This window comes from Hyphomicrobium sp. (genome assembly GCF_003987855.1).
Lineage (GTDB): Bacteria > Pseudomonadota > Alphaproteobacteria > Rhizobiales > Hyphomicrobiaceae > Hyphomicrobium_B.
The window spans coordinates 82,720-139,873 of record NZ_RXIZ01000012.1 but is presented as its reverse complement, the minus strand read 5'-3'; the positions used below and the strand labels follow the sequence as shown (position 1 = coordinate 139,873).

Below are 57,154 nucleotides of genomic sequence, written 5' to 3'. Positions count from 1 at the left end.
CCGGCAAAGACGTTCACGAGAATGGCGCGAACGTTCTTGTCGCGAAGCACGGCGCGGAAAGATTTCGTCACGCGCTCGGGAGATGCACCACCGCCAATGTCGAGGAAGTTCGCTGGCTCACCGCCGGCGAGCTTGATCATGTCGAGCGTCGCCATCGCGAGGCCGGCGCCGTTGACGATGCAGCCGATGTCGCCGTCTAGGCCGACGTAGGAAAGGCCGCGGTCAGAGGCATAGGTTTCGCGCGGATCTTCCTGGCTTTTGTCGCGAAGCTCGGCGATGTGCGGGCGGCGGAACAACGCGTTCTCGTCGAACGACATCTTTGCGTCGAGCGCCAGCACCTGCTTTTCCTTGGTGATGACGAGCGGGTTGATCTCTACCATCATCGCATCGAGGTCGCGGAACGCGCGGTAGCAGCCCATGATGGCGGGTACGAGCTTGTTGACGATCTCAGGATCGACTCCGAGACCGAATGCAAGCTCGCGGGCCTGGAACTGCTGCATGCCGACGGCCGGGTCGACCGTGACGCGAATGATCGTGTCGGGCTGCGTGGCGGAGATCTCTTCGATATCCATGCCGCCTGCGGCGGACGCAACGACGACGATGCGCTCGGACGCGCGGTCCATGACGAAACCAAGATAGATCTCGCGATCGATGTTGGTCGCTTCCTCGATGTAGAGGCGCGAGACCAGCTTACCGGCCGGTCCCGTCTGGTGGGTGACGAGCTTGCGGCCAAGCATGGACTCGGCTGCTTCCTCGATCTCACGCTCGTTGCGGCAGAGCTTTACGCCGCCGGCCTTGCCGCGCGCGCCCGAGTGGATCTGCGCCTTTACGACGACAGCGCCACCAAGCTCGCTCGCGCGGTAGGTTGCCTGCTCGGGGCTATAGGCCAGGCCACCGCGCGGGATCGGCACGCCAAACTTCGTAAGAAGTTCTTTCGCCTGGTATTCGTGAATGTCCATTGTAGGACCTCCCTAGGATAATTTGACGTTCCTGGCGTTTCTTATTTCGCGCGGGCTGCTTCGGCCGACTTGATCGCAGCTGCCGTGACGAGCAAGTTGCGAGCCATCTTCTCGGAAGCCGCGTCGATCATCTTGCCGTCGAGAGAAGCGGCGCCCTTGCCCTGGGCTTCGGCTTCCTTCAGAGCGACCAGAATGCGCTCGGCGCGCTCGACTTCCTTGGCGGTCGGCGAATAGATCTCATTGGCGAGTTCGATCTGCGAGGGGTGGATGGCCCACTTGCCTTCCATGCCCAGCGCTGCGCCACGGCGAGCGGCGGCCTTGTAGCCTTCCGGATCGTCGATGCCGCCGAACGGGCCATCGATCGGACGCAGGCCGTAAGCGCGGCAAGCAACCGTCATGCGCGAGAGCGGGAAATGCCACTGATCGCCGGGGTAATCCGGGTTGAGGCCGCCGATGACGACGGTGCGTGCCTTGTTGAAAGCGGAATAGTCAGCGACGCCGAAGTGCATCGATTCCAGGCGGCTCGGAGCAGCGGCGATTGCTTCGACGTTGGCCATGCCGAGCGGCGTCTCGATCAGCGCTTCGGTGCCGATCTGGTTCTTTAGACCTTTGGCAACTTCGATCTGGCTGACGATGCACTCGACCGTGTAGACGTCGGCGGGAACGCCGACCTTCGGGATGAGAATGGTGTCGAGCTTGGCGCCGGCCTGCTCGACGATGTCGACGACGTCGCGATACATATAGTGCGTATCAAGGCCGTTGATGCGAACCGAGACGCTCTTACCTGCGCCCTTCCAGTCAAGATCGTTCAGAGCCTGGATGATGTTCTTGCGGGCCTGTTCTTTTTCCGGCGGCGCGACGGCATCTTCGCAATCCAGAAAGACGTAGTCGGCGGCGCTCTTGATGGCGCGATCGATCATGCTCGGGTTGGAGCCCGGAACCGCGAGATAGGAGCGCTGCAATCTCTGTTTGCGGAGCGGGAACTGCGAGAAGCTCATTGGGAATTGCCTTCCTAGATCTGAAGCGAGTGTTTTTATTTTCGGAACAACGGATGCGAAGAAGCGAGTGAGCGCCCGGCATCATCGAGCCGGGCGCTTCTCAAGTCTTAGGCGGCCTTTGCCTGAGCCGGCGTGACGCTCGTGGCGGACTTCGTCGCGGTCTTGGAGAAGTACTCGGCGGCGGCGCCTGTACCCGAACCAAGCTTGACGTTGATGCCGGAGTCTTTCATCGCCATTTCGACGGCGAAGAGAACGCCACCGATCATGAACTCATCGACGGCGCCGAGATGGCCGATACGGAACACCTTGCCGGCGACCTTGTTGAGGCCCGTTCCGAGCGACGTGTTGTAGCGATAGTAAGCCGTCTTCAGGACAGCATTCGCATCAGCGCCTTCAGGAACGAGGATCGCCGAGACGGTGTCGGAATGCCACTTCGGTTCCTTGGCGCAGAGCTTCAGGCCCCAGGCGTCGACAGCTGCGCGAACGCCCGACGCCATGCGGTGATGACGAGCGACAACGTTGTCGATGCCTTCAGCGAGGATGAGATCGAGCGAAGCGCGCAGACCACGGATCAGCTGCGTTGCAGGCGTGTAGGGGAAGTAGCCAAGATCGTTCGTCTTGATCATGTCTTCCCAGGAGAAGAAGCAACGGTTCATGCGGCCGTTGACCGTCTTGTTGACGTCGAGCGCCTTCTGGCTGACGGCGAGGATGCCGAGGCCGGTCGGAAGCATGAAGCCCTTCTGCGAACCCGAGACGCAGCAGTCCACGCCCCATTCGCCCATGCGCATTTCGAGCGAGCCGACCGACGAGACGCCGTCGACGAAGAGAAGAGCCGGATGCTTGGCGGCATCGAGGGCCTTGCGAACACCGGCGATGTCCGATGTCACGCCCGTCGCGGTTTCGTTATGCGTCGCGAAGACGGCTTTGATTTCGTGGTTCTTATCCTTCGCGAGGATGTCGGCATACTTTTCGAGCGGTACGCCCGTGCCCCACTCTTCATCGCAGAGCTCGACCTTCAATCCGAGACGCTCGGCCATATCGACCCAAAGCAGCGAGAACTGACCGAAGCGGCTCATCAGAACCTTGTCGCCCGGGGCGAGCGTGTTCTCGATCGCCGATTCCCATGCACCAGTGCCCGATGACGGGAAGATGAAAACGCGGCCGTCTTTCATTTTGAAAACCTTCTTCAGGTCTTCGAAGATCGGCAGCGTGAACTTCGGAAACTCCGGCGAGCGCATGTCTTCCATCGGAAGGTTCATAGCCATACGCACGGCATCGGGAATCGTCGTCGGGCCGGGAATGAAAAGATGGGGCGTGATCATATTCAAGGCGTTCCTCCACGCTGCGTTGAGCCAAGCCGACAGTTCCCGCGCAACAGGGAAGAGAATTCGGCATGCTTTTGCTGATCCTTCCGCCCGATGCAGATGCGGGCGTCAGTCTTAACTAGCAGGCGGACAGTGATGGTGGGAACGGAAAACTATCAACACCCTGTTGGGCAGGCTCAGCTACCCACCTCGTTACGCTTTTGTGCAGCGTTGTATCTCTGATTTTGCGCGGGCTTTACTGCTGCTCGGAACGGTTAACGGAGACATGCAGCGCAACAGCCATCGCCCGGTTCGAAACACCGAGTTTATCGTATAAATTTTTCAGATGATATTTCACCGTGTTGCGCGAGATGCCGATACGCGCCGCGATCTGCAAATTCGTCCAGCCGTTCGCAAGCGCAGCAAGAAGCTCGCGCTCGCGCGCCGTCAAACCTTCGAGCGGATCGTGATTCAGCAAGTCGATGTCGACGTAAGGCAGCGACAAGCGGCCACGCGCGACCGAAACGACCGCTTCGAGCAGAACCTGCGGATCTTCAGTCTTGGAAACGAAACCCCACGCGCCGCCTTTGATGGCTTGGCGAAGCACGTCGTGCGAGCGCTCGCCCGTGTAGATGATGATCCGCGTCTGCCACTTTTCCTGACGCACGCGCTGCAGTACGGCGCCACCGTTCATGTCGGGCAAGGTCCAGCCAACCACGGCAATCTCGACCGGGCGCGTCTTCAAGGCGGAGACCAGGGCTTCGCCCGTCGCATGGACGCCGCAGACGTTGAAGCGACCGTCGCGTTCGATCAACGCGTCGAGACCTGCACGGACCACCGGATTTTGATCGGCAATGGTGACCTCAATCTTGGCGGCCATCCGCGCAATACTCTCCTTAGATTGGCGGCGGCTCCAGAGGCGTCTGAAACGCGCCTCGAATTGGCGACCCCGGCAGGATTTGAACCTGCGACCTACGGTTTAGGAAACCGTTGCTCTATCCAGCTGAGCTACGGGGCCCCGCCCAAGCGTTGTGATCCCGCGTCGGCGCAACAGCGGGTTCAAGAGCTATGCGGTGAGCGCCGATGGAGGTCAAGCGCAGCACCATGCGTAAGCGCGACTCACGACGGTTTCGCGACATTCAAATTCCTCAGGGGAGCCGCGCCCGGCGCATTTCTTTGCTCCAGGCGCAAGCCTCCGGCTTTGATGTATCCACAATTTGCCGACCGCCGGGCCACACCCGCGAAATAATCCTGCAAATCTTTCAAATGCCTACTGTTCAAAACGGTAACCATACTGGAGAGTGAGGCCAGGTAAGGGACCACTCGCGGGCCGGAAACGGCGAAGCTGCGACCGGCGAGTGTGAGTGATTTCCGCTTCGGTCTTCGACCGGGGGACAGTTGAGGGGACTGCACTGATGAGAAAGACTTTGGCCGCGATGGCCCTGGCACCGTTCATGTTGCCGGCGGGCGCAGCAATGGCCCAGAGCCTTCCCGATGAAGTAAGGCCCCTCGGCAATCTCAGCAGCCCCTATAACCTCATCATTCCAAATTATGACGAGCGGCCGTCGCCGGCCTCGTGGGAGGGTTTCTACTGGAAACCGATCCTCAGCTATACCAGCATGTCGTTCGGCGATAGCCACTTGAAGGATGCAGATGGGTTCACTTTGGGCGCGTTGGTGGGTTACGACTTCCGCTACCAGGGCTTTATCTTCGGTCCCACTGCCGATCTAAGCTACGATTTCCTCTACAATGACAGTTCCCGCATAGATGGTGTCTCTGGCTACAAAGCTCACGCCGACTTCGATGGGTCGGTCGGTGCCCGCGCCGGATTCCTACTTATGGATCGCACTTTGATTTACGCCACGGGCGGTTACGCATTCTCCAATCTGGAAGTGAAGAACCGCTCGCTGGGCGTCAGCGATACCAACACGTTGTCAGGCTGGACCGCTGGCGGTGGCATCGAATACCTCTGGAGCAACGACAGCGGCCTGCGCTTTGAATACAAGCGTGTCGAGTTCTCCGGCGAACACTTCGACTCCCTTCCGTCCAATGACGATGAAGTCAGCGCGTCGATGGACAAATTCAGCTTCGGCTTTGTGCACCGCTTCTGATCGCTGCAGACGGCGGCGCAGAAGACTTGCCGTCGCGGCACTGATGTTTTCATTCCTTCATTAGATTGCTAAAGCGCAGGCATAGCCCGCCTTGGCGGAATGCTGCGCTTGTGATCTCTATTCGGCATGGCAAGCCGTCCTTGGATAGGTCTGATCGGCGTGGCGATGCTCTGCTCGCCTGCTCCTGCATCGTCCGATCCAGGAACAACGCCGAATTGCACACTCGAACCTGGGCCGATCCGGACCGTCACCCGCATCATCGACGGCGAGACTCTCGTTCTCGATGACGGTAAGGCGGTAAGGCTCATCGGAGCGCTTTCGCCAAGGGCGCGGGACGCTGACGCGGCCGCGGGAGCCTGGCCGCCTGAGATCGACGCGACCAAAGCCTTATCTGACCTCGTCCTGGCAAAGCGCGTGAAACTTGCGTTCTCGGGACGGCGCTCTGACCGGTATGGCCGTCAATTGGCTCACGTCTTCGTTCTCGAAAATGGCCGGGAGGATTGGATTCAAGGTGCGCTCCTCAGAGGCGGTTTCGCACGCGCCTACGGCTTGCCGGACAGCTTTGCGTGCGCGCGCGAACTCATGGCGAACGAAGCCGAAGCGCGCCGCACGCGCGCGGGGCTTTGGAGCAACGGCATCTACCGCACACTTCCGGCCGAGCACCCGGCCGAGATCATGAAACAGCGTGGCAAGTACGTGCGCGTGCGAGGGTCGCTGGTATCGGTGGGCCGGACGAAAAGCGCGACGTATCTGAATTTCAGCAACGACTGGCGATCCGATTTTACGGCGCGGATCGACAAGAAGGTTCTCACCGCCAATCCGGAATTCGACAAATCGCTCGATGCGCTGGCGAATACGACGGTTGTCGTGCGCGGCTGGATCGAACGGCGCAACGGGCCGATGATCGACATCGCGGACCCTTCGCAGCTCGAGCCCACGGATGCGCAGCCAGCCGAGCCGGCAGCCCCAAAAGAAGCGCGCCCGGCTCCACCGGAAGGTGTGGAACCGAGCGCTGTAAACTTGAAATCGCTCTGACTTGAAGTCGAGGCTTAGGCGGCTTCTTCCTCGACAGAGGCTTCGCTTTCAGCGAGGCGGCGGCCCTTGGCGCTCTTGGAGAGAATGTCCGTGATGCGCTGTACGGCACCACGCTCGTCGAGCTTCTCAACGGCAGCAAGTTCGCGCGCCATGCGATCGAGCGCGTCTTCGTAGAGCTGACGCTCTGAATAAGACTGCTCGGGCTGAGCTTCCGAACGATAGAGGTCGCGGACAACTTCGGCGATCGCAATCAGATCGCCCGAGTTGATCTTGGCCACGTATTCCTGCGCGCGGCGGCTCCACATGGTGCGCTTGATGCGAGCGCGGCCCTTGAGGGTTTCCATCGCCTTCTTGACCAGGCCTTCGTCGGCGAGCTTACGCATACCGACGCTGGCGAGCTTACCGGTGGGCACGCGCAGCGTCAGCTTCTCCTTGTCGAAGGTGATGACAAAGAGTTCGAGCGACATGCCGGCGATTTCCTGCTCTTCGATGCCGACGATGCGGCCGACGCCGTGAGCAGGATAGACGACGAATTCGTTGGCCTTGAAGCCGTGGCGCTGGCTCACCGGCTTCTTCTGGACCGCCAGGATCTGACGAGCGGCCGCAGCTTTTTCGGCGACATCCTTAGGGGCCGCCGGCTGCTGAGCGCTGGCTACAGGTGCCGAAATCTTCTGGCTCGCGGCCTTGTGGGCGTTTGCGGGCACGGCGACGGTGCGCTGCGGCGCGGCCGAAGCGGCAGCCTTCGACAAATGTGCGGCGGCAACGTGCGGAGCAACGGGAGTGGGTGCCACCGGCTTCTTGGCGGGAGTAGCGTCAGCTTTCGCGACAGGCTTCTGAACGACCGGCGCAACAGGCTTTTTTACAGCCTTTGCAGGCGCGGGCTGCTGGGCGGCGTGCTTGGTCTTGGCCGGAGCCTCGACCTTCGCCTTGGCAGCAGGTTTCGCGACCTTGTTAGCGCTTGCGGCGACTTTCAAAGGCATTGATTTGCGGACGGCACTTTTCGCTGCGGACTTGGGGCTGACCGGAGCTTTCTTCTTCTGAGCCATATCGATCTCTCACTCTCGCATACTGGGCTTTTCCGGCGATGACCGGTCCGGCCGACAGTCCGCCCGATGGGGGCGGAGCATTGGCGCCGCCGGGCGAAACAAGCCCGAACGACAGGCGCGCATTGATCCGGGCCTCATCTTGACGAGAGACCGTCCCCTGCGCGCTGATTTGAGGCCTAGCTTTGCAAATCCTGCCCGACTCTGAAGTGGCCCAACGACGCCCCATAACGTCTTATCGAGAGCTGCCCATCAGAGGGAGGCAACCCCTTTTTGTTCGCGGCCGTTCCGGATTTGTGCAGACTTAACGCCATCACAGCTGACTCTAACACAGTCTTGACGGCAATTGAAGGGTCGCCTTGTGAGACAATCTGGACGAGCTTAAGGCGGGCTTTAAATAACCCCGCGAAACCAACAGCTTATGTAAGAGCTCCCCTAAGACCTTTCGAAAATGTCAGAAAACTGAAAAATCAGTCGCCCAAACCAGGGTTTGGCGAAAAATATTTCTCAAACTTGTCCGCTTCGTCCTTCGCTGCATCTGCGTCAGGCAGTGCCGCTTTTTTAGCCGTGATGTTGGGCCAGGCGTCTGCATACTGCCGGTTGAGCTCCATCCATTTTTCCATGTTGGGCTCAGTATCCGGCTTGATGGCGTCGACCGGGCACTCTGGCTCGCAGACCCCGCAATCGATACATTCGTCCGGGTGAATGACGAGCATGTTCTCGCCTTCATAAAAGCAATCGACAGGGCAGACCTCGACACAATCGGTGTATTTGCACTTGATGCACTTCTCGTTGACGACGTAGGTCATTCGACTTCCCGGTTCTTATTGTGGCGGCGTCAGCTGCGGCGCGCCGCTGGTCAATTGCTCTTCGCAAGCGGCGCTCTTCTTAGCATAGGCATCACGGCTGCCTAGGTGGACGGGGCGTCACACTTTCATTCCCGTCCCCTGATTTTATCGAGTAGCCGCCGTTCACGTTTTGTAGGCCGGCCGCTTCCGTTGGGACGCAAGCCCGAAGCCATCGCCATTCCGTCGCTTGGCTGGGGTTCTGAGCCGGGCTCTCCCGACAGCTGTGGCGCGGGCTTCGGCGTCAGATCCCGATAGAGTGCTTGGGCCTCAGGGGCGGGACCCCGGCGAACTCCGATCCCGACAATCTCAATGCTGATAACGCGCGGCCCGAGCGATAGGGTCAGAACGTCCCCCGGCTTCACGGTCGTACTGGTCTTATCGATCTTAACGCGATTGACCCGAACTTTTCCTCGCGCAATCAACGCCTGGGCCAACGTCCGGGACTTCGCGATCCGGGCGAACCAAAGCCACTGGTCGATGCGCTGCAGGGAGGACTGGGCCTCCGCGCTTCCAGAGGCTAGCTCAGGTCGACCCGGAGCCTTCACTCCGCTTCTCCATCTGAGCTTTGAGGGCAGCCAGCGCCGCAAATGGCGAGGACGAGTCGCTTGCCGACGACTTTGGCGGTGCCGCACTGATCAACTGCGGAGATCGGCGATCCTCCCGCCGCCGATTATCGTCGCGGCGGCCCTTGCGGTCATCATCCCGGCGCGGACGATGGCCTTCGTCTTTTCTCGGCCCCTGGTCGTGATTGCGATTTTCGGCACCTCTCGCCTCGGAGCGCGGGCGATCATCGCGACGATCCTGGTGGCGATTGCGGTTATGCTGGCGATCCGGGCGCACATTCGACTTAGGCGTCTGGCCCGCACTTGAACCTTCCGCAGGCGGTGTGGCCGCAGCAATGCTCGCCTGTGCACCCGAGTTCGGTTGATGGCGATGGCCCTGATGACGATGGCGGCCGCCGTCGCGACGCTGGCCTTCACGCCGCTCAGGACGCTGGTGACGGCGCGGACGCCAGACCTCCTCAAACTTCTGTTCGTCGGGGACTGCCGGCGCCGTGGCATCGCTTGCTGCTGATGCGGAGATGTCGGCGGAGGCCTCATTGGCCGGCTCGGCGGCGTCAGCTGCCGCAGGGAGATCGCCGCTGCTGTCCACGGCTTCCGTTTCACTCGGAGCTGCCGCCGCGGGAAGCTCTGGGGACGTCTCGGCGGCTGGAGCTGCCTCCGAGGTAACCGCTGCAGCTTCAGCGGCTGACGGCGCTGGCGTTGCCGCAGGCACAGGCCGCCGCTCGAGACGGAAGCCCAAAGCCTTCAGGACTTCGCCCAGTTCTTCGGCCGAGCAGCCAAGGATCGACATCATATCATCGGTGGCGCGGAACCCGCCGTCGCCGGTGGAGCCCTTCGGCGGCGCGTCGGTCTTGCCTGGACCCGCGCGCCACGCGAGCAACGGGCGAATAAGATCGGCGAGCCGTTCAAGGATATCGAGGCGGATGGCGCGCGGACCGCACAAATGGAAGCCGTGGGCGCGATAGAGCGCTTCTGGCGTTGCCGGATCCACAACGACCGATGTCAGTCCCGGACGGGGCAACTGCGGGGTCGCTCCATTCGCGGGTGGATGCTTCAAGAGCCACAGCGTTGCCGCGAGATCGGCCGCTGCGGGCTTCAGCATGATCGGAAAGAAGATGTTGAAGGCTCCGAAGCGCAAACCGTATTTGCGGAGTTCCGCGCGAGCCGCTTGATCGAGCGCATTGATGTCGTCGGCAATGGTCTCGCGCTTCAGTGCGCCGAGGCTTTCCTTCAACTGAAAAGCAATACCTCGCGCCAAACCTTGAAGCTCGCTGCTCTTCGACATTTCGACAAGCGGCTTCAGCTTGTCGGCGATGGTGTCGCTGATCCAGGTCTTGATGCGAGCTTGGACTTTTTCGCGATCGGATTCGCTCATCGACTCGTCGGCGATGAGCGTCACACCCGGCGCGAGCGGATCTTCCGACGCTTCGAGCTTCGCAACTTCGTCCTCGCGCCAGATGATGGAGCCGGTTCGCGACAGCTTGAAGGCGTCGTTCTGCGCAGCAGCGACGCGGCGCGCCCGCATGCCGAGCTCACGCGTGACCACCTGCATCGCCGCCTGGCGCGTGGCCTTTTCATGGATCCCATCGGCGGCGGAATCGAGCGTGAAACGAAAGCCTTTGAGCCGCCCAACGAAGTGGGTTTCGACCGTGATGGCGCCGTCATCGGCGATATCGGCCGTCAATTCGTCCTTGTCCCGCATGCCTTTCATCAGAGCGCTGGTCCGGCGATCGACGAACCTTTGCGTCAGGCGTTCGTGCAATGCGTCGGAGAGACTATCTTCAATAGCTCGCGTCCGCTCCTGCCAATGAACCGGATCTTTGAGCCAGTCAGGACGATTGGCAACGAAAGTCCAGGTGCGAATGTGCGCAATGCGGGTCGCGAGCGTGTCGATATCGCCGTCCGTACGGTCGGCGAGAGAAACCTGCTTTGAGAACCAGTCCTCGGGGATGCGATTGTCGCCGCTCGTCAGATGTTTGTAGACGTTCGAGACAAGATCGGCGTGGCTTTGATTGGAAATCTTGCGGTAATCGGGGAGCTGACAAACTTCCCACAGGAGTTCGACGCGGGCTCGCGACGAAGCCAGATCCGTGATCTCGCGATCCGCGCTCAAGGCCTCGAGCGCGGCAACGTCATCGGCGGTTCGGGCGCGGGTCAGGCGCTGCTCGCGCGGCAGCTGGCGAAGCGATGCGTGAAGCGCATCGAGGGTGGAAAAATCAAGATCTCGGTTGCGCCATTGCAGTGTGCGGATGCTATCGAAGCTGTGCGTTTCGAGGCGCTCCACCATATCGGCGTCGAGCGGCTCTGCTCCACCTGTCACGCCGAAGGTGCCATCGTTCATGTGACGGCCGGCGCGGCCGGCGATCTGGCCGATTTCGCCCGGCGTCAGGTTGCGATGATTGTGGCCATCGAACTTCCTCAGCGCCGAGAATGCGACGTGGTCAACGTCGAGATTGAGGCCCATGCCGATTGCATCAGTCGCAATCAGGAATTCGACATCGCCCGACTGGTAGAGAGCGACCTGGGCGTTGCGCGTGCGCGGTGACAGCGCGCCAAGCACGACCGCGGCGCCGCCGCGCTGCCGTCGTATCAATTCCGCGAGCGCATAAACTTCTTGCGCCGAGAACGCGACGATGGCCGAACGCGCAGGCAGACGCGTGATTTTCTTCTCGCCGCTGTAAGTCAATTTCGACAATCGCGGGCGCGATATGAAATTAGCGCCGGGAATGAGATCGCTGATCGCCTCACGCATCGTCTGCGCGCCAAGCAACAGCGTCTCGGACCGGCCCCGTGCATGCAGCAAGCGATCAGTGAAGACGTGGCCGCGCTCAGGATCGGCGCACAGCTGGATCTCATCGATGGCGAGGAAATCCACATCGATGTCGCGCGGCATGGCCTCGACGGTCGACACCCAATAGCGCGCCCGCTCCGGCTTGATCTTTTCTTCGCCAGTGATGAGAGCGACTTTGTCGGCACCGACCCGTTGCTTGATCCGGTCGTAGACTTCGCGCGCGAGCAGGCGCAGCGGAAGGCCGATCATGCCGCTTTCGTGACCGAGCATCCGCTCGATCGCAAGATGCGTTTTGCCGGTATTGGTTGGTCCGAGCACCGCCGTCACGTTTCGGATGCGGGCTTCCAGATCACTTGCCATTCGTGCATTGACTCCGATCGTGCCCTGGCATTGCAGAGGAGGGCCCCGAGATCAAGGATTATTCGGTCCGCGGACAAAGAGTGCCATACCGTGCAGAACGCCTCGCGCGCGGCGCGCATCAGCGCTTGAGCGCGATCTGCTGGTTGTTGGCGCCCGTGATATTAATGGTGTCGACCGTCATCACCGCAGAGCCAACGCCGGACGGCACCGTGACGCGATAAGGCACGTAAATTCCGGCCGTCGGCACCGCACGCAGCGCTATCTCAAGATTATTGTAATCGATCCAAGGTTCGGTGAAATCCTTTGGTTTGTGGCCGGCAATGGGCACATATTTCACCCGGCAAACCAGCAGCTCTTTTGGCTGGCCCGATGGATGACGCTCGGAAATCCGCTCCCGCCCCTTCAACGTCAAATGCAGATCATAACGGGCCTTGCCGTCGAAGACGGGAAGCGTCCGATTGCAGGCGTTTTCAGGGCTCGCGTCAGAGACCGCTATCATTGCGGCCATCGGATCGAAGACGTTCTTTAGGTTTTCGGGTTTGAGCTTGATCGTTTCGGGCGAAGGAGATTTCGGCGGCACGAGAACGACGGAGGAGACGGTTGGACCGGCGAAGCCGATTTTCACGGACGTGGTCTTCTTTTTTGTTTTGTAACTCATATCGAAGGCCGCCGGATGGACTCCGGAATTTTCCAAGGTCCCGCTGCCAGAGAAGTTCCCGACCCACTTGAAGGCGCCGAAAAACGCGGAAATGTCGGTTTTGCCGATCGCGGAATACGCGCTGCCCGTGAAATGCGCGTCGAAGCGATAGGTGCCGACGTCGAAACCATTGAAAGATAGGCGATAAAGCGCGGAAACCTGGGTTGGCCAATTGGCGTCGACCGCGGCGGCCTTTTGGACAGGCAAAGTAGCAGAAACAACCGCCAAAAAGGCGAGGACGCTTCGCCCCCGCGCGCCGGCTCCGAAACTGGCCATCTCGTATCCCTGTAACCCCTTGGCCCTTCAGATCTTTGATGTGCGGACTGTTTGCGACTATTGTGGGACTTACGAACTTCTTCCGATCGGCCTGTCCGTCCGTCTTGACGCGGCACTTGGATGTCAATTATACAGCTGCCGAAACCCCCGCAGGCCCTGCTTGCGGGGTGCAATTTTTTGCTGAAACAGCAAGTTTTCGATCGACCGCCCCCACGCGGAGGAGCGGCATAGGAGAGAGTTATGACCAGGCGCTGCGAGCTGACGGGGACGTTGCCCCTCTCGGGCCAACTCAGGAGCCACGCCGAAAACAAGACGAAGCGGAAGTTTCGTCCGAACCTTTGCAATGTAACGTTGCTGAGCGATGTGCTCGGCCGCAAGGTCCGTTTGCGCGTTTCGGCTCGCGCTTTGAAGTCGGTCGAGCACCGCGGCGGTCTCGATGCGTTTCTGCTGAAGGCCAACAACGACGAGCTGTCGGCAACCTGCCTCAAGCTGAAGCGTGAGATCCAGAAGGCGCAGGCTTCCAAAGCCGCCTAAATCTCCGCTGATCAATTGCGAACGTTAGAGCCCGGCGCCTCATTCGGCGGCCGGGCTTTCGCTTGTTTGACGTCCTTCAGTGCGAACTGCAGCAACAACGTCCGCTGGATCAGGTGATTGAAGTTGTCGTCCGAGATCATCGTGATCAGGACTTCGCCGCTTTTGAGCCGGGTAGCGGCCAATCCTTCCATATTGTCGATATTGTCGGCCATGTCGGCTTCGATGAGCGTTTCGCCATCCAGCGTACGGCCGGGAGCGATGCCGTCAGGGGAAACGCGGATGAGCCGCATCTTCACGCCTTCGAGCCAGCGGAACCGACGCTCCAGCACAAACAGCGTGCCGTCCTCCAGGCTCGCGATATCGGTGATGTCGAAGTCGCCGACGTTCTGAAGGTGGATGGTGACGGGACCATCTTTGGTCCAAAGCCAGCCGGTGTGATTTCGCGAGGGATCGTAAAGGCGCTCCGAAAACGCGATCACCTGCCCTTTGTAAGGACCGCCCTTCATGATGGTGAGCGCTTCCAAACCCTTGTTGGCGCCCATGCGGTTCATGCCCGGCGCGAGCTTGAGGCTGGCGCGATCCGCTCCAATGCCGTCGGCTCCGAGATCATAGCGCTCGATGCGGGGTGGCCGGCCTTCGAAGCCAATCAACACCGAGCCGCGAGACAGCGTGCCGTTCTCAAGCGCGATCGATTCAGAATCCCGGCCGCGACGGTCGGTGAGGGGCGCACCTTTTTTATCGAGGAGCGGGCCGAGACGCGCATTTGTTACGCCGGAGGGATGACGTCCTGCGTAGGTCAACTCTGCCGTCATCCAGACGCCGATATCGGAAAGCGCCAGAATCGACTTTGCGTCATCGCCGACGAGCAGGCCCGACCAACCGCCAAAGAAAGGCGAAGGCGAGGTCAGGACCAGACCGCCCAAAAACGTCAGTTTGCCGAGGGAGCGATCAGGTCCGCCACGCACGAACGTCGAGAACGGTTCGCCGGTGACGACGATGGGGGCGGCCGTCAGATCAGAAATGTCGGGCTTGGGATCGGCATGCGAGAGTGCCGGCCCAAGCGCCAGCAGCGCGATTGCGAGTACCAATCGGCGACAGAGCTCTGAGAGCACAGCATAGCCTCAATGGGTGCGGGAGCGACGACGAAGTGAGGTGTCGGCCTTGTCGGCCTCGTGATGCTCGTCAAAAAGCTCGACCAGTTTCTCGGTCATGGCCCCGGCAAGTTCGGAGGCGTCCGTTATCGTGACAGCACGCTGATAGTAACGCGTCACGTCGTGGCCGATCCCAATGGCGATCAACTCGACGGGCGAGCGGTTCTCGATTTCGTGGATGACCTGCCGCAAGTGCTGCTCCAGGTAGCTGCCCGAATTCACGGAGAGCGTCGAGTCGTCGACCGGCGCTCCGTCGGAGATCATCATGAGAATGCGGCGCTGCTCGGGCCGGCTGACGAGGCGCGCGTGGGCCCACGCCAACGCTTCGCCATCGATGTTTTCCTTGAGCAAGCCCTCTCGCATCATCAACGCGAGCGAATTTTTCGCGCGCCGCCATGGGGCATCGGCCGTCTTGTAGATGATGTGACGGAGGTCGTTGAGACGTCCCGGCGCCGGAGGCTTGCCTGCCGCGAGCCATTCCTCGCGCGACTGCCCGCCTTTCCAGGCCTTGGTGGTGAAACCTAAGATCTCGACCTTGACGCCGCAACGCTCGAGCGTGCGGGCCAGAATATCGGCGCAACAGGCAGCCACCATGATCGGCCGGCCGCGCATAGAGCCGGAATTATCGAGCAGCAGGGTGACGACCGTATCGCGAAAGTCGGTGTCGCGCTCGCGCTTGAACGACAGAGCGCCGGTCGGATCGGTGATGATGCGTGTTAGACGGGCGGCGTCGAGCTGGCCCTCTTCGAGATCGAAATCCCAGCCGCGGTTCTGCTGCGCGAGCAAGCGACGCTGAAGCCTGTTGGCGAGCTTGGCAACGGCGGCGGAGAGCGTCTTCAATTCCTTGTCGAGAAAAGCGCGCAGGCGCTCCAACTCTTCAGGCGTCGAAAGCTCGTCGGCACCGACTTCCTCGTCATAGGCGCGCGTGAAGACCTTGTATCCGAAGGCTTCTGGGTCATCGAGGACGGTTGCGTTCGGACGCCATGGCGCAGGCGTCTCCTCCTCGTTGAGGTCGCTGTCATCCAGCTCCTGCGGCTCGGTCTGGCCGGATTCCATCGTCTCCTCGGTTTCGGAGAGATCGCCCTCGGAAAGCTGCTCGTCGGTTTCCTGATCCTGGCCGTCAGTCGACTCTTCGCTCTTCTCCTCAGACTCTTCTGAGCCGCCGTCCGCCGCGCCCTCGTCCTCCTGCTCGTCGTCGTCTTCCGGCTGCGGCTGATCGCTCTGATCCGCCATTTCTAGGATCTTCAGAAGATCACGGATCTGCCGGCCGAACTGCTCCTGGTTTTCGGACAGGCCTTCGAGCCTGTTCAACAGCTTGCCGCCGCGGGCTTCGATCATCGGACGCCAAGCTTCGACGAGGCCCTTTGTCGAGGCCGGGGGGGCTTGGCCCGTCAGGCGCTCGCGGATCAAAAGCGCAAGCGCATCCTCAAGGGGCGCTTCCGCGCGCGTGGCGACAGACCTGAACCGGCCGTGGCTATATTGGTCTTCGAGGCGCGCCGTCAGATTGGCCGCCATGCCCGGCATGCGGATCGAGCCGATGCCTTCGACCCGCGCGCGCTCGGCGGCCTCGAACACCGCACGTGCCGGTCCGGAGGATGGCGCGATCCGGCGATGAACCTTGGCGTCATGGCACCCGATACGCAGGGCAAGGCTATCCGCCCAGCCGCGGGCTAGCGCGATATCTTTTGCCGATGGCGCGCGCGGAAGATCCGGGAGATGCACCGCCTTGCCCAGCACGTCGCCCTTGCCGGGACCGAAATCGACTTCGACCTCGCTATCGCCGGCAATGGCGCGAACGGCCGGGCCGAGCACGCGTTTCAGCGGCTCGGACGCGGCTTCGCGGCGTTTGGGTGGTGATGTCATGAACGGCCCATCTCGCGGCCCCAACAGATCAGGTCAGAGCGACGTTCGCCGTACTTTCGGGAAGTTCCTCGCCGAAACAGCGCTGATAGAATTCCGCGACGAGAGGCTTTTCGAGGTCATCGCACTTGTTGAGGAACGTGACGCGGAACGCGAAACCGATGTCGCCGAAAATTTCTGCGTTCTCCGCCCACGTGATGACGGTACGCGGGCTCATCACCGTCGACAGGTCGCCGTTGATGAAGGCCGATCGCGTCAGATCGGCGACGCGGACCATGTGCGAGATCTGCTTGCGCTTGGCTTCGCTTTTGGCAAAGGACTTCACCTTCGACAGAACGATTTTCGCCTCGTCGTCGTGGGGCAGATAGTTCAACGTCGCGACGATCGACCAGCGATCCATCTGGCCTTGGTTGATCTGCTGCGTGCCATGATAGAGGCCGGAGGTGTCGCCCAAGCCTATCGTGTTCGTTGTCGCGAACAGCCGGAACGCGGGATGCGGGCGGATGACTTTCGACTGATCGAGCAACGTCAGCTTGCCTGAGACTTCGAGCACGCGTTGAATGACGAACATTACGTCCGGTCGGCCGGCGTCGTACTCGTCGAACACCAGAGCGATGTTGTTCTGCAAAGCCCAGGGAAGAATACCTTCCTTGAACTCGGTCACCTGCTTGCCGTCCTTCAGGACAATGGCGTCCTTGCCGACGAGGTCGATGCGCGAAACGTGGCTGTCGAGATTGATGCGGACGCAGGGCCAATTCAGGCGCGCGGCCACCTGCTCCACGTGGGTGGATTTGCCGGTGCCGTGATAGCCTTGGATCATCACGCGGCGGTTGTGCTTGAAGCCGGCAAGAATCGCGAGCGTCACGTCGCGATTGAAGAGATAATCGGGATCGACTTCGGGGACATGTGCATCCGGCTGCGAATAGGCGGGAACCTCAAGATCGCTATCGATGCCGAAGACTTGTCGAACGGACAATTTCATGTCCGGAAGATGACCCGCAGCCGCGCCGTTCGGGCTTGTAGACGTGCGCATTTCCATTGGAATTCCCGATCAGATTGCCCAGCTGCCGCAAAGGCCTCTATCCGGAGCAACTCTCATGGGGGTGCACCCGTTTCAAGGGCTCGGAGGATTAGGCCAGGCCAGATTGCTTTAAATAGTTATAGGCTTGCAGGATTTCACGCAACTTTTCCTCAGACCTGCTATCCCCGCCGTTGGCATCGGGATGGTGAATTTTCACCAGCTCCTTGAACCGCGATTTGATGTCCTCGCGGCTTGCGTCTTCGCCAAGATCCAGAACCTTGAGCGACTTGCGCTCAAGCGGCTTCAGCTGACGGCGAAATGTCGGCGCGGTCGCGGTGCGCGAAGAGCGGACCTTGCGCGTCATACGCTCGGTGCCCGCCTTGACGCGCGCGGCAGCTTCCGCGTCCATAGAGCCATCACGCGTGCCGTGCGCCCAAGCGTTGGCGCCGGTTTTCCAGGTGGGGCGATGACCGGTCAGAGCGTCCTTGCGGAAGTTGCTGACTTCCGCGTCGCTCATGCCGTCGAAGTAGTTATATTCCTGATTATATTGCCGAACGTGATCGATACAAAAATTGAAGTACTCGCCGTCGCGGCCACGACCCTTGGGCGCTTTGTGGGGACCGGGCTTTTCGCAGCCCTTCCACTGGCACAACGGCGCGCGCGTTTCCTTCTTGGCGCTGCTCTGGCGCTTCGAAGAGACGCGGATGCTATCGAAAAATTTTGAATCGAGCTTCATTGGCTGAATTATGAGGGTTCAACGTCGTCGAAACAAGGCGGCAAGAAAACTCTTGATTTCCGTCGTGACTGTGCAGTCAATCCATTAACAGGCTCTTTCATGGCGGGCGGCGTTCAGCTTGTTCGTATGAAGGAGCACCTTGAGAGAAAAAGATGTCCGTTACAGGCCGACTTCGCGAAAAGCTTATGATCGGATTGCAGCCCACACGTCTAGACGTGGTCAACGAATCCGAGCTTCATGCCGGCCATCGGAACTCACCGGGTACGGGCGAAAGCCACTTCCGCGTTCTCATAGTTTCGGACGCCTTTACAGGCAAGTCTCGCGTTGAGCGCCACCGTCTCGTGAATGATCTGCTCAAGGACGAGCTTGCGGGTGGCATCCACGCGCTGGCGCTATCCACCCTCGCCCCCGGCGAAGCCATGCCGAAGGCTGCGGGTTCGCACTGATCAACCGGAGGAGCGCGCCGTGCTGCTTTGAACGGGGCTGGTCGCGATCGGCTTGATCCGAAGCGCCATGATGCGGTTGCGGCTCTTGCGGAGAATTTCGAACCGGTAGCCATGGAACGTGAACACCTGGCCCGGTTCAGGGATCGTCTGGGCCTCGTGAATAACGAGGCCGGCGATCGTCGTAGCTTCGTCGTCGGGTAGATCCCAATCGAGATGGCGATTGATGTCGCGAATTGCAACGGTGCCGTCGACATTCACAGTACCGTCCGATTGCAAGCGGATGTGACTGTCCGGATTGTCGTGCTCATCAGTTATCTGGCCGACGATTTCTTCCAGGATGTCCTCGAGCGTGATGAGGCCCTGGACCTCGCCGTACTCGTCGACCACCAAGGCCATCTGAATTTTCTTCTTCAGGAATTGGTTGAGCTGATCGCGCAGCGTGGTCGTGTCCGGGACGAACCAGGGTTCTGTCGCGGATTTCGCAATATCGAGCTTTTCCGGCTGCCAATCGTTGCGCGAGAGCGCCTGGAGCAGGTCCTTGGAATGCAGAACGCCGACGATGTTCTCCGGCTCGTCCTTCCATAGCGGCATGCGCGTATATTGCGAGCGCATGATCTGATCGATGATTTTCGCCGGTGGCTCATCGATATCGAGCGTTTCCATCTTGGTGCGATGGACCATGATGTCGGCGACCTGGAGATCGCCCAGGTCGAGAATGCCGCCCAACATCTCGGCATCGCCCTTCGCCACCGTCCCTTCCCGGGCCTGGAGGTCGATCGTGCCGCGGATCTCTTCGTGAGCCGCTAGGATGTTGGCTTCGTCGTCCGCCTTACCGGGCGTCAAGATCAGGATGTTGCGAACGATGAATTCCACTGCGCGGGTGAACGGCGTGAGAACATAGATCAAGCCCTGCATGATCGGCGCGACGATGAGCGCGACGCGGTCGGAATAGGCAAGCGCATAGGTTTTCGGGAGCACCGCCGCAAAGATCACGATCAAGATCGTGATGATGCCGGTGGCGTAGGCGACGCCAACCTCGCCGTAGAGGTCGACCGCGATGTGAGAGGCCAAAGCCGCCGCCAGAACGTCGACGAGGGTATTACCGAGCAGCACCGTGCCGATCATCTTCTCGGGCCGCGACAGCACCTTATTGACGAGCGCTGCGGCAACATTTCCGTCTTCCTCAAGAGCGTGCATTCGTGCCCGAGATGCGGCCGTGAGCGACGTCTCGCTGACGTTGAAGAACGCCGACAGAACGATCAGCAGGAGAATGGCTAAAAAGCTTATGACGATGGTCATGGCCGGCGGGTTCGGTCCCTGTTCAGAATGCGTTAGAGCAATCTAACACACCCCGAGAGGGCGGGGATAACTTGCTCAGCCGATTTCCCGCTTCAGAAAGTCCAGGACCGTTCCGGGTTCGATATCGCGTGTCACAAAGGCCTGGCCGATATCCCGGACGAGAATGAACGTCAGCCTGCCCGCCTTTACCTTCTTGTCCTGACCCATGAGGCGAAGCAGTTCGGCGGCGTCGGCTTTATCGCCAGGGATGTCGGCTATCCGGGTCGGGAGCCCGACGGCCCGCAAATGACTTGCGACCCTGTCGGCGGATCCTGCGGGGCAAAGGCCCAGTTGTTCTGAGAACCTGAAGGCCATGCACATGCCAATGGCGACGCCTTCGCCGTGAAGAAGACGATCGGAGTACCCCGTCCAGGCTTCGAGCGCGTGGCCGAAGGTATGGCCGAGGTTCAGGAGGGCGCGATCGCCGGTTTCCGTTTCATCGCGGGCGACGATTGCCGCTTTCGCCGCCACGCTCGTTTCGATCGCCGTCGTCAGAGCGGGACCGTTGTTGCCGAAGACGCTCTGCCAGTTGGTTTCAAGCCAGGAGAAGAACTGCGCATCTCCGAGCAGTCCGTACTTTGCCACTTCGGCATATCCGGCGCGCATCTCGCGCGGGGGAAGCGTCGTCAAAACGGAGGTATCGGCGACGACGAGGCTCGGCTGATGAAAGACGCCGATGAGGTTCTTGCCCTGCCGCGTGTTGATGCCCGTCTTGCCGCCGACGGAACTATCGACTTGCGCGAGCAACGATGTCGGGATCTGAACGAAGCGCACACCGCGACGCAGAATGCCTGCGGCGAAACCCGCCAAATCACCAATGACGCCGCCGCCAAATGGCAGGACGAGATCGCCGCGTTCCAAGCCAAGTTCGAGCAAGCGCTCGGAGAGCTCAGCCAGGTCGCGGAAGTTCTTCGTCGCTTCACCAGGCTTCATGACGATAGACCCGGCGAAGATGCCCTCGGCTTTCAGGCTGTCTTCAAGTGTCGAAAGATGATGGCGAGCGACATTTTCATCCGTCACGACGCCGCATTTGACGGTGCCGAAGCGCGCCTTGATAAGGGCGCCGACGTCGCGAAGGATACCGCGGGTGATCAGCACATCATACGAGCGGTCCCCCAGTTCGACGTGAACCGAGCGCGACGGGTTGGGCTCGAGAGAGGTCGGCGGCGCGCCGTCTGCTCCGGTAGCCAACCGATTGATGATCTCGGTGACGATGATGTCGTGGGGTTCGTCTCGGCTGTCGACTGTCATATCGGCTTCTGCGTAAATCGGGTATCGCGCTTCAATCAGTTTCTGCATCGTCACTTCGGGATTGCCTTCGCGAAGCAACGGCCGGGTGTCGCGCTTGGAAACGCGCCGCATCAGTACCGGCAATTCGGCCCTTAGCCAGATCGAAAATGCGCCGTCCTTAATGCGCTGGCGCGTCTCGGCCTGGATGAATGCGCCGCCGCCGGTCGCGAGCACCTGGGCGCCGTTGCCAAGAAGACGGGCGATCACCTTGCGCTCGCCATCGCGAAAGTGCGCTTCGCCGTGGTCGGCGAAAATATCGTTGATGGTCTTGGCAGCCGCGCGCTCGATCTCCTCATCGGCATCGATGAAGGGAAGGTTCAGCTTGAACGCCAGTCGCTTGCCGACCGAAGACTTGCCGCAGCCCATGAGGCCGACGAGAACGATCGGCCGTCTGCCGATCCGTTTTTTCGCAAGCGCGATTGCTTCGGCTTCCGTCATGCGCCGCTCGGTGCCGGTTGCGCCAGCGAATCGGTTAGTTTCGTCAGAGGGCTTCGTGGCGGAATGGTCATTTGCGCGCCGTCATGCCATGAACCCAAAACGTTCGCAATTTGGAACCATATCGCCTGACCGTTGCCATCGGGGATGCGGAACAGGAAGGGGAGCCGTCCAGGCTGCGGATAAAATGCAAAACCGAGTCATAATCGCGCCATCAACGGTGCTCACCTAAAGGCCGGGACGGAACACAGAAATGCCGAGCCTTTTCCGGCTATTGTTCGTACTTTGCGCGCTTGCCGCGGCGGTTTTCGGCGGCCTCTACGTGCTCGCCACGCGTTTTGAGCCGGAACAGCAGACGATCAGCAAGCCCGTTTCAGGGGTCAAAATCCGACGGTAGGGTCATGGTGCATAGACACCGGAACTGGGGAACGATGACGCGGCACGTCCTCATTGCGGGTCTCGCGTTGATCGCCGCGAACGTCTCGCTGCCTGCGCAGGCCCAGGATCCAGGAAACGGTGGGTCCACCGCGCCGCCCGCCAAGAAACGCGCGCGTCCCGATGATGCCTACTCTCCGCCGCCGGAGCAGCGCTCATATTTGCAGCCGCTCGGGACGCCTTCGGGTGGCAAGGACGACGATATGTGGACGCGCCCATCGGGCAGCGGGGGCAACTCTGATCCAAATCGTAAGTCTGCGCCACCGGCCGGTGACTCCGTCATGCGGGACGCAATCCCGCCAACGGTCGACAAAGGTGACCTTGCACCCGTCATGTCGGGCGACGGCTCCGGCTTGCCCTATGAGCTGTGGGGCGGCCTCGACGTCGCCGGGCTCGAAAAGCTCATCGCGACAATCGAAATCCCGCCGCGATCCCCGGTCCTCCACGATCTCTGGAAAAAGCTCATCACGTCGTCTCCGTCCGGCGACGGAGGAAACAGCACCTTCACCGCGCTTCGGCTTGAAGCGCTCTATCGGTCAGGACTCGCGCGCGAAGCCGCAGCGCAAATCGCCAAGCAGCCGCCGGGCGACAGCTCACTTCTGGCATCGCTCGAAGCACGCAACGAACTGGCGGCTGGGCATTCGGATAAAGCGTGCGAGCTCGTTTCGCGGTCTTCGACGCTGAAGGGCAGCATCCCAGCGCGCCTCAAAGGCCAAGTCATCTTGATGGCCGGATATTGCTCGGAGGTTCAGGGCGACAAGTCAGCCGCCGGTCTCGCCGCTGACCTCGCGCGCGAGGAAGGCGTGGAAACGTCGCCAGGCCTCGAAGCGCTCGACGCCTTCTCGTCTGGATCGAAGCCGAAATACACGCCGGTGAAGCAGGTGTCGCTGCTCGACTACCGCATCGCGGAGCGCGTGGGCGGCCTGCCCCATAAGCTCATCCTTGAAAAAGGCGAGCCAGCTCTTCTCGCGGCGCTCGCCACGGATCATTCGACGCCTGTCGATCTCGGCTTTCCCGCTACGGAAGCGGCGGCGCGGCTCAATGCGCTGACACCCGCGATGCTCGCAGGCATCTATCGGGTCAATGCTGAGAAGGTGCCGCCCGACGACCTGCTGAACGATCGGGGGCCCAAAGGCGTTGCGCGCCGCGCGGCCCTCCTGAAGGCTGCGGAAGACGAACGCACGCCGATGCGCAAAGCACGCCTCATCCGCACGTTTCTCGATGACGTCAAGCACGAGGGCCTCGGCATGATCGGCGCGAAAATGATCGCTAAGGCCACAGCCGAGCTCCAGCCTGCGCCCGAGATCAGCTGGTTCGCGGAGACCGGCGTCGAAATCGGCCTCGCCTCCGGCCAGTTCGACATGGCGCGCAACTGGATCCAGGTGGCGGAACAGGGTGGCGGTCCAGGACTTGGGCACTGGCGGGCGCTGATCGACATTGCCGATCCCAACGAACCTGATCGCGGTCGCAGTTTCTCAAGTCTAGAGAGTTATGCGTCGAGCGGTCGCTTCCCTGCGGCTGCGCTCTATCGGCTGACGACGGTGATGGAGGCGCTCGACTACCTCGTTCCGATCCCGCTGTGGGAAGCCGCGAACAAGATCGCCCAGCCGACGTCCGGTTATCTTCCTGAAACCGGGGTGCTGACCGAGTTGCAGGTTGCCTCGAAGAAACGCGAGTTCGGGCACACCGTTCTGCTCGTCATGAAGGCGCTTGGGCCGAATGGCGCGGCGGATGCCAATCTGATCGCGCTCGGCGACAGCATCCGGGCGCTTAAGCGCGCTGGTCTTGAGGCGGACGCCCGGCGCCTGGGACTGGAGGCAGTCCTACCGACATGGCCGCGCACCGAAACGAACTGAGGTCGTCATGAGGTCGACCCCGAGACAGGATGGTCATGTCGCGGACTTCCTGGCAATGCTTTCGGCCGAGCGCGGCGCCGCCGCAAACACGATCGAAGCCTATAGGGCCGACCTTGAAGGCTTCATCGGTTTTCTAGCCGATCGCGGGATCGCCCCAGCAGACGCTGTGGCTGAGGATGTGCAGGCCTACCTTGGCCATCTGGCAAGTGAGGGCCAGGCGCCATCCTCGCGGGCTCGCCGGCTCTCGGCCATCAAGCAGTTCTATCGGTTCCTCGTGGCTGAAGACGCTATTGCTCTCGACCCGACGTCCACGCTTCAGGGACCGAAGAAGAGGCGCGCGCTGCCCAAGGTTCTCAGTGTTGCAGAGGTCGATCGCCTTCTCGAAACATCCCAAGGCCAGTGCACCGGGCAGGAGGGTCGCGCAAAGTTTCGAGCGCTGCGTTTCCATTGCCTGCTAGAGCTTCTCTACGCCACAGGCATGCGCGTTTCCGAGCTGGTCGGGCTACCGCGCAGCGTACTGCGGGGAGATGCGCGCGTCCTGATCATCAAAGGGAAAGGCGGAAGAGAGCGTATGGTGCCGCTCAATGCTTCCGCGCGCCAGGCTCTCGACGATTTTCTTGCGGTGTCCGGACGGTTCGATAACTCCCAGTGGCTCTTTCCATCGAACTCGACGCTCGGTCACGTCACCCGACAAGGTTTCGCTCAAGATCTGAAAGATCTCGCACTGGCGGCGGACATCGCGCCGGAGCGGGTGTCACCGCATGTTCTCCGCCATGCCTTCGCGAGCCATCTGCTCGATCGTGGCGCTGATCTCAGGGCCGTTCAACAGCTGCTCGGTCATGCCGACATCTCGACGACCGAAATCTACACGCACGTGCTCCAGGAGCGGCTAAAGGCGCTCGTGAATGCCCATCACCCGCTTGCCAAAAGCAAAACATAGCGCGCAGAGCCTCTCAATTGACTGGACTGTGGCCGCGACACGTTCTTCGCGAGAAGATCATATGTGGCGGGCTTACCAACTTGTCCTATAAATGCCCCCGACGCTTTCGCAGCGCGCGGGATAAACCGCCGATGACAGGCGAGAAAGGACCCGAGCCTTCCCGCAGAATGCATTGAAGCAGCTGATTTTAGAACTTGACTAAGAAGCGGCCGGAACATGCGATCTCCCGTCGGAGTAGTGACAGGCGATGAAGGATCCTGATGGCGTCAGGTAATGCGCAAGAGTCAACGGACGAGCGGCTTATGAGTGCGGTGGCACCTGAGCAGCGCGGTTCGGTGATGGGCTTTGCCTCGCAGCCGCGTGGGCTTTCGACGCTGTATTTCACCGAGTTGTGGGAGCGCTTCTCCTATTACGGAATGCGGGCGCTACTGACCCTGTTCATGGTTGCGCCGGCCGCAGAGGGCGGGCTCGGTTTCGCGACGCCGACAGCGGGAAGCATCTACGGCACCTACACGATGGCCGTTTACCTTCTGGCTTTGCCCGGCGGGTTCATTGCCGACCGGCTGATCGGCGCCAAGCGCAGCGTTCTGATCGGCGGAACGACGATCGCGGCGGGACACTACGCGCTCGCATGGCCGTCGAGTACGACATTCTATCTCGGCCTTGTCCTCATCGCGATCGGGACCGGCCTGTTCAAGCCCAACATCTCGGCGCTGGTCGGCGCTCTCTACAGCCGAGACGACACACGTCGCGACGCGGGCTTTTCGCTGTTCTACATGGGCATCAACATCGGGGCGTTTTTCGCGCCTCTCATCACCGGATTTCTTGCGCAGAGCGGAACCTTCAAGGGTTGGCTTGCCGCGGCCGGCTACAATCCCGCCCATAGCTGGCATTGGGGCTTCGGCGCCGCCGGTGTCGGCATGACGATCTCGATGCTGCTGTTTGCGCGACGGGCGCGCGACTTGAAAGACCCTGACGTTACCTCCTCGGGTTCGCCGACGTCGTTCTTCGGCCGGCAGGGGGTCGTCATGATCGTCGTGACGATCGGATTGCTAGCGCTGGCATTCCTATCGGACATTACCGGCTTCCGATGGATGCGCTGGCTCTTCATTGCACTGCCTTTGATCGGTATCGCCTATGGCGCATCGCGGCAGGATCCGGACGCCAATCGCATGGCCGCAGTCGGCGTCTACTTTCTTGCCGCCATGGTCTTCTGGGCGATCTTCGAGCAAGCGGGTTCGACTTTGACGCTGTTCGCCGACACGCTCACCCGCACGGACTTTCTCGGCCTGTCATTCCCTTCATCCTGGTTTCAATCCGCGAACCCGATCTTCGTCATCCTGCTGACGCCGCTTGCCGCCGGGCTTTGGATGAAGCTTGGAGATCGCCAGCCGTCGTCACCGGTGAAGTTCGGGCTCGGTCTCGTGTTCCTGGCAGGCTCATTCCTGCTCATGGTGCCGGCTGCCAATTACGCTGCGGACGGGCGCGTGTCGCCGCTGTGGCTCCTGGGGTTGTATTTTCTCTTCACGGTCGGGGAATTGATGCTGAGCCCCGTTGGGCTTTCGACAATGACCCGTATCGCGCCGTCGCGGATGTCGGGGCAGGTTTTGGGGCTCTGGTTCCTGGCGGCTGCCTTCGGCAACAAAATCGCCGGCGATATTGGGGGAGCCTTCGCGGCGAACGATCCGGATGCGCTCGCCCTGTCCTTCCTGGCTCAGGCTGCGCTCGTGGCCGTGGCGGCGGCCCTCATGTTTGCCGTTACACCTATCGTCAAACGCCTGTCGGACGGGGAAAGTTAAGCATCGCGGCGATCGCGGCACGTCAGACTTGATGCTGGAAGGTCTGTCGCCTTGACACTCGCAGCTAGCCGTGGCGAATGTCGCGCGTGAAGATCCATCGCCGCACGCTTTAGTTGCACAGTCAGGAAGCCAATTACCGTGAACGCCACGACCGCACTGCGTACCTATCTCGACTTCGAGAAACCCATTCTCGAACTCGAAAACAAGGTTGCCGAGCTGAAGGCGCTGCAAACGGAAGGCAAGGGCCCGCAGATCGCCGACGAGATCACGCGCCTGGAGCAAAAAGCGAAGGCAGCGCTCGCCGACACATATGCCAAGCTGACACCCTGGCAGAAGACGCTCGTTGCGCGGCATCCCGAGCGGCCGCACGCTCTGGACTTCATCAACGAACTCATCGAAGAATTTACGCCGCTCGCAGGTGATCGCTATTTCGCCGAGGACGAAGCGATCGTCGGCGGCTTGGGAAAATTCCGCAATCGATCGGTGCTGGTTCTGGGACATGAGAAGGGTGCCGACACCGAACAGCGGATCAAGCACAACTTCGGAATGGCGCGGCCTGAAGGGTATCGCAAAGCCGTTCGTCTGATGGAGCTTGCAGACCGGTTCAGCCTGCCGATCGTCACGTTCGTCGACACGCCTGGCGCCTATCCGGGAATCGGTGCCGAAGAGCGCGGGCAGGCCGAAGCAATCGCGCGCTCGACGGAGTGCTGTCTGCGTCTCGGCGTGCCTATCATCGCTGTCATCGTCGGCGAAGGCGGTTCCGGCGGCGCGATCGCCATTGCCACCGCCAATCGCATCCTCATGCTCGAGCACGCGATCTACTCGGTGATCTCTCCGGAAGGCGCGGCCTCGATCATCTGGCGCGACAGCAACAAGAAAGAAGAAGCCGCGACCAACATGAAGATCACGGCGCAGGACCTCGATCATCTTGGCGTCATCGATGGGATTATCAAGGAACCGACAGGCGGCGCGCACCGCGACCGCGAATCGGCAATCATCGCGACGGGAAACGCGATTGCTCGGATGCTGTCCGAGTTCGATGGCAAGTCACCTGAAGACATCAGAGCCCAGCGCCACGAACGCTTCCTGTCGATCGGCCGCTAAGTCTGAGTGGTGCCGCCGTGCCACGGTGATGCCGTGCCCACGGTGTGCCGCATTTAGAGACGATACTTGAGTTGACTGGGCATCGTTGAGTTCTCAGTAATCGTTTGAGTTCATTGTGCGATTAGTCCGAATAGCCCGCGGAATGGATGATCTAACGGGACGGGGAACGACGTTTTGGTGGGGACCAACACTGGCTCGACGATCAGGGCTGCCGTTCGGCTGACGATTTTGCTCGCCTGCGTTTTCTTGAGTGCGTGTTCGAACACCCCAACCATTCCTGCGCCGTCCGAAGTGCCGCTGTCGAAAGAGACGATTTCGCTACTTGCGAAAAAAGGCATGCAGGCCGGCGCGCCTGTCTTCGTTCGAATCTTCAAGGAAGAATCCGAGCTCGAGATCTGGAAGCAGCGGGACGACGGCCGCTTCTATCACTTCAAGACGTACCCGATCTGCAATTGGTCCGGCGAGATCGGCCCGAAGCAGAGCTATGGCGACCGGCAGGCGCCGGAGGGTTTCTACACGATCACGCCTGCGCTGATGAATCCGAATTCGAAATATTATCTCTCGTTCAATCTCGGCTATCCCAACGCCTATGAGCGCGCTTGGGGACGCACGGGTGATTCCGTGATGGTGCATGGCAACTGCCGGTCTGCCGGCTGCTATGCGATGACGGATGCTCTCATGGAAGAGATCTACGGTCTGACACGGGAGTCGCTCAAAGCCGGGCAGCCGAGCTTCCAACTTCATGCCTATCCGTTCCGCATGACGGACGCGCGCATGGCACGCGAGAAGAACAACAAGTGGTACGGCTTCTGGAGGACCATGAAGCAGGGCTACGACTATTTCGAAAAGTACCGCGTGCCGCCGAGCGTCGCCGTTTGCGAACGGCGGTACGTCGTCGATGCCGTTCCTCGCAGCAGGCCGGACCCGTCGGGCCCGTGTCCGGCGTTCGATCGTCCGTTTGTCACCGCGTTCAAACCGCTGCCGGAGCCTGATGGTGTCGCGGTGGCAAGCGGAAACAAGCTCAAGGGGATAGCCAATCCGGACAACGAGCCGACGCTTGCCGACATCAATAAGGCCAAGGCAAAGCAGAGTACGCAGTCGGCGTGGCATCTGCCGTCGTTCGGTTCCCAATCCACTCCGGCGACCTCGCCCGTGGCAAACGCGAACTAGGCTCGCGAGCGGCAGCGGAGCACGCGCATGAAAGCTGTGTTGGTCTTTGCAGCCTTGATCGCGGCGGCAGCCGTTGCGTTTCTCACCATGCCCCACTGGCTGCCGATGCTTCCGAACGGCGACAGGGCTCTTATCGCCTTCGAGCGCAGCCAACGGCTGACCCGATGGACCCTGGGTCTGCCGCTGCCGGGCGAACCCGACCTGGAGCGGCTGCCGCAGCGCTTGGCCGATGCCGGCTTGAAAGAAGGATCGCCGGTGCTGATCCGGATCTTCAAAAGCGAGTTCGAGCTGGAATTGTGGATGCAGCGCGATGGCGTGTTTCAGCGCTTTGCTACGTATCCGATCTGCCGATGGTCAGGCCGGATCGGGCCCAAGTACCGTGAAGGTGACGTCCAGGCCCCGGAGGGCTTTTACACGGTCGACTCGGCTGCGCTTAATCCGAACAGCCGATGGTACCGCTCGTTCAACCTTGGCTATCCCAATGCTTTCGACCGCGCGAACGGCCGGAGCGGGTCGCTGATCATGGTGCATGGCGGGTGCGCGTCGGTCGGATGCTTCGCGATGACGAACGCCCAGATGCAGGAGATCTGGCAACTCGTGACGGCTGCGCTGCAAGGGCAGCAGAAGCGCTTTCAGGTGCAAGTCTTTCCGTTCAGGATGACGAGCGAACACATGGTTCAGCACTTCGACAGCCCGAACCTCGGCTTCTGGAGAAGTCTCAAGGAGGGCAACGACCTCTTCGAGGCGAGCAGGGTTCCTCCGAAGGTCACAGTTTGTAAGACCCAGTATCGTTTCGAGCCTGGGACCGCGGGCTCGCAGGGCAGTGATTCGATCGAGGACAAGTGCACAGGCGCCGAAGCCAAAAGCTAGCTGTTTAAAGCTGCACTTCCTCGACCGGTGTTGGGAAAAAGTCACTGAAGAGTTCGACGTTTCCGGCGATAATGGATTCTGAAAGCAGGACTCCTGGTTGTTCTCCATGCCCTCGTTCCATCTGTCGCGCCTCGGGCTCGCCGCAGCGATGATGCTCAGCCTCATCGCGGTGAAGCATGCCCATGCGCTGACGATCGAACTCAAGGATGTTGCGCCTGACCGGGTCGAGCGCCAACGCGCGGCCGCGACCGGCGCACTGCCGCTGCCGGGCACGCCGAACATCGGGGTGCTGCAGGAGCGGCTACGCGATAAAGGCGTCACGCTCGCATCGCCGATCCTGATCCGGATCTTCAAGGCCGAATCGGAGCTGGAGGTTTGGAAGCAGTCGAAGGACGGGTCCTTCATTCTCTTCGCGACCTATCCGGTCTGCCACTGGTCCGGCACGCTTGGCCCCAAGCTGCGAGATGGCGACCGGCAAGCGCCTGAAGGCTTTTACACCGTGTCGCGCGCCCAGGCCCGGCACGTCGGACGCTGGCCGATATCGATCGACGTCGGCTTTCCGAATATTTTGGATCAATCCCAGGCGCGAACCGGGTCAGACATTCTCATCCACGGCGGCTGCTCGTCCGTGGGCTGCTTCGCGATGACGAACCCAGTCTCGGAAGAGATCCATCAGCTCACGCTTGCCGCGATCGATGCGGGCGAGGGACTCGTGCCGGTTCATATTCTTCCATTTCGGATGACATCCGAAAACATGGTGGCGCAGAGCGCTTCGCCGTGGAAGCCGTTCTGGAACAACCTGAAGGAAGGTTACGATCTTTTCGAGCGGACGAAACGTCCACCGATGGTTGGCGTTTGCAGCGGGCGCTACATTTTCAACGAAGCACCAGCGGGGGCATTGCCTGGACCGCTCGATGCGTGCGCGCCGACGATCGCCTCGATCCGCGAGCAGGAGCAGTGGCTCAACAACGTGCCGCCACCGAGCGCAGTCTTGCCTTCGCTCGCTCCGCAAACGGCTGAGGCAAAAACCGCCGTTCCGCCGATCCAGACAAGCTTGGAAAGCGAAACACCGAAGCCGCTGTTTTCTTGGCCTTTGGTCCGTTAGGCGCCGAAACGCTTGCGCACCTTATCGCGAGCACTTACTTCGCCCATGTACCCCAAGCATAATCGCGGCAGCGAGCATTTCGCGAGCTGAACGCCGCACGACATCGAGACCGAAAGCGAGGACAAACGAATGGCCGACAAGACCATGGTGAAGCGCGCAGAAATCTTCCTTGAGAACCTTCTTTTCAGCGCGCGCTGGCTACTGGCGCCGTTCTACTTCGGACTCGCGGTGTCGCTGTTCATTCTGCTCATCAAGTTTTTGATGGAGCTTTTCCATCTCGCAGAGGGCGCATTCACATCGACGGAGTCCGACGTCATTCTCGGGCTGCTGACGCTCGTGGACCTCACGTTGACGGGATCGCTGCTGATCATCGTGGTCTTTTCCGGCTACGAGAATTTCGTGTCTCGAATGGACCATTCCAATCATGACGATCGTCCGGAGTGGATGGGCACGATCGACTTCTCAGCCTTGAAGCTCAAGATGCTTTCGTCGATCGTCGCGATCTCGGCGGTTCAGCTGTTGCGTCAGTTCATGTCGCTAGGAACGGTGACGCCCGAGCGCGAGAAAGAGCTGATGTGGCTCGTCGTCATTCACCTGGTCTTCGTTGTATCAAGCGTGTTGCTCGCGCTCTCCGATTGGATCGCGGGCGGGAGCCATGGCGAGGCCAGCGAAGCTCCCGAGAAAGCTGGCAACGGCTCGAAGCGCCACTGAGAACAACACGCCAAACGAAGTGGACTGATCGAGGGATCAGTCCATCTTTCCGTGGCAGTGCTTATACTTCTTGCCTGATCCGCACGGGCAGAGCGCATTGCGAGAGACGCGTCCCCAGGTGGCGGGATCGTTCGGATCAACCGCGCCTTCCGAGCGACGGCTTTGCAGCGGGGCGCGTTTTTCTGGTTCAGGAGGCGCATTACGCCGCGCACGGGCGCCCTCGATGGCGGCATCCGCCATCGCCAATTCGGGGTCGCGCTCGAACTCGTCGAAGCCCGTAGAGGCGTCGACGTGATGGGCTTCCATCGGCGGCAATTCGACGGGCTGCAGGAGCGGTTGGTCCTCGGGCGGCGCCAGTTCGACGTGCATGAGTTGCCCCGTCACGTTCTCGCGCAAACGCCCGAGCATGTTCTCGAACAGGATGAACGCTTCAGACTTATACTCGTTCAGCGGGTCACGCTGGCCGTAGGCGCGGAAGCCGATCACCTGACGCAGATGCTCGAGCGTAACAAGGTGCTCGCGCCAGAGATGATCTAGGGTCTGGAGCAACACCATCTTCTCGATCTGACGATAGAGTTCGCTGCCCATCTCTGCGGTCTTGGCTTCGACCTTGGCGTCGACGGCAGACTTGATGCGCTCACGGATCTCTTCGTCGGCGATGCCTTCCTCGGCCGCCCAGGCGTCGATGGGCAGCTCGATGCCGAATACGGCTTGCATCTGCTCGGAAAGGCCTTTGATGTCCCACTGCTCAGCGTAAGCGGCAGGCGGAATGAAGCGCGTGACGAACTCGTCGATCAGCTCGTTGCGAAGCTCGACAACGGTTTCGGAAACGTCCTCCTGACCCATGATGTCGAGACGCTGCTCGAAGATGACCTTGCGCTGGTCATTCATCACGTCGTCGTACTTCAGGATCTGCTTACGGATATCGAAGTTGCGCTGCTCGACCTTTTTCTGGGCCGTCTCGAGCGACTTGTTCATCCAAGGGTGCGTGATCGCTTCGCCTTCCTTCAGGCCAAGCGTCTGCAGCACCTTGTCCATGCGCTGCGAACCGAAGATGCGCATGAGGTCGTCGTCGAGGGCGAGATAAAACTTCGAACGACCGGGGTCGCCCTGGCGGCCGGAACGGCCACGTAGCTGATTGTCGATGCGGCGGCTCTCGTGCCGCTCGGTGGCAAGAACATACAGGCCGCCAGCCTCGAGCGACTTCTTCTTCTTTTCAGCGACATCCACGACCAGTTCGGCGCGTTTGGCCGAGATCGCCGACTCGTCTGGAGCAGCGCCCTTATCCGTCTCTTCAGTAATCCAATCGCGCAACCGGAACTCGGCGTTGCCGCCGAGCTGAATATCGGTACCTCGGCCGGCCATGTTGGTTGCGATCGTCACCGCGCCGGGCTGACCCGCCTGGGCGACGATGCTGGCTTCCTGCTCGTGATAGCGGGCGTTCAAAACTTGATGCGGGATCGGATGGCCGCCGTTCGACTTGGCCGAGTTGGCATATTTCGTAAGCAGCGCCGCCATGTCGGTCAAATGCTTGCGCAGCTCTTCTTCCTTGCCGGGCTTGATCGCCGAGGCCTGCTCTTCGAGCTGGCGAGCCAGATCCTTGAAGTACTTCTGGTCCTTCAAAAGCTCGGAGAGCTGCTCGGACTTTTCAATCGAGGTCGTGCCGACAAGGATAGGCTGGCCACGATCCTTCGCTTCGGCGATGGACTGCACGATGGCAGCCAGCTTTTCGCGCTGCGTGCGATAGATCTCATCGTCTTCGTCGATACGGCTGACGGGAAGATTGGTCGGGATTTCGATGACTTCCAGACCATAGATGTCGAGGAACTCGGAAGCCTCCGTCATGGCCGTGCCGGTCATGCCGGCGAGCTTCTTATAAAGTCGGAAGTAGTTCTGGAACGTGATCGATGCCAACGTCTGGTTCTCGGGCTGAACCTCGACGTGCTCCTTGGCTTCGAGTGCCTGATGGAGGCCTTCGGAATAACGACGTCCCGGCATCATGCGGCCGGTGAACTCGTCGATGATGACCACCTGGCCGCCTTTGACGATGTAATCCTTGTCGCGCTGGAAAAGCTTGTGCGCCTTGAGCGCCTGCGTGAGGTGGTGGACGATCGTGACGTTGTCGATGTCATAGAGCGTGCCCTTGAGAAGCCCGGCGGCTTCGAGCGCGCGCTCCATCTTCTCGTTGCCGACTTCGGTGAAGGACACCTGCCGCTGCTTCTCGTCGAGTTCGAAGTCTTCCGGCGTGACGATCTTCATCAGCTCGTCGATCTGCTGATAGAGATCGGCGCGATCTTCGAGAGGGCCCGAAATAATGAGCGGGGTGCGCGCTTCGTCGATGAGGATCGAGTCCACTTCGTCGACGATGGCATAGGCGTGGCCGCGCTGAACCATCTCGGGGTAGTGCATCTTCATGTTATCGCGAAGATAGTCGAACCCGAGTTCGTTGTTGGTGCCATAGGTCACGTCGGCGGCGTAGGCGGCCTTGCGATCTTCGTCCGACATATCATGGATGATGCAGCCGACCGTCAGGCCCAGGAAGCGATACACCTGACCCATCCAGTCGGCGTCGCGCTTGGCGAGATAATCGTTGACGGTGACGACGTGGACGCCCTTGCCGGTCAGGGCGTTCAAGTAGACTGGCAGAGTGGCGACAAGGGTCTTACCTTCGCCCGTTTTCATTTCAGCGATATCGCCCTGGTGAAGGACCATGCCGCCAATCAGCTGAACATCGAAATGGCGCTGTCCGAGCGTACGCTTGGCAGCCTCGCGAACGGTGGCGAATGCGGGCACCAGGAGATCGTCGACAGATGCACCCTCTGCGAGCTGCTTGCGGAACATGACTGTGCGTTCGCGCAGCTCTTCGTCGGACAGCTTCTGGATCTCGTCCTCCAGAGCGTTGATCGCCGCAACTCGCGACCGGAAACCTTTGACCCTCCGTTCGTTAGAAGAGCCGAAGATTTTCGAGGCGAGATTACCGAACGACAGCATCTTTGAGTTCCGTCCCTACAAAATTCGTCTTAACCGCGCGCCCGCGCGGTCGGCTCAGTTCTACCCGCCGGGAAGCAATCAGCAAAAAATGCGCGGCAAGGGCCTTCCCCGCCACGCCTGCGTCAACGTTCCCTCGGCGCTGTCAATTGCGCGGTCGATACGGGCTCTAAAGCCCGATCTGATCAGCGGGAGACATAAGAACTCGCCCCCCTCACTGTCAATGATTTGAAGTCGGCAAGTCAGGCGGCAAAATTCCGGGCGGTGTCCAAGATTTAACTTGGTTTTGCCGCCTTGGGCCGGTATCGAGGCGCGCCTACCGGCCGCATAACAGGGGTTATGCCGCCGTGCCGAAAAAGCCGTGAAGACGGTCCAAATCCCCGTCCTCTATCCCAAAACCGGAGTCCGACGCTGATGAAGCGCACCGCCCTTGCCATCCTCTCCATCGCGCTCGCCGGCGCCGTTCTTCCGGTGAGCTCCGCGTTTGCCGACGACAAGGTCGTGGCGACGATCGATGGGAAGCCGATCACCGAGGGTGATCTTGCCGTCGCCGAGAGTGAAATCGGCTCTGACATGGGAAGCATGCCAGCAGAGCAAAAACGCGCCTCGCTGCTGGAATTCCTGATCGACAATCAGCTTTTCGCGGAAGCGGCCGAAAAGGAAAAACTCAACGATGGCGCGGACTTCCAGACGCGCCTCAACTATTTGAAGCGCCGGGCGCTGCGCGAACTCTATTTCGAAAAAGTGATCAAGGCGTCGGTCACGGACGCCGATGCCCGCAAGATTTACGACGAGCAAGTGAAGCTTCTGAAGCCTGAAGAGGAAGTATCGGCCCGGCATATTCTTGTCGAAACCGAAGCAGAAGCGAAGGCTTTGAAGGAAAAACTCGACAAAGGCGCAGATTTTGCGCAGCTGGCCAAGGAAAATTCAAAGGATCCCGGCTCGAAGGATGACGGCGGCAGCCTCGGTTACTTTGGACATGGCCAGATGGTGCCGCAGTTCGAAGAAGTCGTCTTCAAGCTGCAAAAGGGGCAGGTCTCCGATCCGGTGAAGACGCAGTTCGGCTGGCACCTCGTGAAGCTTGAGGACCGCCGCGTAAAACAGCCGCCGGCCTTCGAGATCGTCAAAGATCGCATCATTCAGTCGATGCTCCTGAAAAAGGCGCAGCAGACGGCCGTATCGCTGCGGTCCGGCGCCAAGGTGGAAGTTGTCGATCCCGGCATCAAGAAGGCGATCGATGATCGCACGGCCATGATCCAGAAGCAGTCCGCACCCGCTGCCGCTCCGGCACCGGCGGAGGCTCCCAAGGACGCGCCGAAGCCGTAAGAGCGACGTCTGCGGAACAATTGCAGCCGGGCCGCCTCTTGATTATGGCGGCCCGATCTGTTTCAGGGAACCTCTCACCGATTTGGAGGTCCCGCCATGGGCAAAGTCTCGAGCGTCTCGCCGTTCGCGCCCAAAAAGCTCGCCGCTCTTCCCGCCATCGAAGGCGTGGCGTTCGCCACAGCTGAGGCGGGCATCCGCTACAAAAACCGAACCGACCTTCTGCTTGCGGTGCTGGCGGAGGGCACTTCGGTTGCTGGCGTGCTTACTCAATCGAAAACAGCTTCCGCGCCCGTGCTTGCCTGCCGAAAGCACCTGAAGAAAGGGGCCGCGCGAGCCCTCGTGGTCAATTCGGGCAACGCCAATGCGTTCACAGGCAAGAAGGGCAGCGAGGCGGTCTCCATCACTGTCGAGCACGCCGCCGAGGCCGCGGGTTGCAAACCGCACGAAGTGTTCGTTGCATCGACCGGCGTCATCGGCGAGCCGCTGGATGCATCCAAGTTCGCACATCTTCTGAGCGAGCTTGCTCAAAAAGCCGAGCCTGACGCCTTCGAGAAGGCCGCGCGCGCGATCATGACGACGGACACCTATCCGAAGCTCGCGACCCGCACTGCGCTCATCGGAGACGTGGAAGTGACGCTCAACGGTTTCTGCAAAGGCGCCGGCATGATCGCACCCGACATGGCGACGATGTTGTGCTTCATCTTCACGGACGCGGCAATCTCGTCAGACGCCCTTCAGGATTTGCTGTCCGAGCACGCCTCGACGACATTCAACTGCATGACCGTGGATGGCGATACGTCGACGAGCGATACCTGTTTGATTTTCGCGACCGGCGCGGCCGAGGCGCGCGGCCAGAAACTTATGACCAAAGCCAAATCGAAAAAGCTGCAGGGCTTTTCCGAGGCTCTGCACGATCTTATGCAAGATCTCGCAACTCAGGTCGCGAAAGATGGCGAAGGCGTTTCCAAATTCGTTACCTTCGAAGTCGAGGGTGCGAAATCTTGGGAAGCCGCACGAAAAATCGCGTTGGCTTGTGCCAACTCGCCGATCCTCAAGACCGCAATCGCCGGCGAAGACCCGAACTGGGGACGCGTGGTGATGGCGGTGGGCAAATCGGGTGAAGCGGCCGACAGAGACAAGCTTACGATCTGGTTCGGACCGCACTGCGTTGCACGCGACGGCGAACGCGCCGAGGAGTATGACGAAAAAACAGTCGCGGCTTATATGAAGAACAGCGAGATTGTCATTCGGGTCGACGTCGGGGTCGGCAAGGCGGCAGCAACGGTGTGGACGTGCGACTTGACGCACGAATACGTCTCGATCAACGCGGACTACCGTAGCTAAGCGAAAGCCCATCATGGACCATGGCTTCTGGGAAGAACGCTGGCAGCGTGGTGAGATCGGTTTCCATCAGCCGCACATCCATGCCCAACTTCAGAAGTTCTGGCCGGGCCTAGGCCTCGGGAAAGGCAGCACGGTTTTTGTGCCGCTCGCCGGCAAGAGCCGGGACATGGCCTGGCTTGCCGAACGGGGACACATGGTGATTGGCGCGGAGCTGTCCGAGACCGCTGTACGAGCGTTCTTTGATGAATCCAGTCTTACGCCGACCGTACGCTCGAGCGGTGCATTCCAGATTTTCGAATCGGGTCCCTACAAAATCTATCAGGGAGATTTTTTCGAGTTGCCTGCCGAATCCTTGCGCAGCGTGGCGGCTTGTTATGACCGCGCGGCGTTAATCGCGTTGCCTCCTGCGATGCGGACGCAGTACGCGCGAACGCTGGCGGCGCTTTTGTCCGGTGAGGTGCAAATTCTCACGATTTCGATCGAATATCCCGAGGGCGAGATCAAAGGCCCGCCCTTCTCCGTTCCGGCCGGCGAAGTCAAAGCGCTTTTTTCCGACGAATTCGAAATCTCGATCCTCGAAGAACGCGACGCGCTTGCCGCGAGCGATAACCTCAAGCAGCGCGGCGTCACGAAGCTTTCTGAGACGGCCTATCTCCTGCGGCGACGCGCATGAGCAAGCCATTGCTGCTGGTCGCGGCTGTCGCCCTCATCGACGATGATAACCGGGTCCTGCTTGCCCGGCGCCCCGAAGGCAAGTCGATGGCGGGCCTTTGGGAGTTTCCAGGCGGCAAGGTCGAGGCGGGAGAAACTCCGGAAGACGCGCTCTGTCGCGAGATCAAGGAAGAGCTCGACGTCGAGCTTTGCAGGACTTGCCTCGCGCCATTCAACTTCGCGAGCCACGCCTATGAGAAATTCCACCTCCTCATGCCGCTCTATCTGTGCCGAACGTGGGACGGTGAAATTTCTCCGCGCGAAGGCCAGACGATACAATGGGTACGCGGCAACGATCTTAAACGCTATTTGATGCCGCCCGCAGACGAACCTCTCATTCCTTGGCTCCGGGACTTTTTGGCCGAGATTTCAGGACATCGGCCAAGCTGACTTCGGCCGATCCGGGTTGCAGCGGCTTTTGCTGGCTTTCGTGCGGCGCCCAACCGGTCAGTGTTACAACTTCGAACGTCGCCGGGATGCGTCCATTGGCGAGACCGAAACGCTCCTGGTAAATTTCAGCTGCCCGCAGCAAAAGTCCTCGCGTCGCGGGCGTGCGGCGCCGTTCAAGCAAGGGGTTGCTGGCGGCCATGGCCTTCAGTTCCTGCATCAGGGCAAGCGGCGAGGCATACGTGGCCTCAACCACGTCATTGTCGGTTACGGGCAAAGCAAAGCCAGCGCGCTGAAGCAGACCGCCGAGTTCACGCACGTCGGCAAAAGGGGCCACACGGGGTGACGCACCGCCAAGCATTTCGTCTTCGGCGAGAATCCAGGCTCCGCGAAGTTCTTTCAGCGTTTCGCCACCGAGCAGCGCGCCAAGAAACAATCCATCCGGTTTTAGAGCCCGGCTAATTTGAACCAGGGTTCCCGGCAGGTCGTTGGCGAACTGCAGCGATAAGCCGGAAACGACGAGATCGAGGCTTGCCGCGGCGAACGGCAAGTACTCATCGTCGGCAACGACTCTCCACGTGCTGTCGGGACCCAACGATGCGAATGCCGGCTCCGCGTCGATCACCTGCCCGATCGAGGGAAGCGCCTTGATGCGCTCGGCGACAATGCCCCGGTAATCGCCGAGGCTCAACGCCAGCGGAAATTCGCGCCGGACGAAGCCGAGGCGTTCGACAAAGTCATCGGCGACACGCGCCAAAAGGAAATCCGGAAGTGGATGGCCCTCACCACGCCTCGCGGAGCGCTCGCGACGAGCCTTCAGCAATTGCCGGTCAAAAATCTGTGGCGCCCCGGCCATCGCCTCTCCTTCCACCAAGCCTGCTCGCCCGCGTTACCGTGTTGAGCTAGGGTGGTGCAATGGCAAACAACGGCGCGGCGGCGGAAGAGTATCCGGACTCGGAAACGCAACCTTTTGGGTTCGCGCGCACCCGGATCATGACGTCGCTCAAATCCTTGCGCAGCCTGAGGCGCACCGCGCTCGATCTGCTCCTGCCACCGGTATGCCTCGGTTGCCAAGCACGCATCATTGATCATGACGCGCTTTGTCCCAGCTGCTGGCGGCAGATCACGTTCATCCGCCCGCCTCTTTGCGACCGGCTCGGCATTCCGCTTGCCGTCGACACGGGCGGCGTGATGCTGTCCGCTGCGGCTGTTGCCGATCCGCCCGACTACGACCGGGCCAGGGCCGTTGCGCGGTTCGACGGACTGATGCGTGTGCTGATCCATGGCTTCAAATTCCACGACAGCCACAACGTCAGACGATTGTTCGGACGGTGGCTGGCCGTCGCAGGCGAAGAGCTGCTTGCGGAGGCGGACCTGCTCGTACCCGTCCCTTTGGCCCGCTGGCGGCTCCTGGCGCGGCGTTTCAACCAGGCGCAGATCCTGGCCGCCGAGGTGGGCCGGCGCGCGGGCAAGCCTGTCAATCCGTTCGCGCTCGTCCGGCGGCGATCAACGGCGCATCAGGTCGGGCTGACGCGTGCGCAGCGTTTAAAGAACGTGACGGGCGCTTTTCGCGTACCCGCGAACGAATTGTCGAACGTCTCGGGAAAAGCCATAGTCCTGGTGGACGATGTGATAACGAGCGGTGCAACCGCGTCAGCCGCTGCGATCGCCCTCAAGCGGGCTGGCGCGCGCCGTGTGGATGTCCTGGCCCTTGCCATTGTTTCAGAACCATATTCCTGAGACTGCAAAGGGCGTGACAAAGGCGCGGCACAGCGGCGCAAAACTGCATAGCAAGGTTGCATGACCTCGCGAACAAGCTACCTTTGATTCGGTTTATTCAAATGGCGTGTTGAGAGGCGCCGATCCATGCAGAAGGTGACGGTCTATACGGCTGGGAATTGCTGCTATTGCCATATGGCAAAGGATTTGCTGCGCCGCAAAGGCGCTGCATTCGAGGAGGTTGACCTCACGGGTCGCAGCGACCTTCGAGCCGAACTCTTTTCCCGGACGGGCGGGAGGCGGACGGTTCCCCAAATCTGGATCGGCGAAACGCACGTCGGCGGCTGTGACGACCTTTATGATCTTGAGCGGTCGGGCCGGCTCGACACGCTCCTGACGGCCTCGTGAGATGTCCAACGGTCCCAAGACGTCCTTTCGAGCCGCTCTCGTTCAAATGCGAGCCGGACGCGATGTCGACCGCAATGTCGCCGACGCAATTTCACTGATCGACGAAGCCGCGGCGCAAGGCGCCCAGTATGTACAAACGCCGGAATGCACGACGCTGATGGAGCTCGATCAGGCGCGCCTGATGGCTGAAACCAAGCCGGAGGGTAGCAACGCCGCGCTTGAAGCGTTCACTGCGGCAGCACGCAAGAAGCAGATCTGGCTGCACATCGGCTCAATGGCCGTGAAGGTGGGCGAACGCCGCCTGGCCAATCGTTCCTACGTCATAGCTCCGGACGGCACGATCGCAGCCCGCTACGACAAGATCCATATGTTCGATGTCGATCTCGGCGGTGGCGAAGCCTATTCCGAAAGCGTGAATTACCAGGCCGGCCCGACGGCAATGCTTACCGATCTGCCGTGGGGCCGGTTAGGACTGACGATCTGCTACGACCTGCGCTTTCCGGCCTTACATCGGGCGCTTGCGAAAGCCGGGGCGAAGCTTATCGCTGGCCCCGCTGCGTTCACCCGCACCACGGGCGAAGCTCACTGGCATACCCTCCTTCGGGCCCGCGCTATCGAGACGTGTGCGTTCGTGCTGGCTGCCGGACAAGGCGGGCTGCACGAGAACGGCCGGGAAACCTTCGGGCACAGCCTCATTATCTCGCCATGGGGAGAGGTGCTTGCGGAAGCCGGTATCGATCCCCAGGTGGTGATTGCGGACATCGACACCGCTTACGTCGATCAAATCCGCCGGAAAATCCCGTCATTAACGCACGACCGCGATTTCAGCGTCGTTATCGCTACCCCCGCGAAGTCGCCGTCCCTGGTACACGAGCAGTGATCAAATATCTTCTTGGGTGCGCCGCCGGGCACCAGTTCGAAAGTTGGTTCCGCGCCAGCGCCGACTATGACGCACAGTCGAAATCCGGTGAAATCGCGTGCCCTTACTGCGGCTCGACCGAGATCGCGAAGCAGCCGATGGCGCCCTCTGTCGTCACCAAGAGAGCCAAGGCACCGGCGACTCAAGAAGCGCTCCCCGTGATTGGCGGGGGCGGCCCGGAAGGCGCGCCGTTACGCGAAGCGCTCCGCGCTTTCACCGAGAAGGTCCTTGCCAACACTGAGGACGTAGGTCCGCGCTTCGCGGAAGAAGCACGAAAGATGCATTTCGGCGAGGTCGAAGAACGCCAGATTCGCGGCAGCTCTACCCCGGAAGAAGCCCGGGAGCTCGCTGAAGACGGCGTTCCATTCGGCATCCTGCCTGCGCTTCCTGAAGATCTTAACTAATCCCGACGCTGAGCCCCACCTCTGCGGTGCTGGCCGCGACAGGGAGGCATTTTGGCGGTTGCTAGGGGGGCCGGAAGCGGTGCAAACATTCCGGCACAGCCGCTTAGGCCTCGGAGACCTCGCCTGAATGACTTCCACCGTTACACGCCTCGAACCGGCTGCTCGCACTGCCGGCCGTCCCGCAGCGGTTACACGCCACGATTGGACGAGCGAGGAGGCTCTGGCGCTTTACGACCTGCCGTTCATGGATTTGCTCTTCCGGGCGCAAAGCGTGCATCGGGCTTCGTTCGATCCCAATAAGGTCCAGATGAGCCGTCTGTTGTCGATCAAGACGGGCGGCTGCGCGGAAGATTGTGGCTATTGCAGCCAGTCGGCTCACCACCAGACGGGGCTCAAGGCTTCCAAACTCATGGAAGTCGAGCGCGTCATTTCAGAAGCCAGGAAAGCCAAGGCTGCGGGCGCGACGCGCTATTGCATGGGCGCAGCTTGGCGCAGCCCTAAGCAACGCGACATGGACGTGGTCGTCGCGATGGTCGAGGGCGTGAAGGCGCTCGGCATGGAGACGTGCATGACGCTTGGCATGCTGACGGACTCCGATATCGTCAGACTGCGAGACGCGGGCCTCGACTATTACAATCACAACGTCGACACGTCGGAATCCTACTACAGCAAGGTCATCACGACCCGCACCTATGCGGATCGGCTGGATACGCTTTCGCGCGTGCGCGACGCGGGGATGAAAGTCTGCTCGGGCGGCATCATAGGCATGGGCGAAGAGCGCCAAGACCGCGTCGATATGCTGGTCACGCTCGCCAATCTCGAGGAGCACCCCGAGAGCGTTCCGATCAACATGCTTATCGCCATTCCGGGCACGCCGCTGGAAAGCGCGGAACGTATCGATCCGATCGACTTCGTGCGCACGATAGCGGTCGCGCGCATCATGATGCCGAAGTCATTCGTACGTCTGTCTGCCGGGCGGACCGATATGAGCGACGAGATGCAGGCGCTCTGCTTCTTTGCCGGTGCCAACTCGATCTTTGTCGGGGACACTTTGCTGACCGCCGACAATCCGGGCGAAGACAAGGACAGCAAGCTGTTCGCCAAGCTCGGGCTATCGGCGCTCGAACTCGACATCCCTTCCTCCGAACATGAGCCTGCGACGTGTGCGGGACACCAGGATGCCCGGCAATCATGAGCGTGCGCTCGACGCGCTCGCTCGTCGGGGGCGACTGAGAGCGCTGGAGCCGGCGCGCGGATTAGATTTTACGTCGAACGATTACCTCGGGCTCGCGCAGTCACACGAGCTTGCGGCCGCGATTACGGCTGCGATCGAACGCGGCGTGCCCATCGGCGCCGGCGGTTCACGCCTGTTGCGCGGAAATCATCCCGAGCACGAACTTCTGGAACAGGAAGCAGCAGAGTTCTTCGGCGGGCCGACGGCGCTTTTTTTCGGAGGAGGGTTCGTTGCCAACACGGCGGTGTGGTCGACGCTTCCCGGGCGCGGCGATCTCATCGTCTACGACGAGTTGATCCACGCCAGCGCGCACGAAGGCATGCGGCTCTCGAAAGCCGACGCGCGTGCTGCCCGTCATAACGATGCGCAAAGCTTTGAGGATGCGATCGTGAGCTGGCGTGCCGCAGGCGGCACTGGACAGCCTTGGCTCGCGATCGAAAGTCTCTACAGCATGGACGGCGATCGGGCGCCGATTGAGGATCTTGCGGGAATTGCCGACCGGCACGACGCCATGCTGGTGATCGATGAAGCTCACGCCACCGGCGTTTTCGGGCCGGCCGGCCGGGGACTCGCTGCCGGGCTTGAAGGACGCCAGAATGTCATTTCGGTCCATACGTGCGGCAAGGCGTTGGGCGTCATGGGTGCCCTCGTGATCGGCCCTAGATCGATGCGCGATTTCCTGATCAACCGCGGGCGGGCTTTCATCTACGCCACCGCACCTTCGCCATTGGTGGCATCTGCGGTGCGGGCAGCGATCCAAATCTGCCGCGACCATCCCGAGCGGCGTGAAAAGTTGCACCAGCTTATGGCGTTTGCCGGTAAAGAATTGAATGCAAAGACCCGGTTTCGTGCGTCTGGATCACAGATCCTGCCGCTGATCGTCGGCTCCGATGCAGCGGCCGTTTCCCTGGCCGGCAGCCTTCAACGACGCGGCTACGACATTCGCGCCATTCGTCCTCCGACGGTACCGGAAGGTACGGCCCGGCTGCGTCTTACGATTACGCTCAATACCGGGGAGAGCGAAATTTCGCGGCTCATTGATGATATCGCCGCGGCGGAAGCGGAGACTGCGGCATGACAATCCGCATCGTCGTCGCTGGGACTGATACTGACATCGGCAAGACCGTTTTTTCGGCGGGCCTGGTCGGCGCGCTCGACGGCTATTACTGGAAGCCCGTTCAAGCGGGTCTGTCTGGGGAAACGGACTCCGAGACTGTGTCGCGTCTCGCGGATGTGCCGGAGGCGCGAATCCTCGCCGAGGCTTATCGGCTCAAGACTCCTGCGTCTCCGCATTTTGCCGCCGAGATCGACAATGTCGAAATCGATCCACGCCGACTTTCGCCGTTCGGGCTGCCTACGCCGCTCGTCGTCGAGACCGCTGGCGGTCTCATGGTGCCGCTGACAAAGCGACTGTTGCAGATCGACGTGCTGGCCCAATGGCGGTTGCCAGTGATCCTGTGCGCATCTACGCGGCTCGGCACGATCAATCATTCGCTGCTGTCGATTGAAGCGCTGAAGCGACGCGCGATCCCGGTTTTGGGCGTGGCATTCATCGGCGAATCAAATGTCAGCAGCGAGCAGGCGATCACATCGTTCGGAGGCGTTCGTCGGCTCGGTCGGCTTCCCCGTGTGGAGGCGCTGGATGGCAATTCTCTTCAACGGGCATTTGCCGAGAATTTTGCGGTTGCCGATCTTCTCGATATCGGGGCCGTAGGGCCATGACCTCATCGCCGATCTGGCATCCGTTCACTCAGCACGCGCTCGAACCAGCTATGCGCCATATCCGCAAAGCCGAGGGCGCGTGGCTCGAAGCCGACGATGGGCAGAGAATATTTGACGGTATTTCGTCCTGGTGGGTGATTACGCACGGCCACCGGCACCCAAAGATCGTGGCCGCCATCGAGCGCCAAGCTTCGAAGTTAGATCAGGTGATTTTCGCCGGCTTCACGCACGAGCCTGCCGAGGCCTTGGCAGCAGGTCTTCTCAAAATCGTTCCTGAAGGTCTCGCGCACGTTTTCTTTTCCGACAGCGGATCGACCTCGGTTGAAGTCGCCCTGAAAATGGCACTCGGCTATTGGAAGAATATCGGCGCCTCGCGAACACGCGTTCTGGCGCTGGAGCATGCGTATCACGGCGATACCATCGGTACGATGTCGGCCGGTGCGCGCGGGGTCTTCAATGCGGCCTACGAACCGCTGCTGTTCGATGTTGGCCGCGTTCCCTACCCCAAGCCGCATCATGCCCAGCCAACATTCGATGCGCTCGAAATCGCGTGCCGGAAGGGCGACGTGGCTGCATTCATCTGCGAGCCGTTGATCTTGGGCGCGGGCGGGATGCTCATTTACGATGCCGAAACGCTCAGAGAAATGCATCGGATCTGCAAAGCCCACGACGTGCTATTCATTGCCGACGAGGTGATGACGTGCTTCGGCCGCACGGGCACGGTTTTCGCATGTGAACAGGCGGGCATCTCTCCGGATATCCTTTGCCTATCCAAAGGATTGACGGGCGGATCGCTGCCGCTCGCCGTAACGCTCTGCATTCCCGAGATCTACCAAGCGCACTTCTCGACCGATCGGTCGCGCACGTTCTTCCATTCAAGTTCGTACACAGCCAACCCGGTAGCGTGCGCGGCGGCAGAGGCAAATCTCAAGGTGTGGCGGAACGAGCCGGTTCTGGAACGCATCATAGCGCTCTCCCAGCACCAGGCCATTTGCCTCAATGATCTAGAACCCGATCCGCGCTTCGCCAACGTGCGCCGGATCGGGACCATCGCAGCGTTCGAACTCGCGCAGACGCAGCAAGGCTATCTCGCGGATGTGGCCTTGAACCTTCGCGCCCGCCTGCTCGAAAAGGGCGTGCTGCTGCGGCCTCTCGGCTCGACCATTTACATCATGCCGCCCTATTGCACGACGAAGGCCGAATTGACGTCCGTCTATTCCGCGCTCAGCGAGGCCGTCGATGAGGTGCTCGCATGATGGGTACAGCGATCATCGGGTACGGGCATTACGCGCCTGAGCGAATTGTGCCCAACAGTGAGATCGAAGCCCGGCTGGGACTTGAAGCGGGCTGGATCAAACGGCGCACAGGTATCGACGCGCGGCGCTACGCTCGGAAAGACGAAGCGCTTTCCGACATCGCGGTCAGGGCTGGGGAGATGGCGCTGGCGCGATCGGGTCTAGCACGCGAGGCGGTCGGTCTCGTTCTCCTCGCGACGTCAACGCCGGACCATCTGCTGCCGCCATCGGCCCCGCTTGTCGCGCATCGCCTGGGTCTTCCCAACGCGGGCGCACTAGACATGGCCGGAGCCTGCGCCGGTTTTCTTTACGCGCTGACGCTCGCCGATAGCTTCGTGCGTGCGCAAGGCGTTCCCGTGCTCGTCATCGCGGCAAACATCCTTTCCAGGCGCATCAACGAGCGCGATCGGGCGAGCAGCGTGCTCTTCGCGGACGCCGCGGGAGCCGTTCTCCTAGCGCCGACACCGCGAAGCGACGCCGGCATCATCGGGGCGCACCTCGCGGCGAAAGGCCAATCCTACGATCTCATCACGATCCCGGGCGGCGGAAGCAGGATGCCGTTTTCCGAAATCCGCGATCCGACCGACGTGTTGATGGTGATGAATGATGGACGCGCGGTCTATACGGGCGCGGTATCGATCATGACGCAATGCGCCGAGGCCGCGCTGGCGAAGGCCGGTCTCGACGCGGCGGCCGTAGATGCCTTGATTCCGCATCAAGCCAACGAACGCATGATGCAGACGATCGCGCATCAGCTGGACATCCCGGCGGACCGTCTGCGAACGACAATCGCCGATTTCGGAAACAGCTCGGCGGCGACGATACCCTTCACCCTGTCCTTCACGGCCGAGCAAAAGCCTTACCCGCAAGGCGAGATCGTTCTGATGACGGCGGCGGGCGCAGGTCTGATAGGCGGCGCCGCCGTCTTCCGCTTCTAAAAGTTCCGCTACTGGCGAACGCCTTCGAGATCGAGCGTCAGCTCGACCGTTTTCGCTGCGGGCCCGAGATCGCGCTTGATGCCGAAGTCGGCGAGCGTCAACTCGGTCGTCCCGGTAAACCCATCGCGATATCCGCCCCATGGATCCTTGCCGCCGCCGACATGCTCGGCGTTGAACGAGATTTGTTTGGTGACACCATGAAGCGTGAGGTTGCCAGTCACCACCGCCTTGCCCGGAGCCGTCGTTTTGATGCTCGTGCTTTCGAACGTCGCCTTGGGGAAATTGTCCGTGTCGAGCAGATCGGCAGCACGCAAATGCTTGTCCCGCAGCGCGAGGTTCGTGTCGACGCTTGCCGTATCGATGTCGACTTTCACTTTCGATGCGTCGGGGTTCTTCTCATCATAGGAGAAGGTGCCGGTGAATTTGTCGAACCGGCCGGTCAACCAGCTGAAACCCAGATGTTTGATCCGGAAGGAAATCGCGGCATGCGCGTTCTCAGTATCGATTTTGTAGTCGGCGGCAACTGCAGGAACCGACATCAGCGTGGCGGCCAGCGGAGCAGCGAAAGCAGCGCGTTTGAACTTCATTCGTGTCTATCCTTCTCTGAAGATTGGTTGGGTCCCGACCACATGCGCGTGAGGACAGTGCTCTTGTCGAAGAAATGGTGTTTCAGCGCGGCGAGGCTATGGACGACGGCGAGCGCGATCGTCGCGTAAGCTAAGATGCGATGGATTTTGCCTGCGGGTGTTTCCAATCCCCGCGCCTGCACGACGGAGGGCACGTCGAACCAGCCGAAGACGCTGATGGGGTCACCGTCGGCAGTGGAGATCAGATAGCCGCTGACGAGCAACGCAAACAGCAGGACGTAGAAGCCCCAATGAACACCCCATGATGCTTTTCGCTCGAGTGGGGACAGGTCTTCATCGGTCGGCTTAGGGTTGCCGATGCGCCAGAGCCAACGGAGGATGAGTGCGAACAGCAGGATCATTCCGACGCTGCGATGAATGTCTGGCGCGGAATTGTAGTACGGACTGTAGTAGTCGAGGCCGACCATCCAGACGCCGAGGATGAACATCGCTACGATGACAACGGCCATCAGCCAATGGAACAGCCGGGAAATCAGGCCGTAACCTTCCGATGTATCGCGGATTAGCATTGATCCCCACCGTGCCCGACGTGCCTGCGCACGATCTCGCGGCTCAGATGAAACCTGGAGGTTTCTCTTTCAAGAGGGCACAAAAAAGGTACTGACGTGACGGCGGCGGCGCCGGAGCTTAGTTCGCGGTCGCGTCGGCTACCATGTTCACGTCGACAGCGACGCTAACGGAATGTTCGCCACCTCCGCGAAGCACACCGCTGATGGGGCTGACGTCGTCATAATCCCGGCCGTAGGCAACAGTGATATGCTCATCCCGGGCGAGAATGCCATTTGTAGGATCAAGGTCCACCCATCCGCTCTCCGGTGCCCAAACCGAGATCCAGGCGTGGGAAGCATCCGCTCCTTGCAGCTTCGGTCGGCCGACCGGTGGATGGGTGTGGAGATAGCCGCTCACATAACGCGCGGGAATGCGTCTCGCGCGCAAGCAAGCGAGCGCTAAGTGCGCGAAGTCCTGACACACGCCCCTGCGCATAGCGAAAACTTGTGACACTGGCGTGGAAACATCGGTGGCGTGCGGATCGAATTCGAAATCGTTATAGATCCGCATGATGAGATCCATAGCGCCCTCGAGCACTGGGCGCGACGGCGCGAAAGACCGGACCGAATAATCAGCAATTTCCAAAGTCGGCGTGGTCAAGCGAGACGCACACCGGAACATTAAGACGTGTACGTCGCGCTCATTCGCCGCCCGCAGCAAGCGAAAATCAAGAGCATCCCAAGGTGTGGTCGCGCTTAACTTCACAGACGGAGGAAGATGTTTCTCGATCGTGCTGCGCGAAAGAATGAGCAGTTCCCTGTGCGGGGCTTCGATATCGACGATGAGATTGGGATTTCCGAACACGTCGACCCCTGCCTGGCGCGAAGCGGGCGATGGTTCGATCAGCAGATTATGATGTCGCACGACCTGACCGGAGAGCGCGCGCGGGGTCATGTGCATCAGGTGCAGCGACTGCACCACGGTCGAATGGTAGCGATAATGGGTCTTATGGGCGATTTCGAAGATCATATCGTCGGATCGACCCTGGTCTGGGCCCGATGCGGCGCCTCTTCCATGACGTTGAAGTAATGCCGCGAAATCTCGTTCGACAATTCCGGCAGCATGTCGAGTTGATCCATCAGGAGACGTTCGAGCATCGCGCCATCATCTTCCTTAGCCATAGCTTCAACATCCGCCAAACGGATGGAAGTCAGCAAAGCGATAATGAGCCGGCGATCTTCGGGAAGTTCGCTGCCCGGAGAGGAATCGGGCAGGCTCTCGAGGTGCCGCGCGATCGCCGAGAGTTGATAGGAGAGGCTTCGGGGATTGGTTTCATCGAGCAGCAAAAGATCGAGGACCAGCGGAAGCATCGGATCGAGGCGATACCGCGAGCGGTAGGTTATGAAGCTGTCGGCAAGTTCGAGCAGCAGCAGCAGATTGCTCGATAATTCCTCCGCATCGGGAAGCGGAATGAAGAGCGTCAGGATGGCTTCGCCGAGATTTTGTGCTCGCTCGATGCGGCGTCCCATATCCAGAAACGACCAGCCGAAATTTCGCGTCATGTTCTCGTGCATGAACCCGTTGAACGACGCGATCGCAGCGATGCCTTCATCGAGAATGTCGAGCATCTCGACGGGTTGCGAGGAGTTCAAAGCCTCTCGCCAAGTTTCGCCTGAGCGGAATTTGCTCAATGTCTGCCAGGCTTCCAGGGATAGGCGGTCGCGGACAAGGTGGGCGACGCGGTAAAGGCCGTCGAGCGTGCGTTCAAGCGTCCTCGATCCAGAGCCGCCCGCAATCAACGTCGCGCACAAGCGCTCGATCTCCGCGTCGTCCTTGGCTTCACGGCCGCGCGCCAGCAAATCCAAGTCCTTGCCGAAGAGAATTTCGAGGCATTTTCTGGCGGCGCGACAACCGCTGTCTGGTGCGCTGTCCTCTTCAATACGGCGGAGCGCGCCACGCAGAACGCGCATAGTCCAATCGGCGCGCTCGCTGTATCGGCCTAGCCAAAAGAGATCGTCCGCGACGCGACTCTGAATGACCCGCTGAGACCGCTCTATGCGCGCCGTGGCCAGCGTCGGCCGCCAGAGGCTGATGTGCGGCGCTTGCTCGCCTTCGGCGAGAACCCACACATCGCGCGTCTGACCTTCCGGTGCGCTGAGTGCGACGGCGCGATCGGGATCGACGCTCATCGCTAGTCCGCCAGGCATGACCTGATAGCTTCCCGAAGCGTCCTTCGACACGAAAAGGCGCATCGCGAACGGCTTAGGCATAAGACCATCAGAGCCGTGAATAGGTGCGCAACTGAACCCGATCTTTTCTTCTGCAACGAGCGTCGCGCCGTGAAGAGCGATCTCGCGTTTCATTTTCTCGCGTTCGGGCGTGGCAAGCGCACGTGCTTCCCAGCCCAGCGCGGCTTGGCCGGGCCGGCCCGTGCCTTCCTGCGCCTTGCGAATGCTGAAGCGGTCCGGATGATCGAACAGCTCCTGTCGCGCGTCCGGATCTCCTAACCAGCGGCGCGGCGCATCCTTCAATTCCAGCTCCTCGCCAAGAATGTGATGGGCGAGCGTCGGGAGATAAGGACCGAGGCCCCGATTTTGCGCCAGCGCCGTGCCAATCGCGTTGACCACAGCATGCGGCGAAGCCCTGCAAACCCTGAGCAAACCTGACGGACCAATGAAACCCGTGGGATCGAGTTCGAGCGGATCGCTGGATTTGCCGCTTATGCAGCGGACGATGAGATCGATCTCTTTCAGTCCCTCGAGCGTCTTCAGGTAGACCTGCGCACTTCTGGTCTTCAGGTCGTGTCCCTCAACGATCAGATAACCCAGGTAACGAGCAAGAAACGCGTGGGAAAAATAGTCTTCGTGATGCGGGCCAGGCGTGAGGAGCGCCACGCGCGCGTTTTCGCGGCCACTGTGATGCGTCAGCGTGGTCTGCAGCTCTTGAAAGTACGGCGCCAAGCGGCGTGCGTTGCAGCCGTTGAAAATGTCTCCTGCCACGTGCGTGTGAACGACGCGATTGGCGAGGGCGAAACCAATGCCTGCTAGCGTTTCGGTGTGATTATCTATGACTCGCCATCGACCATCCTCTCCGCGCGCAAGATCGGCAGCATAAAACATGAGGCCACCGGATCTGGGGACGATCCCGTTGCAGGGAGCGAGATAGGCCGGATCGGAGAAGATAAGTTCCGCCGGAAGTATGCCCGCCGTCAGCAAATCCTGATGGCCGTAGACATCTTGCAGAAGCGCATCGAAAAGGCGGGCTCGCTGAATGAGCGCGCGCTCCAAGCCGCTCCACTCGTCGGCGGAAATGATGATCGGAAGCAGGTCGAGCGTCCAGCGCTGCGCGGATGTGTTTGGATCGGCAAAGATATCATAGGCGATGCCGGTCTCGCGCACGCGCCGTGCCAGCCGCGTCGTTCGCAGCTGGCGCTCGTCCGCAGTCAAATCGTCCAAGCTTGCAAGGAGCGGCTGCCAGTGCGGGCGAGGCGCACCGCCTGGCCCCAACAGTTCGTCATACCCACCGATATCCCGGCGCCGATATGCGCTCAGGAGGTTGGGCGATATTTCTGTCTTCGTTGCCGCTGCCGTCGTCATTTCGACCGATCCACGCCGCGACGCTCCCCCGAGCCCCGTTATCAAGTTGCGATACTATCATGCGCCGAATCGCGGTCGGCAAGCGAGTGGAGGCGCCAAATCGGGGACTGCGACGAAAGTTTGGGATCTTGCTTCAGTTCGGGCCGCGCCTCAGGTCAAGCGTGCAGGGATAATCGGGGTTAACGGCTTCGGGCCTGACGCGCATCGGGCCCGCCGTGTGCCCTTCGGCGTCAAAGCGCGCCAGCCGCCGTCCCTCAGCCTCATAGGCATTTATCGGGAACACCTCAAAGTTGCGCCCGCCCGGATGCGCGACGTGATAGCGACAGCCCGCGATCGAGCGACTGCTCCATGTATCGACGACGTCGAACGTCAGCGGAACGTGGGGCGGGATGGTCGGGTGAAGGGAAGACGGCGGCCACCAGGCGCGGTAGCGGATGCCGGCAACCGACTCTCCCCAATTGCTCGTAGACGAAAGGGGGACCGGACGCCCGTTGCAGGTGACGACGTAGCGATCTCCGGCCTGGCCGTTGACCTTCAACTCAACGCGTTCGAGCGACGAGTCGACGTAGCGCGCTGTTCCGCCCGCAACGCTTTCCTCGCCAAGGACATGCCAAGGTTCCAAAGCCTGACGCAGCTCAAGGGTCAGATTATCGGCTTGAATAGTGCCGAAAAGCGGAAAGCGGAATTCGAAATGCGGCCGGAACCACTCGAGTTCGACTGGAACCCCGGCAGCCTTCAGATCGGCGACTATGCTGCCGAGATCCGCCCAAAGGTGATGCGGGAGCATGAAACGATCGTGCAGCGCTGTTCCCCAGCGCACCAGCTTCTGGCGGTATGGCTTCTCCCAGAACATGACGATGAGCGCTCGGAGCAGAAGCTGCTGAGCCAAGCTCATTCGTGCATGCGGCGGCATTTCAAAGGAGCGGAATTCGACGAGACCCAGTCGTCCGGTGGGACCGTCCGGAGAATAGAGTTTGTCGATGCAGATCTCGGCCCGATGCGTATTGCCTGTCACGTCGGTTAGAAGGTTGCGGAAGAGCCGATCGACCAGCCAAGGCGGGATGTGGCCGAAGCCTGGATCAGGGACCTGCGATAGCGCGATCTCGAGTTCGTAAAGAGATTCGTGACGAGCTTCGTCCGTTCGCGGAGCTTGGCTCGTCGGGCCGATGAACATGCCCGAAAAGAAATAAGACAGCGCCGGATGGTTCTGCCAGTAGGTGACGACCGAAGCGAGCAGATCGGGCCGGCGAAGGAATGGACTGTCGGCGGGTGTCATTCCGCCTAAGACGATGTGATTGCCGCCACCGGTTCCAGTGTGGCGGCCGTCCAGCATAAACTTTTCGGCGCAAAGGCGGGCATTATGCGCCTCTTCGTAAAGCGCTGTGGTCACCGCAACGCAGCTTTCCCAATTTGCCGACGGATGAATATTCACTTCGATGACCCCAGGGTCGGGTGTCACTTTGATTACGTTCAGACGCGCATCTTCGGGTGGGTTGTAGCCTTCGATCTGCACGGGAACGCCGGTCTGCTTGGCGGCCTCTTCAACGGCTGCGATCAGCGCAGCGTAATCTTCGGCATCATAGAGTGGTGGCATGAATACGCAGACGGCGTTGCCTCTCGGCTCGACCGTCAACGCGGTGCGGACGGAACCCGAAATTTCCGGAGCTATGCTCGCCTGCGGACTGCTGCGTTCAGCTTCGAGGGTCACAACGCGGCGCTGCTGAAGGAGCACGGTTCTTTCCGGTAGTGGCCTGCTCGTGCCCATGGGATCGCGCTCAATCACGTGCGGGTAGTCGATAGGAGCGACGACAGGAAAGGACTGTAGCGGGAGGCGAAATCCTGCCGGGGAGTCACCCGGCACGAGGAAAAGATGCTCGCGGCGAAGCGCCCAGCGCTCCGTCACCCATCGTCTGCCGCGATCGGCGGTCTGCCAGGCTTGGATGGGAAGAACATAGCTCGCCACCGAGCCCAATCCGCGATCGAACACACGCGCGATGCGGGCACGCTCGGCCGGGTCTTCGAGCTTGTTGGCTTCCGCGCTCACGTTGATCGGCAGCTTTCGTTCGACCAGGATGAAGTGCGCGGGATCTTCGTACGCCGGGATACCGCTATTGCCGGGCAAGCCAAGCTGCTCGCACAGCCCGCGCATAAGCTTTTCTGCGTCTTCTATGAGGGCAGGGCGGGCGATGCTCTCGCTGACGATCAGATCCTGTTCTTCCCAAAGGGGCTGGCCGTCGCCCCGCCAGTAAAGCGCGAATGCCCATCGCGGCAATTGCTCTCCCGGGTACCATTTGCCTTGCCCGTAATGCAGCAGTCCGCCAGGAGCAAAGCGCCGCTGAAGCCGGCGGACGAGTTCATCGGCGTAGCGCCGCTTGGTCGGGCCGACCGCCGCCGTATTCCATTCGGCGCCTTCCATATCGTCGGCAGAGACGAAGGTCGGCTCGCCGCCCATGCTGAGGCGAACGTCGCCCTTCTCCAAGCGTTCGTCCACCAGTTTGCCGGTATGGACGATCGCCTTCCATGTCTCGTCGTTGTAGGGCTTGGTAACGCGAGGCGTTTCGCGAATACGCGTGACCGCCATCTTGAAATCGAATTCGACTTCGGCCTTCGAGTGGCCGCCGCTGATCGGGGCGGCACTTACGGGATGGGGCGCGGCGGCAAGAGGAATGTGCCCTTCGCCGGCGAGCAGCCCGGAGGTGGCATCAAGACCGATCCATCCCGCGCCTGGAATGTAGACCTCTGTCCAGGCGTGGAGGTCGGTAAAGTCCGTATCGGCGCCGACGGGCCCGTCGAGAGGTTTAACGTCCGGTTTCAGCTGGATCAGATATCCGGATACGAATCGCGCGGCGAGGCCGACGTTGCGAAAAATCTGGGTAAGCAGCCAAGCGCTATCGCGGCACGACCCCGACGCGTTCACCAGCGTTTCCTCAGGGGTCTGCACGCCGGGTTCCATGCGGATCAGATAACCGACGTCACTCTGCACCATGCGATTGACGTCGCAGATGAAGTCGATGGTGGTCTGGTTCTTCTTGCTGATTTTGTCGAGGTAGCGCGCGAGATTGGGGCCGGGCGCGTCAGCGACTAGATATGGCGCGAGTTCCTGCTGCAGCAGACCATCGTAGGCGAAGGGCCATGCCGTGGCGCTTTCCTCGATGAAAAAATCAAACGGATTGATGACCGCCATGTCGGCGACGAGGTCAACCGTAACTGAGAACTCCGTCGTCTCTTCCGGCATGACGAGGCGTGCGAGGAAGTTTCCAAATGGATCCTGCTGCCAGTTCAGAAAGTGGGTCTTTGGCGTCACCGTCAGCGAGTAACTGAGGATCGGCGTCCGGCAATGCGGTGCCGGGCGGAGCCGAACGACCTGGGGGCCCATGCTGACGCGGCGGTCGTAGCGGTAGCTGGTTTGATGGGTCAGCGCGACGTGAAGAACCATGGAAGCGGCATCATCCCTGTTTTGATTTCGCTTGCCAGCGCGCCGTCCGCGCAGCAACGAAACGCATTCCTTTTGGGTTACCGGCAGGGCAGGTATGGTACAAGCGCGGGTGAGCCCAAAAAGTTCGCATCGTTGTTTTCTGCTAGACCTTTGGGCAGGATGCCAGCGATTTAGTATGTATCTGCGATTTATAGAGGCAACGACTGACTTATCGGCCAGGCTTTAGAGCCCTAGGCTCGTTCGGTCTATGCCGTTGACAATGAGGGAGGGCTTGTACCTCGAATGAAGAACTTCGCCTGCTCGGAGTGTGGCAACACCGTCTATTTCGAGAACGTGAAGTGCTTGAAATGCGGCTCGACGCTTGGCTTCGACAGCGTGGAAAAATCCATCGTCGCGATTTCCGAAGAAAGCGCGAGCGCCGCTGAGGGTGAAGCAACGATCTTTCGAAAAATCAATGCGCGTCCCGGCGACGATCTCGTGCGCTACTGCGCCAATGCAGAGTTCGGCGTGTGCAATTGGCTGACGCCGGAATCGGAAGCCAACGTCTTCTGCAAGGCCTGCGACCTCAACCGCATCATCCCAAATCTTTCCGAGCCGGGCAGCCTCCTGGCCTGGCGAGCGCTCGAGCATGCTAAAAAACGGCTGGTGTACTCACTCCTGAGACTTGGATTACCGTTCGACGGAACGGCTTCGACCAAGGGACCGCTGACTTTCGACTTCGTTCGCAACGCGTTTACCGGCCATCTCGACGGCGTCGTCACGATCGACGTCAGTGAGGCAGACTCGGTGGAACGAGAACGGCAGCGCCAGCAATTCGATGAGCCTTACCGCGCGCTTCTCGGTCACTTGCGGCACGAGAGCGGCCATTACTATTGGATGGTTCTCGTGGAAGAGGCGGAACGGCTCGATGAGTTCCGCGAGATATTCGGTGACGAGCGGGAAGATTATGATGCCGCTCTCGCGCGGCATCACGGCAACGGGCCTGCTCCGGACTGGCCGGAGCGACATGTCTCGGCGTATGCAAGCGCGCATCCATGGGAAGACTGGGCGGAAACATGGGCGCACTATCTGCATATGGTCGATGCGCTCGATACCGCCGCGGCGGAGGGCATGGATGGTCATGGCCTCAAGCTCGACCTGCGTGACGACATCTATTCTTCCGTGACGTTCGAAGTCCTGATGGCGCGCTGGATTCCGCTGACAATCGCGTTGAACAGCTTGAGCCGAAGCATGGGCCACGACGATTTCTATCCGTTCGTCATTCCCGAGCCGGCCTACGACAAGCTTGCCTTCGTCCATCGCGTAATTCATGAGCGCGCAGAAGAGCTGCGGAAACATCCAATCGCGGATGGCAAAGAAACTTTAAACTTGACTCCATAAGTATACTTTGGCTTCATGGCTCAGCTGCCATATGCGGGGCCTTGAACCCCGATATTTTGGAGAATAGCCAATGAATCGCTCGCACCTAAATGGTGAGCGCGTCGACGCACGCGATGCGTCCGGCGCTCTTCTCGCCGCATCGATGTTTGCTGCTTCCGTCGGGATGATCTGGGACCTGGCAACGGGCCATGTCTCCGCCTTCGATCGCATGTTGTCCGACTTCTCCGACGCGGATCGGAGCGCGGCTCCCCGCTCTGGGAGCTCAGGTTCATAGCCGAACGTCGAGACAAGACCTTCGAAGCTTTCCAAAATTGACAACGTCGGATGGGCCCAATGCGCCAGAAGAATTCGAAACCGATTGGCAATCCTCAAGCAGGCGAAGACGTCTGTGCAGGACACGCTCTCGGATTTCCCTTGCGAACTGA

General features: G+C 60.7%; 51 protein-coding genes and 1 tRNA gene (2 of these 52 running past the window's edge). 29 read left to right on the top strand and 23 right to left on the bottom strand.

Annotated elements, in window-relative coordinates; genetic code table 11:
* The 5 genes from EKK30_RS10750 to EKK30_RS10730 form a co-directional block, all read right to left on the bottom strand.
* Positions 1–959 carry the 5' portion of a malate--CoA ligase subunit beta gene (locus tag EKK30_RS10750; RefSeq protein WP_290984497.1) on the bottom strand. Its footprint begins 208 nt before the window's first position, so the window shows 959 of its 1,167 coding nt (coding positions 1–959); the start codon lies at positions 957–959; its stop codon lies off the left edge, out of view.
* Between the two features lie 41 nt (positions 960–1,000).
* Entirely contained in the window at positions 1,001–1,957 is a 957-nt protein-coding gene (locus EKK30_RS10745; RefSeq protein WP_290984495.1) for a CoA ester lyase, read from the bottom strand.
* Between the two features lie 107 nt (positions 1,958–2,064).
* The gene (locus EKK30_RS10740; protein ID WP_290984492.1) at positions 2,065–3,285 is read right to left on the bottom strand and encodes an aminotransferase class V-fold PLP-dependent enzyme; all 1,221 of its coding nucleotides are present in this window, start codon (positions 3,283–3,285) and stop codon (positions 2,065–2,067) included.
* Positions 3,286–3,517: 232 nt separating this feature from the next.
* Complete coding sequence (locus EKK30_RS10735; protein WP_290984489.1) at positions 3,518–4,141, bottom strand: response regulator transcription factor; 624 nt, start codon at positions 4,139–4,141, stop codon at positions 3,518–3,520.
* Between the two features lie 61 nt (positions 4,142–4,202).
* Positions 4,203–4,279, bottom strand: a tRNA-Arg gene (locus EKK30_RS10730).
* 397 nt (positions 4,280–4,676) lie between these two features.
* On the opposite strand from EKK30_RS10730, the gene EKK30_RS10725 reads away from it, so the two are divergent.
* Both EKK30_RS10725 and EKK30_RS10720 read left to right on the top strand, forming a co-directional pair.
* Positions 4,677–5,372 (top strand): porin family protein, encoded by a 696-nt coding sequence (locus EKK30_RS10725; RefSeq protein ID WP_290984486.1) that lies wholly within the window; start codon positions 4,677–4,679, stop codon positions 5,370–5,372.
* A gap of 126 nt (positions 5,373–5,498) precedes the next feature.
* Positions 5,499–6,407: a thermonuclease family protein gene (locus EKK30_RS10720; RefSeq protein ID WP_290984483.1), complete on the top strand. Its 909-nt coding sequence runs from the start codon at positions 5,499–5,501 to the stop codon at positions 6,405–6,407.
* Positions 6,408–6,421: 14 nt separating this feature from the next.
* Here the strand turns inward: EKK30_RS10720 and EKK30_RS10715 are convergent, their stop codons facing one another.
* From EKK30_RS10715 to EKK30_RS10695, 5 genes are all read right to left on the bottom strand, one after another.
* On the bottom strand, positions 6,422–7,453 hold the full coding sequence (locus EKK30_RS10715; RefSeq protein WP_290984480.1) for a CarD family transcriptional regulator: 1,032 nt from the start codon (positions 7,451–7,453) through the stop codon (positions 6,422–6,424).
* Positions 7,454–7,920: 467 nt separating this feature from the next.
* Positions 7,921–8,259 carry a ferredoxin FdxA gene (gene fdxA, locus EKK30_RS10710; RefSeq protein WP_290984477.1) on the bottom strand — a complete coding sequence of 113 codons (339 nt, stop codon included), beginning with the start codon at positions 8,257–8,259 and terminating at the stop codon, positions 7,921–7,923.
* Positions 8,260–8,384: 125 nt separating this feature from the next.
* Positions 8,385–8,843 carry an RNA-binding S4 domain-containing protein gene (locus EKK30_RS10705; protein ID WP_290984474.1) on the bottom strand — a complete coding sequence of 153 codons (459 nt, stop codon included), beginning with the start codon at positions 8,841–8,843 and terminating at the stop codon, positions 8,385–8,387.
* Positions 8,821–12,012 carry a helicase-related protein gene (locus tag EKK30_RS10700; protein ID WP_290984471.1) on the bottom strand — a complete coding sequence of 1,064 codons (3,192 nt, stop codon included), beginning with the start codon at positions 12,010–12,012 and terminating at the stop codon, positions 8,821–8,823. The genes EKK30_RS10705 and EKK30_RS10700 overlap by 23 nt, the downstream gene beginning before the upstream one ends.
* 118 nt (positions 12,013–12,130) lie before the next feature.
* Positions 12,131–12,985 (bottom strand): DUF3108 domain-containing protein, encoded by an 855-nt coding sequence (locus EKK30_RS10695; protein ID WP_290984468.1) that lies wholly within the window; start codon positions 12,983–12,985, stop codon positions 12,131–12,133.
* 240 nt (positions 12,986–13,225) lie between these two features.
* Between EKK30_RS10695 and rpmB the strand changes: the two genes are divergently transcribed.
* Entirely contained in the window at positions 13,226–13,519 is a 294-nt protein-coding gene (rpmB, locus tag EKK30_RS10690) for a 50S ribosomal protein L28 (RefSeq protein ID WP_290984465.1), read from the top strand.
* A gap of 11 nt (positions 13,520–13,530) precedes the next feature.
* Here rpmB and EKK30_RS10685 read toward each other — a convergent pair whose 3' ends face one another.
* From EKK30_RS10685 to EKK30_RS10670, 4 genes are all read right to left on the bottom strand, one after another.
* Entirely contained in the window at positions 13,531–14,607 is a 1,077-nt protein-coding gene (locus tag EKK30_RS10685; RefSeq protein WP_290984462.1) for an esterase-like activity of phytase family protein, read from the bottom strand.
* A gap of 33 nt (positions 14,608–14,640) precedes the next feature.
* A complete protein-coding gene (gene cobT / locus EKK30_RS10680) occupies positions 14,641–16,533 on the bottom strand; it encodes a cobaltochelatase subunit CobT (protein ID WP_290984459.1) in 1,893 nt (630 codons plus the stop codon).
* A 28-nt stretch (positions 16,534–16,561) separates the two neighbouring features.
* Positions 16,562–17,563 carry a cobaltochelatase subunit CobS gene (gene cobS / locus EKK30_RS10675; protein ID WP_290984456.1) on the bottom strand — a complete coding sequence of 334 codons (1,002 nt, stop codon included), beginning with the start codon at positions 17,561–17,563 and terminating at the stop codon, positions 16,562–16,564.
* 97 nt (positions 17,564–17,660) lie between these two features.
* Positions 17,661–18,287, bottom strand: coding sequence for a J domain-containing protein (locus tag EKK30_RS10670; protein ID WP_290984453.1), 627 nt, complete (start codon positions 18,285–18,287; stop codon positions 17,661–17,663).
* Positions 18,288–18,439: 152 nt separating this feature from the next.
* Between EKK30_RS10670 and EKK30_RS10665 the strand changes: the two genes are divergently transcribed.
* On the top strand, positions 18,440–18,733 hold the full coding sequence (locus EKK30_RS10665) for a BolA family transcriptional regulator (RefSeq protein WP_290984450.1): 294 nt from the start codon (positions 18,440–18,442) through the stop codon (positions 18,731–18,733).
* On the opposite strand, the gene EKK30_RS10660 is transcribed toward EKK30_RS10665, so the two are convergent.
* Both EKK30_RS10660 and aroB read right to left on the bottom strand, forming a co-directional pair.
* On the bottom strand, positions 18,734–20,032 hold the full coding sequence (locus EKK30_RS10660) for an HlyC/CorC family transporter (RefSeq protein WP_290984447.1): 1,299 nt from the start codon (positions 20,030–20,032) through the stop codon (positions 18,734–18,736).
* A gap of 75 nt (positions 20,033–20,107) precedes the next feature.
* A complete protein-coding gene (gene aroB / locus EKK30_RS10655) occupies positions 20,108–21,799 on the bottom strand; it encodes a 3-dehydroquinate synthase (RefSeq protein ID WP_290984444.1) in 1,692 nt (563 codons plus the stop codon).
* Between the two features lie 250 nt (positions 21,800–22,049).
* Between aroB and EKK30_RS10650 the strand changes: the two genes are divergently transcribed.
* The 9 genes from EKK30_RS10650 (at position 22,050) to EKK30_RS10610 (ending at position 31,786) form a co-directional block, all read left to right on the top strand.
* Positions 22,050–22,193, top strand: coding sequence for a hypothetical protein (locus EKK30_RS10650; protein ID WP_290984441.1), 144 nt, complete (start codon positions 22,050–22,052; stop codon positions 22,191–22,193).
* A gap of 34 nt (positions 22,194–22,227) precedes the next feature.
* Positions 22,228–24,087 carry a hypothetical protein gene (locus tag EKK30_RS10645; protein ID WP_290984437.1) on the top strand — a complete coding sequence of 620 codons (1,860 nt, stop codon included), beginning with the start codon at positions 22,228–22,230 and terminating at the stop codon, positions 24,085–24,087.
* A gap of 7 nt (positions 24,088–24,094) precedes the next feature.
* Positions 24,095–25,027, top strand: a complete 933-nt coding sequence (locus tag EKK30_RS10640) for a site-specific tyrosine recombinase XerD (RefSeq protein WP_290984434.1) — start codon at positions 24,095–24,097, stop codon at positions 25,025–25,027.
* A gap of 260 nt (positions 25,028–25,287) precedes the next feature.
* Positions 25,288–26,826 carry a peptide MFS transporter gene (locus EKK30_RS10635; RefSeq protein ID WP_290984431.1) on the top strand — a complete coding sequence of 513 codons (1,539 nt, stop codon included), beginning with the start codon at positions 25,288–25,290 and terminating at the stop codon, positions 26,824–26,826.
* Between the two features lie 156 nt (positions 26,827–26,982).
* Positions 26,983–27,930, top strand: a complete 948-nt coding sequence (locus EKK30_RS10630; protein WP_290984793.1) for an acetyl-CoA carboxylase carboxyltransferase subunit alpha — start codon at positions 26,983–26,985, stop codon at positions 27,928–27,930.
* A 177-nt stretch (positions 27,931–28,107) separates the two neighbouring features.
* Positions 28,108–29,100: a murein L,D-transpeptidase family protein gene (locus EKK30_RS10625; RefSeq protein WP_290984428.1), complete on the top strand. Its 993-nt coding sequence runs from the start codon at positions 28,108–28,110 to the stop codon at positions 29,098–29,100.
* Positions 29,101–29,127: 27 nt separating this feature from the next.
* Positions 29,128–29,970 carry a murein L,D-transpeptidase family protein gene (locus EKK30_RS10620; protein ID WP_290984425.1) on the top strand — a complete coding sequence of 281 codons (843 nt, stop codon included), beginning with the start codon at positions 29,128–29,130 and terminating at the stop codon, positions 29,968–29,970.
* Positions 29,971–30,076: 106 nt separating this feature from the next.
* The gene (locus EKK30_RS10615; RefSeq protein ID WP_290984422.1) at positions 30,077–31,075 is read left to right on the top strand and encodes a murein L,D-transpeptidase family protein; all 999 of its coding nucleotides are present in this window, start codon (positions 30,077–30,079) and stop codon (positions 31,073–31,075) included.
* 129 nt (positions 31,076–31,204) lie between these two features.
* On the top strand, positions 31,205–31,786 hold the full coding sequence (locus tag EKK30_RS10610) for a TIGR00645 family protein (RefSeq protein WP_290984419.1): 582 nt from the start codon (positions 31,205–31,207) through the stop codon (positions 31,784–31,786).
* Between the two features lie 36 nt (positions 31,787–31,822).
* On the opposite strand, the gene secA is transcribed toward EKK30_RS10610, so the two are convergent.
* Positions 31,823–34,777: a preprotein translocase subunit SecA gene (gene secA, locus EKK30_RS10605; RefSeq protein WP_290984417.1), complete on the bottom strand. Its 2,955-nt coding sequence runs from the start codon at positions 34,775–34,777 to the stop codon at positions 31,823–31,825.
* A gap of 411 nt (positions 34,778–35,188) precedes the next feature.
* Here secA and EKK30_RS10600 point away from each other — a divergent pair, with 411 nt between their 5' ends.
* The 4 genes from EKK30_RS10600 (at position 35,189) to mutT (ending at position 38,545) form a co-directional block, all read left to right on the top strand.
* Complete coding sequence (locus EKK30_RS10600; RefSeq protein WP_290984415.1) at positions 35,189–36,100, top strand: peptidylprolyl isomerase; 912 nt, start codon at positions 35,189–35,191, stop codon at positions 36,098–36,100.
* 96 nt (positions 36,101–36,196) lie between these two features.
* On the top strand, positions 36,197–37,444 hold the full coding sequence (argJ, locus tag EKK30_RS10595) for a bifunctional glutamate N-acetyltransferase/amino-acid acetyltransferase ArgJ (RefSeq protein WP_290984413.1): 1,248 nt from the start codon (positions 36,197–36,199) through the stop codon (positions 37,442–37,444).
* Between the two features lie 13 nt (positions 37,445–37,457).
* Positions 37,458–38,117, top strand: a complete 660-nt coding sequence (locus EKK30_RS10590) for a thiopurine S-methyltransferase (protein WP_290984410.1) — start codon at positions 37,458–37,460, stop codon at positions 38,115–38,117.
* On the top strand, positions 38,114–38,545 hold the full coding sequence (mutT, locus tag EKK30_RS10585) for an 8-oxo-dGTP diphosphatase MutT (protein WP_290984407.1): 432 nt from the start codon (positions 38,114–38,116) through the stop codon (positions 38,543–38,545). Before EKK30_RS10590 ends, mutT begins: the two co-directional genes overlap by 4 nt.
* Here mutT and EKK30_RS10580 read toward each other — a convergent pair.
* Complete coding sequence (locus EKK30_RS10580; RefSeq protein WP_290984404.1) at positions 38,490–39,398, bottom strand: methyltransferase domain-containing protein; 909 nt, start codon at positions 39,396–39,398, stop codon at positions 38,490–38,492. The two genes, mutT and EKK30_RS10580, sit on opposite strands and share 56 nt — an antisense overlap.
* Positions 39,399–39,457: 59 nt before the next feature.
* Here EKK30_RS10580 and EKK30_RS10575 point away from each other — a divergent pair, with 59 nt between their 5' ends.
* The 9 genes from EKK30_RS10575 (at position 39,458) to EKK30_RS10535 (ending at position 47,181) form a co-directional block, all read left to right on the top strand.
* Positions 39,458–40,282 carry a ComF family protein gene (locus EKK30_RS10575; protein WP_366927330.1) on the top strand — a complete coding sequence of 275 codons (825 nt, stop codon included), beginning with the start codon at positions 39,458–39,460 and terminating at the stop codon, positions 40,280–40,282.
* Between the two features lie 126 nt (positions 40,283–40,408).
* A complete protein-coding gene (gene grxC, locus EKK30_RS10570; RefSeq protein ID WP_290984401.1) occupies positions 40,409–40,669 on the top strand; it encodes a glutaredoxin 3 in 261 nt (86 codons plus the stop codon).
* A 1-nt stretch (position 40,670) separates the two neighbouring features.
* On the top strand, positions 40,671–41,549 hold the full coding sequence (locus tag EKK30_RS10565) for a carbon-nitrogen hydrolase family protein (protein WP_290984399.1): 879 nt from the start codon (positions 40,671–40,673) through the stop codon (positions 41,547–41,549).
* The gene (locus tag EKK30_RS10560) at positions 41,546–41,992 is read left to right on the top strand and encodes a DUF1178 family protein (protein ID WP_290984397.1); all 447 of its coding nucleotides are present in this window, start codon (positions 41,546–41,548) and stop codon (positions 41,990–41,992) included. Before EKK30_RS10565 ends, EKK30_RS10560 begins: the two co-directional genes overlap by 4 nt.
* A 127-nt stretch (positions 41,993–42,119) precedes the next feature.
* Positions 42,120–43,187, top strand: coding sequence for a biotin synthase BioB (gene bioB / locus EKK30_RS10555; protein WP_290984394.1), 1,068 nt, complete (start codon positions 42,120–42,122; stop codon positions 43,185–43,187).
* Positions 43,171–44,304 (top strand): 8-amino-7-oxononanoate synthase, encoded by a 1,134-nt coding sequence (locus tag EKK30_RS10550; RefSeq protein ID WP_290984391.1) that lies wholly within the window; start codon positions 43,171–43,173, stop codon positions 44,302–44,304. Before bioB ends, EKK30_RS10550 begins: the two co-directional genes overlap by 17 nt.
* A complete protein-coding gene (gene bioD / locus EKK30_RS10545) occupies positions 44,301–44,948 on the top strand; it encodes a dethiobiotin synthase (RefSeq protein WP_290984388.1) in 648 nt (215 codons plus the stop codon). Before EKK30_RS10550 ends, bioD begins: the two co-directional genes overlap by 4 nt.
* A complete protein-coding gene (locus tag EKK30_RS10540) occupies positions 44,945–46,204 on the top strand; it encodes an adenosylmethionine--8-amino-7-oxononanoate transaminase (protein ID WP_290984385.1) in 1,260 nt (419 codons plus the stop codon). Before bioD ends, EKK30_RS10540 begins: the two co-directional genes overlap by 4 nt.
* Positions 46,201–47,181: a beta-ketoacyl-ACP synthase III gene (locus EKK30_RS10535; protein ID WP_290984382.1), complete on the top strand. Its 981-nt coding sequence runs from the start codon at positions 46,201–46,203 to the stop codon at positions 47,179–47,181. The genes EKK30_RS10540 and EKK30_RS10535 overlap by 4 nt, the downstream gene beginning before the upstream one ends.
* A gap of 8 nt (positions 47,182–47,189) precedes the next feature.
* On the opposite strand, the gene EKK30_RS10530 is transcribed toward EKK30_RS10535, so the two are convergent.
* From EKK30_RS10530 to EKK30_RS10510, 5 genes are all read right to left on the bottom strand, one after another.
* Positions 47,190–47,768 (bottom strand): YceI family protein, encoded by a 579-nt coding sequence (locus EKK30_RS10530; RefSeq protein ID WP_290984379.1) that lies wholly within the window; start codon positions 47,766–47,768, stop codon positions 47,190–47,192.
* Positions 47,765–48,337, bottom strand: a complete 573-nt coding sequence (locus EKK30_RS10525; protein ID WP_290984376.1) for a cytochrome b — start codon at positions 48,335–48,337, stop codon at positions 47,765–47,767. Before EKK30_RS10525 ends, EKK30_RS10530 begins: the two co-directional genes overlap by 4 nt.
* Positions 48,338–48,455: 118 nt before the next feature.
* Entirely contained in the window at positions 48,456–49,346 is an 891-nt protein-coding gene (locus EKK30_RS10520; RefSeq protein ID WP_290984373.1) for a transglutaminase family protein, read from the bottom strand.
* Positions 49,343–51,913 (bottom strand): circularly permuted type 2 ATP-grasp protein, encoded by a 2,571-nt coding sequence (locus tag EKK30_RS10515; protein ID WP_290984370.1) that lies wholly within the window; start codon positions 51,911–51,913, stop codon positions 49,343–49,345. Before EKK30_RS10515 ends, EKK30_RS10520 begins: the two co-directional genes overlap by 4 nt.
* Positions 51,914–52,046: 133 nt before the next feature.
* Entirely contained in the window at positions 52,047–55,349 is a 3,303-nt protein-coding gene (locus tag EKK30_RS10510) for a DUF2126 domain-containing protein (protein WP_290984367.1), read from the bottom strand.
* A gap of 282 nt (positions 55,350–55,631) precedes the next feature.
* Between EKK30_RS10510 and EKK30_RS10505 the strand changes: the two genes are divergently transcribed.
* The 3 genes from EKK30_RS10505 to EKK30_RS10495 form a co-directional block, all read left to right on the top strand.
* On the top strand, positions 55,632–56,729 hold the full coding sequence (locus tag EKK30_RS10505; RefSeq protein ID WP_290984364.1) for a putative zinc-binding metallopeptidase: 1,098 nt from the start codon (positions 55,632–55,634) through the stop codon (positions 56,727–56,729).
* A gap of 70 nt (positions 56,730–56,799) precedes the next feature.
* Entirely contained in the window at positions 56,800–57,003 is a 204-nt protein-coding gene (locus EKK30_RS10500; protein ID WP_290984361.1) for a hypothetical protein, read from the top strand.
* 59 nt (positions 57,004–57,062) lie between these two features.
* Positions 57,063–57,154, top strand: partial view of a hypothetical protein gene (locus tag EKK30_RS10495; protein WP_290984358.1) — the beginning only. The gene runs 469 nt beyond the window's last position; 92 of the gene's 561 nt are visible here — the first part of the coding sequence; it begins with the start codon at positions 57,063–57,065; its stop codon lies off the right edge, out of view.

Bases quoted from the DNA above. Each gene is read 5' to 3' on its own strand.
- mutT (WP_290984407.1), top strand. From the start codon at position 38,114: ATGAGCAAGCCATTGCTGCTGGTCGCGGCTGTCGCCCTCATCGACGAT.
- EKK30_RS10565 (WP_290984399.1), top strand. From the start codon at position 40,671: ATGTCCAACGGTCCCAAGACGTCCTTTCGAGCCGCTCTCGTTCAAATG.
- EKK30_RS10735 (WP_290984489.1), bottom strand. From the start codon at position 4,141: ATGGCCGCCAAGATTGAGGTCACCATTGCCGATCAAAATCCGGTGGTC.
- cobS (WP_290984456.1), bottom strand. From the start codon at position 17,563: ATGCGCACGTCTACAAGCCCGAACGGCGCGGCTGCGGGTCATCTTCCG.
- argJ (WP_290984413.1), top strand. From the start codon at position 36,197: ATGGGCAAAGTCTCGAGCGTCTCGCCGTTCGCGCCCAAAAAGCTCGCC.
- EKK30_RS10665 (WP_290984450.1), top strand. From the start codon at position 18,440: ATGTCCGTTACAGGCCGACTTCGCGAAAAGCTTATGATCGGATTGCAG.
- EKK30_RS10500 (WP_290984361.1), top strand. From the start codon at position 56,800: ATGAATCGCTCGCACCTAAATGGTGAGCGCGTCGACGCACGCGATGCG.
- EKK30_RS10745 (WP_290984495.1), bottom strand. From the start codon at position 1,957: ATGAGCTTCTCGCAGTTCCCGCTCCGCAAACAGAGATTGCAGCGCTCC.
- fdxA (WP_290984477.1), bottom strand. From the start codon at position 8,259: ATGACCTACGTCGTCAACGAGAAGTGCATCAAGTGCAAATACACCGAT.
- cobT (WP_290984459.1), bottom strand. From the start codon at position 16,533: ATGACATCACCACCCAAACGCCGCGAAGCCGCGTCCGAGCCGCTGAAA.
- EKK30_RS10530 (WP_290984379.1), bottom strand. From the start codon at position 47,768: ATGAAGTTCAAACGCGCTGCTTTCGCTGCTCCGCTGGCCGCCACGCTG.
- EKK30_RS10700 (WP_290984471.1), bottom strand. From the start codon at position 12,012: ATGGCAAGTGATCTGGAAGCCCGCATCCGAAACGTGACGGCGGTGCTC.
- EKK30_RS10615 (WP_290984422.1), top strand. From the start codon at position 30,077: ATGCCCTCGTTCCATCTGTCGCGCCTCGGGCTCGCCGCAGCGATGATG.
- EKK30_RS10540 (WP_290984385.1), top strand. From the start codon at position 44,945: ATGACCTCATCGCCGATCTGGCATCCGTTCACTCAGCACGCGCTCGAA.
- EKK30_RS10505 (WP_290984364.1), top strand. From the start codon at position 55,632: ATGAAGAACTTCGCCTGCTCGGAGTGTGGCAACACCGTCTATTTCGAG.
- EKK30_RS10715 (WP_290984480.1), bottom strand. From the start codon at position 7,453: ATGGCTCAGAAGAAGAAAGCTCCGGTCAGCCCCAAGTCCGCAGCGAAA.
- EKK30_RS10590 (WP_290984410.1), top strand. From the start codon at position 37,458: ATGGACCATGGCTTCTGGGAAGAACGCTGGCAGCGTGGTGAGATCGGT.
- secA (WP_290984417.1), bottom strand. From the start codon at position 34,777: ATGCTGTCGTTCGGTAATCTCGCCTCGAAAATCTTCGGCTCTTCTAAC.
- EKK30_RS10610 (WP_290984419.1), top strand. From the start codon at position 31,205: ATGGCCGACAAGACCATGGTGAAGCGCGCAGAAATCTTCCTTGAGAAC.
- EKK30_RS10515 (WP_290984370.1), bottom strand. From the start codon at position 51,913: ATGACGACGGCAGCGGCAACGAAGACAGAAATATCGCCCAACCTCCTG.
- EKK30_RS10645 (WP_290984437.1), top strand. From the start codon at position 22,228: ATGACGCGGCACGTCCTCATTGCGGGTCTCGCGTTGATCGCCGCGAAC.
- EKK30_RS10520 (WP_290984373.1), bottom strand. From the start codon at position 49,346: ATGATCTTCGAAATCGCCCATAAGACCCATTATCGCTACCATTCGACC.
- bioD (WP_290984388.1), top strand. From the start codon at position 44,301: ATGACAATCCGCATCGTCGTCGCTGGGACTGATACTGACATCGGCAAG.
- EKK30_RS10635 (WP_290984431.1), top strand. From the start codon at position 25,288: ATGGCGTCAGGTAATGCGCAAGAGTCAACGGACGAGCGGCTTATGAGT.
- EKK30_RS10525 (WP_290984376.1), bottom strand. From the start codon at position 48,337: ATGCTAATCCGCGATACATCGGAAGGTTACGGCCTGATTTCCCGGCTG.
- EKK30_RS10660 (WP_290984447.1), bottom strand. From the start codon at position 20,032: ATGACCATCGTCATAAGCTTTTTAGCCATTCTCCTGCTGATCGTTCTG.
- EKK30_RS10720 (WP_290984483.1), top strand. From the start codon at position 5,499: ATGGCAAGCCGTCCTTGGATAGGTCTGATCGGCGTGGCGATGCTCTGC.
- EKK30_RS10575 (WP_366927330.1), top strand. From the start codon at position 39,458: ATGGCAAACAACGGCGCGGCGGCGGAAGAGTATCCGGACTCGGAAACG.
- bioB (WP_290984394.1), top strand. From the start codon at position 42,120: ATGACTTCCACCGTTACACGCCTCGAACCGGCTGCTCGCACTGCCGGC.
- EKK30_RS10695 (WP_290984468.1), bottom strand. From the start codon at position 12,985: ATGGCCAGTTTCGGAGCCGGCGCGCGGGGGCGAAGCGTCCTCGCCTTT.
- EKK30_RS10650 (WP_290984441.1), top strand. From the start codon at position 22,050: ATGCCGAGCCTTTTCCGGCTATTGTTCGTACTTTGCGCGCTTGCCGCG.
- EKK30_RS10510 (WP_290984367.1), bottom strand. From the start codon at position 55,349: ATGGTTCTTCACGTCGCGCTGACCCATCAAACCAGCTACCGCTACGAC.
- EKK30_RS10535 (WP_290984382.1), top strand. From the start codon at position 46,201: ATGATGGGTACAGCGATCATCGGGTACGGGCATTACGCGCCTGAGCGA.
- EKK30_RS10620 (WP_290984425.1), top strand. From the start codon at position 29,128: ATGAAAGCTGTGTTGGTCTTTGCAGCCTTGATCGCGGCGGCAGCCGTT.
- rpmB (WP_290984465.1), top strand. From the start codon at position 13,226: ATGACCAGGCGCTGCGAGCTGACGGGGACGTTGCCCCTCTCGGGCCAA.
- EKK30_RS10550 (WP_290984391.1), top strand. From the start codon at position 43,171: ATGCCCGGCAATCATGAGCGTGCGCTCGACGCGCTCGCTCGTCGGGGG.
- EKK30_RS10600 (WP_290984415.1), top strand. From the start codon at position 35,189: ATGAAGCGCACCGCCCTTGCCATCCTCTCCATCGCGCTCGCCGGCGCC.
- grxC (WP_290984401.1), top strand. From the start codon at position 40,409: ATGCAGAAGGTGACGGTCTATACGGCTGGGAATTGCTGCTATTGCCAT.
- EKK30_RS10725 (WP_290984486.1), top strand. From the start codon at position 4,677: ATGAGAAAGACTTTGGCCGCGATGGCCCTGGCACCGTTCATGTTGCCG.
- aroB (WP_290984444.1), bottom strand. From the start codon at position 21,799: ATGACGGAAGCCGAAGCAATCGCGCTTGCGAAAAAACGGATCGGCAGA.
- EKK30_RS10670 (WP_290984453.1), bottom strand. From the start codon at position 18,287: ATGAAGCTCGATTCAAAATTTTTCGATAGCATCCGCGTCTCTTCGAAG.
- EKK30_RS10640 (WP_290984434.1), top strand. From the start codon at position 24,095: ATGAGGTCGACCCCGAGACAGGATGGTCATGTCGCGGACTTCCTGGCA.
- EKK30_RS10580 (WP_290984404.1), bottom strand. From the start codon at position 39,398: ATGGCCGGGGCGCCACAGATTTTTGACCGGCAATTGCTGAAGGCTCGT.